The sequence below is a fragment of the Pseudodesulfovibrio indicus genome (assembly GCF_001563225.1).
GTDB lineage: Bacteria > Desulfobacterota > Desulfovibrionia > Desulfovibrionales > Desulfovibrionaceae > Pseudodesulfovibrio > Pseudodesulfovibrio indicus.
In genome coordinates this window covers 911,054-967,376 of the sequence record NZ_CP014206.1, presented here as the reverse complement: position 1 = coordinate 967,376, position 56,323 = coordinate 911,054, and the positions used below count along the sequence as shown (strand labels likewise).

At 63.5% G+C, this 56,323-nt stretch carries 51 protein-coding genes and 2 pseudogenes (2 of these 53 cut by a window edge); 21 read left to right on the top strand and 32 right to left on the bottom strand.

Annotated features, from left to right (window positions below; translation table 11 throughout):
* On the bottom strand, positions 1-182 hold the 5' end (the start) of the coding sequence (locus AWY79_RS04465; protein ID WP_066800872.1) for a PhoH family protein. The gene continues 1,009 nt to the left of window position 1, outside the view; only the first 182 of its 1,191 coding nucleotides appear in the window; its start codon is at positions 180-182; its stop codon lies off the left edge, out of view.
* Between the two features lie 304 nt (positions 183-486).
* Here AWY79_RS04465 and AWY79_RS04460 point away from each other — a divergent pair, with 304 nt between their 5' ends.
* The 3 genes from AWY79_RS04460 to dgt all read left to right on the top strand — a co-directional run bounded on the left by AWY79_RS04460 (position 487) and on the right by dgt (position 3,073).
* Positions 487-870 (top strand): tautomerase family protein, encoded by a 384-nt coding sequence (locus tag AWY79_RS04460; RefSeq protein ID WP_066800870.1) that lies wholly within the window; start codon positions 487-489, stop codon positions 868-870.
* A 365-nt stretch (positions 871-1,235) separates the two neighbouring features.
* Positions 1,236-1,463 carry a flagellar biosynthesis anti-sigma factor FlgM gene (locus AWY79_RS04455; RefSeq protein WP_066800868.1) on the top strand — a complete coding sequence of 76 codons (228 nt, stop codon included), beginning with the start codon at positions 1,236-1,238 and terminating at the stop codon, positions 1,461-1,463.
* A 263-nt stretch (positions 1,464-1,726) separates the two neighbouring features.
* A complete protein-coding gene (gene dgt / locus AWY79_RS04450) occupies positions 1,727-3,073 on the top strand; it encodes a dGTP triphosphohydrolase (protein WP_158509857.1) in 1,347 nt (448 codons plus the stop codon).
* Between the two features lie 101 nt (positions 3,074-3,174).
* On the opposite strand, the gene AWY79_RS04445 is transcribed toward dgt, so the two are convergent.
* The 3 genes from AWY79_RS04445 to AWY79_RS04435 form a co-directional block, all read right to left on the bottom strand.
* Positions 3,175-3,537, bottom strand: a complete 363-nt coding sequence (locus AWY79_RS04445; protein ID WP_066800866.1) for a hypothetical protein — start codon at positions 3,535-3,537, stop codon at positions 3,175-3,177.
* 162 nt (positions 3,538-3,699) lie between these two features.
* Positions 3,700-5,589, bottom strand: coding sequence for a molecular chaperone HtpG (gene htpG, locus AWY79_RS04440; RefSeq protein ID WP_066800863.1), 1,890 nt, complete (start codon positions 5,587-5,589; stop codon positions 3,700-3,702).
* A 115-nt stretch (positions 5,590-5,704) separates the two neighbouring features.
* The gene (locus tag AWY79_RS04435; RefSeq protein ID WP_066800860.1) at positions 5,705-6,313 is read right to left on the bottom strand and encodes a MerR family transcriptional regulator; all 609 of its coding nucleotides are present in this window, start codon (positions 6,311-6,313) and stop codon (positions 5,705-5,707) included.
* Positions 6,314-6,583: 270 nt separating this feature from the next.
* On the opposite strand from AWY79_RS04435, the gene AWY79_RS04430 reads away from it, so the two are divergent.
* Positions 6,584-7,060, top strand: coding sequence for a DoxX family protein (locus AWY79_RS04430; protein WP_066800857.1), 477 nt, complete (start codon positions 6,584-6,586; stop codon positions 7,058-7,060).
* Positions 7,061-7,196: 136 nt separating this feature from the next.
* Here AWY79_RS04430 and AWY79_RS04425 read toward each other — a convergent pair whose 3' ends face one another.
* The 6 genes from AWY79_RS04425 to AWY79_RS04405 form a co-directional block, all read right to left on the bottom strand.
* Positions 7,197-7,664 carry a glycine zipper domain-containing protein gene (locus AWY79_RS04425; protein ID WP_066800854.1) on the bottom strand — a complete coding sequence of 156 codons (468 nt, stop codon included), beginning with the start codon at positions 7,662-7,664 and terminating at the stop codon, positions 7,197-7,199.
* A 759-nt stretch (positions 7,665-8,423) separates the two neighbouring features.
* A complete protein-coding gene (locus AWY79_RS19500; RefSeq protein WP_250636890.1) occupies positions 8,424-8,612 on the bottom strand; it encodes a PfkB family carbohydrate kinase in 189 nt (62 codons plus the stop codon).
* A gap of 26 nt (positions 8,613-8,638) precedes the next feature.
* Positions 8,639-9,379, bottom strand: a complete 741-nt coding sequence (locus AWY79_RS04420; protein WP_250636888.1) for a PfkB family carbohydrate kinase — start codon at positions 9,377-9,379, stop codon at positions 8,639-8,641.
* A 3-nt stretch (positions 9,380-9,382) separates the two neighbouring features.
* Positions 9,383-10,732, bottom strand: a complete 1,350-nt coding sequence (locus tag AWY79_RS04415; protein WP_066800847.1) for a tetratricopeptide repeat protein — start codon at positions 10,730-10,732, stop codon at positions 9,383-9,385.
* Between the two features lie 143 nt (positions 10,733-10,875).
* A complete protein-coding gene (locus AWY79_RS04410) occupies positions 10,876-11,253 on the bottom strand; it encodes a hypothetical protein (protein WP_066800845.1) in 378 nt (125 codons plus the stop codon).
* Between the two features lie 300 nt (positions 11,254-11,553).
* Positions 11,554-13,173, bottom strand: coding sequence for a flagellar hook protein FlgE (locus AWY79_RS04405; protein WP_066800842.1), 1,620 nt, complete (start codon positions 13,171-13,173; stop codon positions 11,554-11,556).
* 314 nt (positions 13,174-13,487) lie between these two features.
* Here AWY79_RS04405 and AWY79_RS04400 point away from each other — a divergent pair, with 314 nt between their 5' ends.
* A complete protein-coding gene (locus tag AWY79_RS04400) occupies positions 13,488-14,048 on the top strand; it encodes an OmpH/Skp family outer membrane protein (protein ID WP_066800839.1) in 561 nt (186 codons plus the stop codon).
* 74 nt (positions 14,049-14,122) lie between these two features.
* On the opposite strand, the gene AWY79_RS04395 is transcribed toward AWY79_RS04400, so the two are convergent.
* Positions 14,123-14,470 (bottom strand): Hpt domain-containing protein, encoded by a 348-nt coding sequence (locus tag AWY79_RS04395; RefSeq protein ID WP_066800836.1) that lies wholly within the window; start codon positions 14,468-14,470, stop codon positions 14,123-14,125.
* A gap of 91 nt (positions 14,471-14,561) precedes the next feature.
* Positions 14,562-15,818: a hypothetical protein gene (locus AWY79_RS04390; protein WP_133987242.1), complete on the bottom strand. Its 1,257-nt coding sequence runs from the start codon at positions 15,816-15,818 to the stop codon at positions 14,562-14,564.
* A gap of 298 nt (positions 15,819-16,116) precedes the next feature.
* Between AWY79_RS04390 and AWY79_RS04385 the strand changes: the two genes are divergently transcribed.
* Positions 16,117-16,611, top strand: coding sequence for an RlpA-like double-psi beta-barrel domain-containing protein (locus tag AWY79_RS04385; RefSeq protein WP_066800823.1), 495 nt, complete (start codon positions 16,117-16,119; stop codon positions 16,609-16,611).
* 508 nt (positions 16,612-17,119) lie between these two features.
* Here AWY79_RS04385 and AWY79_RS04380 read toward each other — a convergent pair.
* From AWY79_RS04380 to AWY79_RS04370, 3 genes are read right to left on the bottom strand one after another with little or no spacing between them, the layout of a single operon-like run.
* The gene (locus AWY79_RS04380) at positions 17,120-17,923 is read right to left on the bottom strand and encodes a nitroreductase family protein (protein WP_066800813.1); all 804 of its coding nucleotides are present in this window, start codon (positions 17,921-17,923) and stop codon (positions 17,120-17,122) included.
* Between the two features lie 46 nt (positions 17,924-17,969).
* Positions 17,970-18,533, bottom strand: a complete 564-nt coding sequence (locus AWY79_RS04375; RefSeq protein WP_066800810.1) for a hypothetical protein — start codon at positions 18,531-18,533, stop codon at positions 17,970-17,972.
* A gap of 13 nt (positions 18,534-18,546) precedes the next feature.
* Positions 18,547-19,011 carry a hypothetical protein gene (locus tag AWY79_RS04370; RefSeq protein WP_066800807.1) on the bottom strand — a complete coding sequence of 155 codons (465 nt, stop codon included), beginning with the start codon at positions 19,009-19,011 and terminating at the stop codon, positions 18,547-18,549.
* Positions 19,012-19,165: 154 nt separating this feature from the next.
* Between AWY79_RS04370 and AWY79_RS04365 the strand changes: the two genes are divergently transcribed.
* The 3 genes from AWY79_RS04365 (at position 19,166) to AWY79_RS04355 (ending at position 23,019) form a co-directional block, all read left to right on the top strand.
* Positions 19,166-19,624: a hypothetical protein gene (locus AWY79_RS04365; protein WP_066800804.1), complete on the top strand. Its 459-nt coding sequence runs from the start codon at positions 19,166-19,168 to the stop codon at positions 19,622-19,624.
* A 4-nt stretch (positions 19,625-19,628) separates the two neighbouring features.
* Positions 19,629-20,420, top strand: a complete 792-nt coding sequence (locus AWY79_RS04360) for a GGDEF domain-containing protein (RefSeq protein WP_066800801.1) — start codon at positions 19,629-19,631, stop codon at positions 20,418-20,420.
* A gap of 112 nt (positions 20,421-20,532) precedes the next feature.
* A complete protein-coding gene (locus AWY79_RS04355) occupies positions 20,533-23,019 on the top strand; it encodes an EAL domain-containing protein (protein WP_066800799.1) in 2,487 nt (828 codons plus the stop codon).
* Positions 23,020-23,089: 70 nt separating this feature from the next.
* On the opposite strand, the gene AWY79_RS04350 is transcribed toward AWY79_RS04355, so the two are convergent.
* The gene (locus tag AWY79_RS04350) at positions 23,090-23,833 is read right to left on the bottom strand and encodes an RNA methyltransferase (RefSeq protein ID WP_066800796.1); all 744 of its coding nucleotides are present in this window, start codon (positions 23,831-23,833) and stop codon (positions 23,090-23,092) included.
* A 289-nt stretch (positions 23,834-24,122) separates the two neighbouring features.
* Here AWY79_RS04350 and AWY79_RS04345 point away from each other — a divergent pair, with 289 nt between their 5' ends.
* From AWY79_RS04345 to thpR, 6 genes and pseudogenes are all read left to right on the top strand, one after another.
* Positions 24,123-25,115, top strand: a complete 993-nt coding sequence (locus AWY79_RS04345; protein ID WP_233490999.1) for a TAXI family TRAP transporter solute-binding subunit — start codon at positions 24,123-24,125, stop codon at positions 25,113-25,115.
* Between the two features lie 200 nt (positions 25,116-25,315).
* Entirely contained in the window at positions 25,316-27,433 is a 2,118-nt protein-coding gene (locus AWY79_RS04340; RefSeq protein ID WP_066800793.1) for a TRAP transporter permease, read from the top strand.
* 207 nt (positions 27,434-27,640) lie between these two features.
* Entirely contained in the window at positions 27,641-28,660 is a 1,020-nt protein-coding gene (locus AWY79_RS04335; protein ID WP_066800790.1) for a TAXI family TRAP transporter solute-binding subunit, read from the top strand.
* A gap of 260 nt (positions 28,661-28,920) precedes the next feature.
* A pseudogene (locus tag AWY79_RS04330) lies at positions 28,921-30,244 on the top strand (malic enzyme-like NAD(P)-binding protein).
* A 101-nt stretch (positions 30,245-30,345) separates the two neighbouring features.
* The gene (locus AWY79_RS04325; protein WP_066800787.1) at positions 30,346-30,528 is read left to right on the top strand and encodes a hypothetical protein; all 183 of its coding nucleotides are present in this window, start codon (positions 30,346-30,348) and stop codon (positions 30,526-30,528) included.
* Positions 30,529-30,530: 2 nt separating this feature from the next.
* The gene (gene thpR / locus AWY79_RS04320; protein ID WP_066800784.1) at positions 30,531-31,088 is read left to right on the top strand and encodes an RNA 2',3'-cyclic phosphodiesterase; all 558 of its coding nucleotides are present in this window, start codon (positions 30,531-30,533) and stop codon (positions 31,086-31,088) included.
* A 328-nt stretch (positions 31,089-31,416) separates the two neighbouring features.
* Here the strand turns inward: thpR and AWY79_RS04315 are convergent, their stop codons facing one another.
* Complete coding sequence (locus AWY79_RS04315; protein WP_066800781.1) at positions 31,417-32,184, bottom strand: exodeoxyribonuclease III; 768 nt, start codon at positions 32,182-32,184, stop codon at positions 31,417-31,419.
* A gap of 285 nt (positions 32,185-32,469) precedes the next feature.
* Positions 32,470-33,057 (bottom strand): DJ-1/PfpI family protein, encoded by a 588-nt coding sequence (locus tag AWY79_RS04310; protein WP_066800778.1) that lies wholly within the window; start codon positions 33,055-33,057, stop codon positions 32,470-32,472.
* 123 nt (positions 33,058-33,180) lie between these two features.
* Between AWY79_RS04310 and AWY79_RS18145 the strand changes: the two are divergent.
* From AWY79_RS18145 to AWY79_RS18645, 3 genes and pseudogenes are all read left to right on the top strand, one after another.
* Positions 33,181-33,960, top strand: a pseudogene (locus tag AWY79_RS18145) (aminoacetone oxidase family FAD-binding enzyme); the annotation flags it as partial.
* 235 nt (positions 33,961-34,195) lie between these two features.
* Positions 34,196-34,351, top strand: a complete 156-nt coding sequence (locus AWY79_RS19605) for an NAD(P)/FAD-dependent oxidoreductase (RefSeq protein WP_418055042.1) — start codon at positions 34,196-34,198, stop codon at positions 34,349-34,351.
* A 341-nt stretch (positions 34,352-34,692) separates the two neighbouring features.
* The gene (locus AWY79_RS18645) at positions 34,693-35,355 is read left to right on the top strand and encodes a hypothetical protein (protein WP_158509856.1); all 663 of its coding nucleotides are present in this window, start codon (positions 34,693-34,695) and stop codon (positions 35,353-35,355) included.
* 748 nt (positions 35,356-36,103) lie between these two features.
* Here the strand turns inward: AWY79_RS18645 and rdgB are convergent.
* Positions 36,104-36,712 (bottom strand): RdgB/HAM1 family non-canonical purine NTP pyrophosphatase, encoded by a 609-nt coding sequence (gene rdgB, locus AWY79_RS04300; RefSeq protein WP_066800768.1) that lies wholly within the window; start codon positions 36,710-36,712, stop codon positions 36,104-36,106.
* Between the two features lie 36 nt (positions 36,713-36,748).
* Entirely contained in the window at positions 36,749-38,230 is a 1,482-nt protein-coding gene (locus tag AWY79_RS04295; RefSeq protein ID WP_066800766.1) for a two-component system sensor histidine kinase NtrB, read from the bottom strand.
* 98 nt (positions 38,231-38,328) lie between these two features.
* On the opposite strand from AWY79_RS04295, the gene rimO reads away from it, so the two are divergent.
* Positions 38,329-39,657, top strand: coding sequence for a 30S ribosomal protein S12 methylthiotransferase RimO (rimO, locus tag AWY79_RS04290; protein ID WP_066800764.1), 1,329 nt, complete (start codon positions 38,329-38,331; stop codon positions 39,655-39,657).
* A 2,049-nt stretch (positions 39,658-41,706) separates the two neighbouring features.
* Here rimO and serS read toward each other — a convergent pair.
* The 4 genes from serS to AWY79_RS04270 form a co-directional block, all read right to left on the bottom strand.
* Positions 41,707-42,984 carry a serine--tRNA ligase gene (gene serS, locus AWY79_RS04285; protein ID WP_066800762.1) on the bottom strand — a complete coding sequence of 426 codons (1,278 nt, stop codon included), beginning with the start codon at positions 42,982-42,984 and terminating at the stop codon, positions 41,707-41,709.
* A gap of 41 nt (positions 42,985-43,025) precedes the next feature.
* Positions 43,026-43,685, bottom strand: coding sequence for a (d)CMP kinase (cmk, locus tag AWY79_RS04280; RefSeq protein ID WP_066800760.1), 660 nt, complete (start codon positions 43,683-43,685; stop codon positions 43,026-43,028).
* A complete protein-coding gene (gene hisC, locus AWY79_RS04275; RefSeq protein ID WP_066800758.1) occupies positions 43,678-44,778 on the bottom strand; it encodes a histidinol-phosphate transaminase in 1,101 nt (366 codons plus the stop codon). The genes cmk and hisC overlap by 8 nt, the downstream gene beginning before the upstream one ends.
* A gap of 80 nt (positions 44,779-44,858) precedes the next feature.
* Positions 44,859-45,299: a universal stress protein gene (locus tag AWY79_RS04270; protein WP_066800755.1), complete on the bottom strand. Its 441-nt coding sequence runs from the start codon at positions 45,297-45,299 to the stop codon at positions 44,859-44,861.
* Positions 45,300-45,572: 273 nt separating this feature from the next.
* On the opposite strand from AWY79_RS04270, the gene AWY79_RS04265 reads away from it, so the two are divergent.
* Complete coding sequence (locus tag AWY79_RS04265) at positions 45,573-46,046, top strand: hypothetical protein (protein ID WP_066800751.1); 474 nt, start codon at positions 45,573-45,575, stop codon at positions 46,044-46,046.
* 711 nt (positions 46,047-46,757) lie between these two features.
* Here the strand turns inward: AWY79_RS04265 and AWY79_RS04260 are convergent.
* From AWY79_RS04260 to AWY79_RS04240, 5 genes are all read right to left on the bottom strand, one after another.
* Complete coding sequence (locus AWY79_RS04260; RefSeq protein WP_066800748.1) at positions 46,758-47,480, bottom strand: ABC transporter ATP-binding protein; 723 nt, start codon at positions 47,478-47,480, stop codon at positions 46,758-46,760.
* Positions 47,481-47,781: 301 nt separating this feature from the next.
* A complete protein-coding gene (locus AWY79_RS04255; protein ID WP_066800745.1) occupies positions 47,782-48,972 on the bottom strand; it encodes an ABC transporter permease subunit in 1,191 nt (396 codons plus the stop codon).
* Positions 48,953-49,861, bottom strand: a complete 909-nt coding sequence (locus tag AWY79_RS04250; protein ID WP_066800742.1) for a branched-chain amino acid ABC transporter permease — start codon at positions 49,859-49,861, stop codon at positions 48,953-48,955. Before AWY79_RS04250 ends, AWY79_RS04255 begins: the two co-directional genes overlap by 20 nt.
* Positions 49,862-49,922: 61 nt before the next feature.
* Positions 49,923-51,074 carry a branched-chain amino acid ABC transporter substrate-binding protein gene (locus tag AWY79_RS04245; RefSeq protein ID WP_066800739.1) on the bottom strand — a complete coding sequence of 384 codons (1,152 nt, stop codon included), beginning with the start codon at positions 51,072-51,074 and terminating at the stop codon, positions 49,923-49,925.
* Positions 51,075-51,114: 40 nt separating this feature from the next.
* Positions 51,115-51,870, bottom strand: a complete 756-nt coding sequence (locus AWY79_RS04240) for an ABC transporter ATP-binding protein (protein WP_066800736.1) — start codon at positions 51,868-51,870, stop codon at positions 51,115-51,117.
* Positions 51,871-52,216: 346 nt separating this feature from the next.
* On the opposite strand from AWY79_RS04240, the gene AWY79_RS04235 reads away from it, so the two are divergent.
* Positions 52,217-52,972 carry an SDR family oxidoreductase gene (locus tag AWY79_RS04235; protein WP_066800733.1) on the top strand — a complete coding sequence of 252 codons (756 nt, stop codon included), beginning with the start codon at positions 52,217-52,219 and terminating at the stop codon, positions 52,970-52,972.
* Between the two features lie 278 nt (positions 52,973-53,250).
* On the opposite strand, the gene AWY79_RS04230 is transcribed toward AWY79_RS04235, so the two are convergent.
* The 3 genes from AWY79_RS04230 to qmoC form a co-directional block, all read right to left on the bottom strand.
* Positions 53,251-53,679 (bottom strand): hypothetical protein, encoded by a 429-nt coding sequence (locus tag AWY79_RS04230; protein ID WP_066800730.1) that lies wholly within the window; start codon positions 53,677-53,679, stop codon positions 53,251-53,253.
* Positions 53,680-54,361: 682 nt separating this feature from the next.
* On the bottom strand, positions 54,362-55,012 hold the full coding sequence (locus AWY79_RS04220) for a serine--tRNA ligase (protein ID WP_066800725.1): 651 nt from the start codon (positions 55,010-55,012) through the stop codon (positions 54,362-54,364).
* Between the two features lie 51 nt (positions 55,013-55,063).
* Positions 55,064-56,323, bottom strand: the 3' portion of a protein-coding gene (gene qmoC / locus AWY79_RS04215; protein WP_066800722.1) for a quinone-interacting membrane-bound oxidoreductase complex subunit QmoC. Its footprint extends 12 nt past the window's final position; only the last 1,260 of its 1,272 coding nucleotides appear in the window; its start codon lies off the right edge, out of view — the gene reads right to left on this strand; its stop codon occupies positions 55,064-55,066.

The window sequence follows — 56,323 nt, the reverse complement described above, 5'->3', positions numbered from 1 at the left end:
ATGGCGCGCACCGCCTGGGCCACGATGTGGCCGATGCGCGGGTCTTTCTTCAGGCCGTCCAGCTCGTCGAGGACGGTATAGGGAATGTAGATCTGGTTTTCCACCCCGTTGCGCAGGGCGACGATGCATTTGGGGTTTTCAATGAGGACGTTGGTGTCGAGGACAAAGTGCTTCTGGGCCATAATCCCCCGTCCGGTGGTTGGTAGTTGATTCCTGGGCTTTTCACGTCAAGGTACCCGTGTCCGGGAATCAGCGAATCAATTTCATTTGCGCCTCCGCTATGGTTCTACCAGTTGTCCGAAGCATGACCAGTTTTCACGAAAAAGTCTAGATGCAAAATATCCGCTGGCCCCGTGCGGGTCATGTCGAACGGGTGACGATCCGGCGCGGGAGTGCGTCGCGGGAGGGCGGGACCGGGTCGGAACCGGGCCGGGGGTTGCGCCCGGACGGGGCGCGGAGTACATCTGGCGGCCACAAGGAGGAGCCATGCCGCTCATCAAGCTGACCATGCGCTCGGGCCGCACCGCGGGCCAGAAGCGCCGGATCATGGACGGGGTGCACGCTGCCCTGGTGGACGCGCTGCGCATCCCGGAGAACGACCGTTTTCAGTTCGTCAACGAGATCCCGGAGGGCAACTGGGACTGCCCGGAGCGGCCCGACCGCGTGCTGGTGGAGATCAAGCTCTTTGCCGGGCGTTCCCTTGAGGCCAAGCGCGCCCTGTACGCAGCCGTGACCGCCAACCTGGAGGCGTGCGGCGTGGACCCGCTGGACGTGTTCGTGGTCCTGTCCGACGAGCCCCTGGAAAACTGGGGGATTCGAGGAGGCCAAGCAGCCTGCGACCTCGACCTGGGGTTCAAGGTAAACGTCTAGCCCGCTTTTTCTCCCCGGCCCGACCCTTTCCGCCCGATGCGGCGAACCTCCCGGAAACCTTTGGGATACGCCCTTCCCGGCCCGTTTCCCCGCGGAACGGTGGCATCCCATCCATCTGCAATTACATCACAATATTAATATTGGAAATATGTTCCCCGCCCCTAAGCATTCGGGGGCGGCGTCCGATAAGAGAAGCAACCGCGGTCGTCCGGTGCGTTCGGACGAAGCAAGGAAACCATCCGCGGGTTGCGGGAGAGCCCGGTCGCAGGGACGCGGCCGGAGGCTGTCGCAGCGGATGAGGGGAGACCTCCGGGAAGGACGTGAGACATCCTTCCCACTGACTTCAATAACCCAGGGAGGGGTTAATGAAGGGTTATGACGATAGCCGCGTCCTGGATGCGGCGGACAGGGAAACCGATTGCGTGATCGACGGTTTCGACGACGTGGAGACGGGCCGCCGCCACCGCGATACGCCGGACGAACGGGCGCGCAAGATCGCCCGGCTCAAGGCGGAGGTCGATTCCGGCCGCTACGAGCCGGACGTCATGGACATCGCCAGGCTGCTCACGTCGGCCATGGACCCCACGTTGTAGGGGCGCCCGAAAAAAGGCGGGGGCGGGATTGACATCCCGCCCCCGCCTTTTTTGCGGGCTTGCGTCGGCTTGGGATGGCGGGCCTCGGTCCGTGCGGCAACGTGGGAGGCCTTCGTGCGGGCGGCATGCGCTGCGCTCGCCGCCCTTGGGGTCGGGGGAGGAGCAGAAAGAGGTTGGAGCGAAGCGGGGCGGTTGACCGATGGGGGGTTATCGGCTCATATTCCCGGAGGTTTTATCCGTTCAACGAAACCCAAGGATCGTGCATGGCAACCGAAAACCGGCGCATGGATTGGACCAGGCTGCTCGACGCCACGCGCTACGGGCGCGAGAGCGAGAGCACCGACATCCGCAGCCCCTTTCAGCGGGACATAGACCGCATCCTGTTCAGCGACCACTTCCGGCGGCTGGCGCGCAAGACCCAGGTCCATCCGCTCAACGAGAACGACCACATCCACTCCCGGCTGACCCACAGCCTGGAGGTGGCCTCGGTGGGCAAGAGCCTGGGCGAGCTCATCGGGTATTTCCTGGAGGACCGGAAGGAGCTGCCCCCCGGTCTGTCGCCCAAGGACGTGGGCGAGGCCGTCCAGGCCGCCTGCCTGGCCCACGACATCGGCAACCCGCCCTTCGGACACAGCGGCGAGGAGGCGATCAAGGAGTGGTTCAAGGCCCACGCCGAGGAATACAAGCTCCTGCCCGCCGAATGCTTGACCGACTTCACCCGGTTCGACGGCAACGCCATGTCCGTGCGCATCCTGGTCAACACGGGGTTCGTCCAGACCGGCATCAGCCCGACCTACGCCGTGCTCGGGGCCGTCCTCAAATACCCCTGGTCCTCCTACGACGCCCCCAAGGGCAAGGATAAATTCAGTTTTTTCCAGACCGAGGCCGAAGCCATGGACAAGGTGGCCGACGCCCTCGGGCTCATCCCCATGGACCGGCGGTGGTCCCGCCCGCCCCTGGCCTACCTGACCGAAGCCGCCGACGACATCTGCTACCGGATCATCGACATCGAGGACGCGACGGAGATGGGCATTCTGGACGAGATGTTCATGCTGGACAGCTTTGCCGAACCGCTGGAACTGGAAACCGGCCCTGGGCAGGCGCACGAATGGCTGTTGAGCGCCCATTTCCGCCAGCGCAACAGCTATCTGCGGGCAAAACTCATCAACAAGGCGACCAGGGACGCCGCGGAACTGTTCCAGACCCACTACGAGGCCATCATGACCGGCTCCTTCGACCTGGACTCCAGCCTGATGGAACAATCCACCGGCATCTGCGGCCGCATCCGGGCCGTGTACGGGACCATCAAGGAGCGGCTCTTCCACTCCCGGCGCAAGGCCACCCTGGAGCTGGGCGCGCAAAACGGACTCTTCCGGCTCCTGGACCAGACCATGGCCGACGTGGACCGGTACTGCCAGCCCAAGACCGGGCTCTCCTCCACCAACCGGAAAATCCGCTCCATTATCGGCCCCTCGGTCATCGACGCCATCGTCGCCGACGAGAACCGCTGCCAATACCGGATCATCATGGCCATCGTGGACTACATCTCCGGCATGACCGACCATTACGCCACGGACCTGTGCCGGAAGTTCCTGGGGCTGGGCTACTAGCGTTTTCAAACGGCGGGCGGCCGGTCCGGGAGATTCCCGGACCGGCCGCCGCCTTGTCGTACCCATCCCTTCCCTCGGACCGGGTGGACAGGACCGGCGGACTAGCCGCCGAACCAACCTGGTGCAAGAACGTTGAGGGCCTTGGTGTAGTGGACCCGCAGGTCCTCGAGCTTCGTACCGATGCGCTTTTCCTGGGCACCGAGGCTCGTCGGGCAGACGGCCTCCATATCCTTGGCGATGGCCTCGATCTCCTTGACCAGAGACTTGATCAGGATGATCTCGTCAGCCACGTCGCCGCTCTTGTCCGACGCCAGGACATCGTAAAGCCGCGCTTTCCAGCTGTTGAGTTCCATCTCCAGCCCCTTGCAGTAGTGGGCGACCGCCTCCGCCTTGCCCGCGTCCGTCGGGCAGCCGTCGATACCCATGCAGCTGGGGCAGGGACCCGGGTAATCCATGTTGGGCATGTGTGCGCTCCTTTGAATAGAGGTTGAACGGTTTCCTTCCCCATAGCACGCCCGTCGGGGTGCGGATGTTATTATTTGCGGCGGCCCCGGTCGTTCCCGAAATGAAAAAAGGGGACCCGGCGCATGGCCGGGTCCCCGTGATGTCCTCTAATCGCGGACGGGCTATTTTTCGCTCGCCACGTACCAGCCGCTCGACTTGGTCAGCAGGTCCTGGACCCGGCCCACCAGGGCGTGGGGATCGGTCAGGTAGCCTTCCAGCAGCAGGGCGGACTCGTAGAGCTGGTTGGCGGCCTGCTCGATGAACGGGTCGTTCTCGTCGCGCTCCAGGATGGTCAGCATGTTGCGCACCAGCGGGTGGTCCGGGTTGACCTCCAGGATCTTCTTGGGGATGGAGGAATCCTTGCTCATGACGCGCATGATCTTGTCCATGGACGAGGTCACGTTGCCGTCCGGGTTGGCCAGGCAGACCGGGGAGCGGGACAGGCGGGCCGAGGCCTTGACCTCGGTCACGGCGTCGCCCAGCGCGTCCTTCATGCGGGCCAGCAGCTTGTCGAGCACCGGCTTCTCGGTGTCGGACAGCGGCTCGGGCTTGTCCTCGGCTTCCAGGGACTCGAACTTGTCGAGCTTGGCCGGGTCCGCGTGCTCGGCGGAGACCAGGGACCATCCGTCGAACTCGCTCAGGGCGTCCATGACGAACTCGTCGATGGGCTCGAAGAGGTACAGGACCTCGACGCCCTTGCGACGGAAGACCTCCAGGTGCGGGGAGAGGTTCAGGGCCTCGCGGCTGGGGCCGTAGGCATAGTAGATCTCCTTCTGGTCCTCCTTGGCGCGGGTGATGTAGTCCGCGAAGGAGGTCAGCCCCTTCTCGTCCTCCAGGCCCGAGGAGTGGAACCGGACCAGGCCGGCGAACTTGTCCTTGTTCAGGAAGTCCATGTAGCCCGCCTTGAACAGCTCGCCGTGGGCGCGCCAGAAATCAGCGTAGCGGTCCGCGTCGTCCTTGGCCATCTTGGCCAGGTGGTCGAGCACCTGCTTGACCAGGGTGGAGCTGATCTTGCGCATCAGGATGTTGTCCTGGAGCGTCTCGCGGGAGATGTTCAGGGGCAGGTCCTCGGTGTCCACCACGCCCTTGACGAAGCCCAGGTACTCGGGAAGCAGGTCCTTGTTCTGCTTCTCGATGAGCACCCGGCGCACGTACAGGTCCAGCCCGCGGTTCTCGCGGCCCATGCCGAACGGATCGTCGCCGTGCTTGGGAATGAACATCAGCGCGTTGAACTGCACGGGCGCGTCCACCGAGGTGTGCAGGGTGTCGAAGGGATCGTCCGGATCAAAGGTCAGGAACTTGTAGAATTCGGCGTACTGCTCCGAGGTGATCTGGAACTTTGGCTCGCGCCACAGGGCCTGGATGGTGTTCACCCGCTCGTCGCCGACATAGATCGGGAAATTGATGAAGTTCGAGTGCTTGTTGACGATGTGCTTGAGGTGCGCCGCATTGGTGAACTGGGAGGCCAGGTCCTCCTTGAGGCGCACGACGATCTTCGTACCGCGCGGCAGGTCTTCGTCCAGCTCCTGAAGCTTGTAGTCGGTGCGCCCGTCCGAGGTCCAGACCACGGGCTTGGCGTCCGGCTCGATGGACCGGGTGGTCACCTCGACCTCGTCGGCCACCATGTAGACCGAGTAGAAGCCCACGCCGAAACGGCCGATGAGCGCATCCAGGGACTCCTTGCCCTCCCCGGCCAGCCGGGTCAGCTCGGCGGTGCCGGAATGGGCGATGGTGCCGATGTTCCGCATCAGCTCGTCGCGGGTCATGCCCACGCCGGTGTCGGTGATGGTCAGGGTCCCCGCGTCCGCGTCGCAGGCGATGCGGATCTCCGGGGCCACGGTATCCTCCGCGCCCTCGGCCTGGCCCTTGAAACGGGCCTTCTCCAGGGCGTCGGACGCGTTGGAGATCAGCTCGCGGAGAAAAATCTCCTTGTTGGTGTACAGCGAATGCACCAGGATATCGAGCAGTTGGCTGACTTCAGCCTTGAACTTGTGGGTGGTTTTCTTGCCCATGAAACGTACCTCCGTATCTTGGATATGCGCGCCCGCCGGACACGCGGGTCGGCGCATCCGGCGGGACTGGTTCGCAGAGAGAGCATGTTCGGGAATGGCGTCCCGGGAACAGGGTCTAAGTAGATACGGATTTTATCTTGTCAAGAAGGTACTTTTCCATTTCCCGCCGGTCCTTGCGCAGACGGACCATCTCCGCTTCCATGACCGCCAGCTTTTCCTTGAGTTCGCGGTTCTCGGCCTTGAGGGCTTCGGTCTCCACCATGGCCTCGGAGATGCGGGCGGCGGCGTCCTCCAGCCCCTTGCGGACCTCGGACACGTCCGGGGAGCCGAGGTTCTCCGCGTCGAGCACCGATCGGATGCCCTCGCCCACGGACTTGGCGATCTCCAGGCCGATGGCGGCGGCCATCTTCATGACCGGCTCCATGGACCCGGCGGAGACGGCCACGCCGGACTCGGACGGAACGGCGGCGGGCATGGTGTCGGCCTGCAGGGGGTACTCCTGGGAGAGCTGGTCCATGACGTCCCGGGCGGTGTGCCCCTCCTTGAGGAGCCGGGAGATGGTGGAGAAAATCTCGATGGCCTCGGGCTTGAACCGTTTCTGGCGGCCCCTGCCCACGCTGGGCAGATGCTGGGCGAACCGGTTCTTCCAGTAGTGCACCGTGGACTCGGGCAGCTCCAGTTCGCGGGCGATCTCGGCCACGGAAAGTACCTTCTTGCCAGTCATGTCAAACTCCCTTTCGCTTGCTTGCAGACCTTGTTGTTTTTCATTGGAGTACGCTAAATTCACTTTTCCGACAAGGAAAAACAGTTTGCATCATGCTCAATTCATGGAGCTTTTTGGAAACAACAACCAACAGCAAACTGTTGTGGTTGATATTCTTGAATTTTTCTAGACTTTTAGTAGAGGCTTTCCGTTAACGGCTCGGGGTTTGCGCTCCGGCGCGGATGGCCGTATGGTCGCCGGGTCGCAGAAACGGGACTTGAAGGAAACACCATGACAAGACTGCTCACTTCCAAATACGTCTATCTCGCGCTCAGGCTGATCATCGGCCTGCTGTTCGTCTACGCGGGCGCGCTCAAGCTCTCCAACCCGGAGGGGTTCGCGGTGACCATCAACATCTACGGGCTGACCACCTGGCGCATGTCGGGCGTGCTGTCTTACGTCATCCCGACGGTGGAGATCCTGGCCGGGCTGGGGCTGGCCCTGGACGTCAAGGGCGGGCTTGCGCTCGTTGTGGCACAGTTGTTGGGGTTCATGGCGGTGCTGCTCTACGCCCTGCATCTCGGCCTGGACGCCGACTGCGGCTGCTTCGGCACCCCGAAGAACACGGACAACGCCCCCACCGGCCCGCTGGTCGCCTTCCTGCGCGACGCGGCCATGCTTGCGGGCTGCGCCCTGATCCACCTGCAACGCCGCTACGCCGGTTTCCGCCCCCGCTCCCTGACCCGGCTGTTCCGCTCCACGGACTGACCCCAACAATCTCCCACCCCACCCCAATGTTCCCCCCGGGGACGTTCGGGGCAATGAGGAAGGAGCACGGACCACCAAAACGACAGGGCCGCCCATTGGGCGGCCCTGTCGTTTTGGTCGGTTGCGTTTCGCCGGGCTACTGGACGAGCTGCCAGCTGCCGTCCGGCTGGCGGTACGCCTTGGCGTAGACGGTCTGGGTGGACCCGTCGGCCATGCGCGCGTTGACGGTCACGTCGCGCTCCACCCGGCCGTCGTGCATCCTGCGCGCCGGTTCGGGGACGGCCTGGTATTGGGTGCGGGTGTCGGGATTGACCCACTGGGAGGCGTGGCCCGAGGGCGTGGTCTCCAGGGTGTTGGAGATGCGACCCCGGTCGTAGGAATCGTACTTGTCCATCTCGTTGCCCGCGATGTAGCCCACGAGCATGCCCGCGCCAGCGCCGATGGCCGCGCCGGAAATCTTGTTCTTGAAGGTCAGCGCGCCCAGGGTCGCGCCCGCCAGTGTCCCCAGCGTGGCCGCGTTCTGCGCCTGGGTGGTCTGGCAACCCGCCAGCAGGGAAATCATCAGCACCAAACTCACTGCGCTTTTCACGATGGTCTTCGTCATGGGATTATCCTCCTTCAGCCTGTCGGCCCGTTCACTGCTCAGGCCGCACGGCCTTGCTCACTTACCCAGTCAAAGCATACCCCGTGCCACAGGGTTTATGGCTGAATTCATTAATTTTCTCACCGCCCACTCCCTCAGCCTGCGCACCCCCGGTGCACACCGAACGCAATTTTCGTCCACCGCCCCCCCTGGAGCACCTTTGGGGCGTCAGCCCCAAACAGCGGCTTTCATACCCCGCCATGCCTTACAAAGGCCCCTCTTCCTTCGCCCTTCGTCCCGTCAAGCAGCACGCAGTGAGCCCTGTTCCGGACGCCTAGAAGCCGACCGCGAAGGGGCGGCGGCTCCGCTCCCGTGACCCGGAGGTGTTCCATAAAAGGGGCGTTCCCGTGGAGACTGTCCCTATACTTTTGATCAGATGGAGCCGGAAGGCTTCGCAGAGTGGGGCGGCTGTGCATTTTTCGAGGGGGGATTTGACCGCAGCGTAGCAATACTACGTGAGGATCAAATTCCCCCTTGAAAAATGTGCAGATGGCCCGCTATGCGAAGCCGCACCGAGCGGATCGGATTCTCAGCGGCGAAACTTCGGGCGGGGGTGCCCCCCCAGGGCGTTTCTTTCGTTCTTTCTTTCTCCCTGAAAAGAAAGAACCCCGCCGGGAGGGCTCCAAAAAAACATGGAGGAGCGACAGCGACGGCTCTCCCTCCTCCCTAAAATGCGCTCACCCGCAAAGACTCTCTTCAATAAAAGCCGGGGCGCAGCCCCTACACCACAAACTCCTCCAACATATCGGGCATTCCCCCGGGCCGGGCGCAGACATACGCCGCCACCCGGGCGGCGAACCCATTGATCTCATCCAGGGACCGCCCCGCCAGATAGCCCACCACCAGCGCGGCAGTGAACGAATCCCCGGCCCCGATGGTGTCCGCGACCGCGACCTTCCTGCCCGGCAGGTCCGACTCCCCGTCCGGGGACAGGATCAGGCTCCCCGCTCCGCGTGAGCGCCGAGAGAGGAGGTCCCGAGGCCCGGCAGGTCCGACTCCCCGTCCGGGGACAGGATCAGGCTCCCCGCTCCACCCCGCGTGAGCACCGCCAACCGCAGGGAGTGGCGCTCCATGAGCGCGCGCAGCGCCCCGCGCTCGTCCGACGGCAGCCCGAACAGGCTTGATACCGTGCGCAGCTCGTCGTCGTTGATCTTGAGCACGTCGGCCAGGTCCAGGGAACCGGCGATGATCTCCGGGGTGTAGAAGTCCTGGCGCAGGTTGATGTCGTAGACCTTGAGCGCATGCTGGGCTCGGGCCAGGAAATGGCGGATGGTCTCGCGGGAGACCGGGGACCGCTGGGCCAGGGTGCCGAAGCAGACCGCGTCCGCCCGGGCCGCCAGGGCCAGACCGATCTCGTCCGGGACCAGGAAATCCCAGGCCACGTCGTCCGGGAACACGTAGGTGGCCACGCCGCTTTCGTCCACGCGGGCGTCCACCGTGCCGGTGGCATGGTCCGGGTCCACGGAAACGGCGTCGATGTTCAGCCCCTTTCGCACCAGCAGGGACAGGGCTTCGCGTCCCAGGTCGTCGTCGCCCACGCGGGACACGGGCACGCCCGCGCCGCCCAGGGCGTTGACGTGGTAGGCGAAATTGGCGGGCGCGCCGCCCAGCATGCGGCCGCTCGGCAGCACATCCCAGAGGATCTCCCCCAGCCCCACGGCGAGTACCGGACGCATGGCCTAGCCCGCCCTCTGCACGATGGCCTTGAGCCGCGCCCGCGCTCGCTCGCCCAGTGGGGAGTCCGCGGCCGCGGCCTGTTCCAGGAACTCGATCATCCCGGCCAGGGCGGTCTCCATGTACGGATGGTCCGGGCCGAGAGAATACTCGTAGGCCGAGAAACCGCGCTCGAAATGGTCGAACGCCTCCGCTTCGCGGCGGGCCGAGGCAAGGAACAGGGCCAGGTTGCACTCGGCCTGGGCGGTCTCCGGGTGGTCATTGCCGTAGAGCCGCTCGCGGATGGCCAGGCTCTTGCGGAAATGGTCCTCGGCTCCGGCACCGTCGCCCACCCCGTCCAGGAGCAGGGCCACCACGTTGTGGCCCGACGCGGTGTCCGGGTGCAGCTCGCCGTACAGGGAACCGTTCAGCTCCAGGCTTTGCAGGGCCGCGCCCAACGCCTCGCGGGTTCGGCCCGCGCCCTCCAGGACCAGGGCGAGGTTGTTCAGGCAGGAGGCCGTGGCCGGATGGCGCTCGGCTCCGGCACCGCGCAGCAGTGCCAGGCAGTCGCGCAGGGTCCTCTCGGCCTCGTCGTTGCGCCCGGCGGCTTGCAGGACCATGGCCAGGGAGTTGAGAATCGGGGCCGAGGCCGGGTTGTTCTCGGTGAAGATTTCGCGTTGCAGGGCCAGGCAGTCGCGGAAGGCGGTCTCGGCGCGCGCCAGGTCGCCCGCGGCCCAGTAGACCGTGCCCAGCCCTTCGAGGTCGGCGGTGATGTCCGGGTGGCGTTCGCCCTTGGCCCGAATGTCCGCGTCCAGGGCCGCCTCCAGGAGGACGGCCCCCTCTTGGTGGCGCTGCTGGAAATGGAGGGAGAACCCGGCCTGGTGCAGCACGCGGTTGGCGGCGGCGGTGACCACGCCCGGATCAACGGCCAGATCGCGACAGGCCAGTATGTGGGGCATGAGCCACTCGACCATGGGCCAGTGCTGCGGATCGGCGTCGGGCAGCACGAGGTTCAGGGCGTAGACCGCGCGCCCGCCCCACTCCAATGCCTGCTCCGGGGTCAGGGAACCGCGCAGTGTTTCGCGCACGCCTGGGGCCAGGATGAAGACCTGGTTGTCGGCGTCGGCCAGGGCCAGCCCGCGCTCGATGATCGGGTCCATGATAGCCGTGGCCGCGAAAAAGGCGGCCGCCGGGTTGATCAGGGCCGGATTGTGCGGCGTGCCGTCAACGGACAGGGCAAAGTCGTAGGGCAGGGAGGCGTCGGCCAGCATGGCGGCCATGAACAGGGTTTCGGCCCCGCCGGGGGCCTCCTGCTCCACCTCCCGGACCAGGGCCAGGATCTCTTCCGGGGTGCGGGTCTCGCTCGTATCCGTCACAGGGACTCCTTGGTTGTCGAACAGGACCTGACTATCCGTTTTGCCTCGGGAATTCAAGGAAGGGCGCGAAAAGGGCCGTCCTTGACAGACGGCCCGGCAAAATCCGCGAATGTTCGCATGTCGATTCGACAACGCTGCACGGCTCACCCGGCGAGGAAGCCAACCCAATTCTCCGCGTCTTCCATGGAGCGGAATATTTCGATTCTCCATGGAGACATTTTCATGGCCGATTCATATTGCTGTGCCACCTCAAGGGCGGCTGCCGAGTCGGCAACGACGGCGACCATCAGATGCGCGTTGTGGAGGGAAGCGGCCTCATCCATGGACGCGGCCTCCTCCATGGCTTCCGGGGACGCCTCGAACCGTTCGACCCTGGTTATGTCGACAATCTGATAGCTCAAGTCGTCAAACCGCCGATCTCCATAGATATCGAGGTTGGCCTGTATGACATCCTCGTTGGTGAGCAGGCCATGGAATGTCCAGACCACGCCCGCGGCTCGCCAGGTAATCGTGTACGCCATCGTATTACGCTCCTTCCAGGTTAACTGGGATTTAAACCGGCTGGTTAGTCTGCGTAAAGTATTAATCGGGAGGGTCCGTTCCGATCGCCCGCAGCGGCATGACGCATGACCGTTCGGGAGTCCCGCGCGGACACGGACTCGAATCGCGACCCCGGCGATTAACAGTCATTGCCCCGTGATTCCGGGCGAAAACATGCATTCGGTCTTTGACCCGCACGGGATCATGGGGACACCATAGCCAAAAAAGGGGCGCTGCCCGGATATCCGGACAGCGCCCCGCGTTCCGCTTGGGGATTCGGCCTACCGCTTCACCGAGATGAGGGTGTTCAGCATCGTGTCGGCGGTGGTGATGACCTTGGTGTTGGCCTGGTAGCCGCGCTGGGTGACGATCATGTTGGAGAATTCATCGGCCATGTCCACGTTGGACGACTCCAGGGAATTCTGGTTGATGGTTCCCCGGCCACGGTCCCCGGCCACGCCCTCGATGGCCCCGCCCGAAGCCTCGGTGGCCACGAAATTGGTATGCCCGTCCCGGGACAGCCCCCAGGGGCTGTTGAACTTGTAGACGCCCACCTGGTACAGCTCCTCGGTCTGGCCGTTGGAGAAATGGCCGCTGAGGATGCCCTCCTCGTCCACGCTGAGGTAGTTGAGATAGCCCCAGGTGTAGCCGTCCTGGTTGTAGTAGCCGGTGAAGGACGGCTGGGCGAAACTGGTCGTCACCCGCGCGTCGCGGTCCATGTCGGCCATTTCGGGCAGGAGGTCGGCGTCGGTGCCCAGGGTGGCCGCCGATCCGGTGCCGTGGCTGCGCCAGGACGAGCTCTGGGAGTTGACCCCGAAGTCGTATCCGATGGTGCTCACCTCGCCCGTGGACTGTCCGTCGGCGCCGAAGGTGAAGTTGAACTGCGGCAGCCCCTCCTCGTCAAAGGTGGCCGGGACCCATGATGCCAGATCCTTGGGGTCGCCGGAGGCGGACGGATCCAGGCTGAAGGCGGACTGGTTGACCAGCGCGCCGCGCGAGTTGAAGGTCAGGACGCCCATACCGGCGAGCCCCGCGCCCGAAGTCCCGTAGGCCGCCGAGCCGTCGGCGTCGCCGGGCATGGCGATGACGTATTCCCAATAGCTGTAGCCGGGTACGGCGTTGGACAGGGTGTCGGGGTTGACCGGATCGTAATAGACGGTCATCTCGTAGCTGTTGCCCTCGGCGTCGAACACGTCCATGGCGGTGGAGTACTGGGGTTCCGTGTCGCCGAACGGCGTGGCCGCGTTGCTCTGGGAGCCGTTGTACGCCTCGAGCATGGAGAAAAACGGGTTGTCGGTGCTGGAGAAGACCTCCGTGGCCGAATGGTCGAGGTTGGCGACCACTTCCACCGAGTTGGTGGCCACCGGCTCGGACCGGACCACGCGGGCCGTCTCGCCGTCGACGATCACGTCTTCGTAGGGCAGCCGGATGTCGGACACGGCGGTGTCCCACTGGCCGGTCTCCTGGTCGTAGGCGTAACCCTGGAGCCGGAAGCCCGCCGCGTCCACGAGATAGGCATCGTTGTTGAAACGGAAGGACCCCGCGCGGGTGTAATGCGTCGCGCCCGTGCCCCCCATGGAGGGATCGCTGACCCCGAAAAATCCTTCGCCGGAAAGGGCCAGGTCGGTGACCGCGTTGGTGTTCTCCAGCGACCCCTCGTTGAAGGAGGGCCGGATGGTCGATACCCCGACGCCCTTGCCGATCTGGCTGGTGCGGAACACGCCCGAATCGTATTGGGCGCCGCCCGACCCCATCTGCTGGCTGATCAGATCGCCGAAGAGCAACTCCGAGCGCCGATAGCCGATGGTGTTGACGTTGGCCAGGTTGTTGGCCAGCACCTGCATGCCTTGACTGTGGGCGATCACGCCGGTGGCCCCCACGTACATACTTCCAAAACTCATACTTCCTCCGATCCGGCCTGGCCGGACTAGCGGGAACCCGCCGGGAGACCCATTCCCGGCAAATAATTCCCGACTCCTTCTCGGAGAAAGATTAAGCAAGGTGTGTGCCGTTTATAAAACTCAATATTTTTAACGGGTCGCAAAGGAAAAATTAGGGAACTTGCTTCCGCCCCGGCAAAAACCGCCGCCGGGCGGCACGACCCTCAACCGGGCGCGCCGAATGATCTTTCCCTTGCAAGACACCGGCCCCGCGCGTAGGCTTGCGCGACTTTGACCCATAGCGACTTCAAACGAACCAACGGAGATATATCATTATGAAACGGATTCTTCCCCTGATCGGCATCATCGTCCTGGTCCTTGGCCTGAGCGCCTGCAACCAGGAGCCTTCGGTCAAGATCGGCATCGTGGACGAGGCGGCCGCCTTCAAGGACAACAAGGTCGCCACCGAGGCCATGGCCTACCTCCAGGAGATGGGCAAGCCCCTCCAGGAAAAGGCCGAGGCCGCGTACAAGGCCATGCAGGAGAACCAGAACGAAGAGACCGTGGCCGCCTACAAGCTGGCCATGGGCGAGCTGCAGAACACCATGACCGCCGAGCAGCAGCGCATCGTCGCCATGGTGGACGGCAAGTTCAATGAAGTGCTGGAAAACTACCGCAAGGAGAAGGGGCTGACCCTGATCCTGTCCAAGCAGTCCGTCATCTCCTCCAGCGAGACCGTGGACATCACCAAGGACATCGTCAACGCCATGAACGGCATCCAGCTGGACTTCACCCGGCCCGAGCCCGCCGCCGAGGCCGCCCCGGAAGCCGCCGCTCCGGCCGAAGCAGCTCCCGAAGCCGCCGCCCCGGAAGCAGAGAACAAGAAGGCCGAGTAGCCCTTCCGCATCGAACGAAAAAAGGCCTGTCCGTCGGCGGACAGGCCTTTTCTTTTCTCGTTGCGGAAAACGGTTCAGTGTTCCCGCTTGAACGCGGTCATCAGCCCGGCAACCTGGTCCAGAGCGTCGGTGAACCTGACGAACTTCTCGCGCAGCGCATCGAGCCGCCCTTCCCGGCCCGCGTATTCCATCTCCAGGGCCAGCCGGGACAGGCTGTCGGAACGGACCACGCCGCACATACCCTTGAGGGAATGGGAGAGCTTGGCAGCCGTCTCCGCCCGGCCCGCTTCCAGGGCCGCATCCAGATCGCGTACCCGCCTGGGCGCGTCTTCGAGAAAAGCGTCTATCAGCTCCACGGCCAGCTCGTCGTCATAGGCTATGCTGGCCAGGAACTGCTTGTCGTCAAACAAATCCCGCGTCATTGATTTCCCCCCATCGAATTCAGCGTCCCTTAGCACCTGGCGGGCTTTCTGAAAAGAGCTTTATAGCCTGATGGAGGTGGTTCCCAAGGGGTCAGGGACAGGAGCAATCGGCCCCGGAACGCTTTTCCCAGCCCTTGCCGGAAAAGGTGAGGAGTACCTCCTGCACGGTGCGGTCCGCGCAGTTGCGCAGACAGTATTTGACCGGCAGGCTGCGGAACTCCTCGGACACCTTGCGCCCGAAGGAGAGGTGCGAGCGCACCCAGACGTCACTGTGCGGATCGCGGGAGGCTATGCGCGCATAGGCCTCGTCGTTGCCCACGCCGCCGAGCTGCGGGGCGGAGATGACGGTTGGACGGTCCACGGGCAGGACGTTGCCCCGGCCCAGAAAGGCCATGGTCGAATCGGAACAGAAGAGCGCGCCGCACCGCCCGCTGCCGTACCGGAAGACCAGACCGGCCCCCGCACCGGACAGCGCCCTGGCCGCCCGGAACACGGTCCCGGCCGACGCGGGCAGCACCTTGCGCTTTCCTCCGGGCGCGGGCAGCCCGTTCAGGCACATGAGCGGGTGCAGGGGAATGAAGCGGTTCTCCAGCCGGTTGGTCTGGCGAAAGAAACGGATCGTCACGTCGCGCGCCATCAGTCCTTCAGCCAGCACGGCCAGGGCCAACCCCCGGGCCACGTCGCGGCGCGGGTCCCGCCCGGCCACCGGCAGCTTCTCCGCCTCGGCGGCAAGCATCCGCCCGCAGAGCACGGCCAGGTCCGCCGCGTCCTCCCGCCTGCGGTCCAGGGTCGCGAGCAGCAGCCCGCCCAGCCGGTCCCCGCCCTCGCCGGACTTGTCGTCCAGGAGCTGCTTCATGACAGCCAGGAACGCGGACGCAGGAGTCATGGGACGCGGTGCGGGCGGCAGCTCGCCCAGGCAGGCGGCCGCGCAGAGCAGGGCCAGGGTGGCCGCCCCGGTCAACGGCATGTCCCCGGCCACGGGCGGCAGGGTCGAGGGGATGGGAAAGGCCGCCTCGGCCGGAACCGGCAGGGAGCAGCGCACCAGCCAGTCCGGGAACCCGCCGTCGAAGCCCCGCCCCGCCAGGATCAGGTCGAGCAGGGACTCCGGCAGCCAGTATTCGCCCACCGGATACCCCTCGTCCATGAGGTCCAGCACGCCGCCGAGCCGCTCCGGAGACGCCGACGTGCACACCACGGACCGCAATTTGCCCACCAGCCGCTCCCGGAGCATGCCGGGCAGGGCGCTGTCCAGGCAGCCGCCGTCGAACAGGTACGCGCCGCGCCCCGTTCTGAGCAGGAAAGCGTCGCCCCGGCGCACCGGGAGCGCTCTGAATACCGTAGAACCCATCCTTATCCTTGATGAAAAAAGGTCACCGCGTTAGAGTAGTCGATACTATATTCAAAGCGTGATTCTATATCAAGTAGTAATTTTTCGGATAAAAAAATAGGGTTCTCAACTCGCTGAAATTCCTTGAATCTATGACCGCTCTTTTCGACACGGCTTGTGACTTCTCACAATATTTCAATAAAATCAGTATGTAATGGATTCGCGGCCTGAGCCTTGCAGTAGGAATCATAACCGTTGACAAGGTTTTGACCGGCCATTATATGCCACAAACCAAAATTCGAAAGGGAGCAATCCACGTATGAAGATATTGTTCAACTACACCGTCACGCCGGTGCTCTGTGCGGCCCTGGTGATCATGGCTGTGGTTGTGGTCGTCAAGCAGCAGAAGATCGACGACCTGTCGCACCGCCTGGAGCTGGTGCAAAAGACCGCCGAGGCGCGCAAGGTCCTCGTGGAGGAGGCCCGCCTCCTTCAGAAAGCCATGAACATGTCCCCTGTGCGCACGGTCACCGTGACCGCCTACAACCCCACCACCGACCAGTGCGACGACGATCCGCTCATCGCCGCCTCCATGCGCAAGGTCCGCTCCGGCACCATCGCGGTTTCCCGCGATCTGTTCGACCAGGGCTGGGTCTTCGGCCGCAAGGTCCGCATCGAGGGCCTGGGCATCTTCGAGATCAACGACCTCATGAACAAGCGCTTCACCCAGCGCATCGACATCTTCATGTGGGACGAGTCCGAAGCCAGACAGTTCGGCAGCAAGAACATCAAGGCGGCACTCCTCGACATCTAGGAGTACGCCCGAAAAAAGCCCCCGCACCGTAACGGTGCGGGGGCTTTTTTTTATGGGGAGCGGCTTCCGGGAGCGGGCCATTCGCACATTTTTCGAGGGGGGATTTGATCCTCACGTACCGGGTGTACGCTGCGGTCAAATCCCCCCTCGAAAAATGCACGCCTGACCCACTCTCGAAAGCCTATTCCGCGCACGGCTAGAGAGCCGCTGTCGGGTGGCTGCGCCGCCCGAATCGCTCCGGGGTGAGCGCTATGAAAAGGCCCTGCCGACAACATCGACAGGGCCAAAAATATTCCCATTCAACCCAGGCTAACGCCTTCGGGGCTCCAGCCCCGAACAGCGGGTCAACCAGCCGCCTCACCGACCGAAGGCCCCCGTACTAGGGATAGGCTTTCGAGAGTGGTGCAGCTGTGCATTTTCTTCCGGGGGCTTCCACCGCAGCGTAGCCGTCTACGTGAGGATGGAAGCCCCCGGGAAAAATGTGCAGATGCGCCGCTATCGAAAGCCGCTAATCGAGCCAAGAGACTTCGACGACACTCCGCGTGGGTATCCGTTGGTACCGGTATTTGGGGTATCCCAGCATGAGCGCCGCATAGACTCCGTGGCCCTCGGGAATGCCGAGTTCCCTTCGGATGGCGCAGCACCCTTCGGCCACCTCCATGAGGAAGCCCGCCCAGCAGGCGCCCAGGCCGTGGGCGTGGGCCGCGAGTTCGAGATAGGCGGCGGACAGGGCGCAGTCCTCGGCCGGGTTGAAGCCGTCCTCCGGGGCGTGAGCCACGGCCACGTGGGGCGCGCCGTGCAGGATCTTGTCCAGCCCCTTCTCCCAGTTCTTGACCACGCCGGGGAAGATGGAGTTGGTGGCCATGTACTCCACGGTCATGCCCGCCAGCCGCCGGGTGGCCTGGGGGGTGCGGGTGACGATCCAGCGCGCGGGCTGGCCGTTCTTGGCGCTGGGCGCGAACGAGGACACGGCGAAGAGGTGGTTCAGGACCGCTTCGGGGACCACCTTGTCGCGGTAGGTGCGGGTGGACCGCCGCCCGCTCAGGAACTGGTCGGCCTGTTCCGGGGTCAGCCGGAGGTCGCGGGACAGGGGCGCGCACTGGTCCGGGCCCAGCCCGTCGGTCACGGGCATGGGCGGCAGGGTCACGGCCCCCACCGGACAGACGGCCACGCAATGGCCGCAGTTGATGCAGGTCTTTTTCGCGGCCGGGCGGAGCTTGGGGAACCCCTCCGCGTCGGTCACGATCAGGTCGAAAGGACACTCGTCCAAACAGGCGCCGCAGCGCTTGCAGGTTTCCTTGTCGGCAAACATGGCTGCTCCTCGAAAATGGGGTCCCGGAGAACGGGACGGGAGCGGGCTAGGACCCGCTGGTGACGGCGGCGATGGCCGGGATCGCTTCGAACATCACGCCGCGCAGGGCCTCGGCCAGGATGTCCGACTCGGTGGAATAACCGGGAACGACCACGTCCTCGACCTCGCTGGAATATTTCTCCAGGTGCACGATCTCGCCACCCCTGGTGACCTTGAGCCTGAGCTCGATCCTGCCCTTGTAGGTGGTCACGCCGGTCTGGTTCAGCTCCAGGGCCAGAATCTCGCCGGTGACGACCGGGTCGTCGCCGGGCATGATCGCGGTGGCGCGGTACTTGGGCTTGCACCCGGCATTCTCCAGCTCGTCGAACAGCGCCCAGCCGACCCAGTCGGCCACGTCGGACAGGGTGGTGATCTGCTGGTTGTCGCGGGTCTTGCCGAGCACGGTCTTGGCGCGCTTGTCCTCGAACTTGAAGACCACGACCTCGCCCGCGCAGGGGGAGTCGGTGCTGATCAGGGCGTATTTCAGCTTGATGCCGTTGCCGGAGGCGCAACCGGCCAGGACGGCCAGGAGCAGCGCCAGGCACGGCACCCATTTCATATATGCTTTCATCGGTGAATCTCCATCAGATTTCATGGCCCTCGGCGGGCGGCTCGCCGGTTTCCTTGAGCTTGTCGTCCAGTTCGGACTCCATCCTGTCCAGGAGCTTCCGGGTCAGGTCCAGGAGCCGGTCGAGGTTTTCGCCCACAAAGGTCTTGGCCTTGGCATCGAGCTCCTCGTCCGAGGGCGGCTCGCCCGGGCCGGGCTCGTCGGTGTCCGACTTGCCGGGCGCGTCGCCGACCCCGGTGCGGGCGCGGTCGATTTCGAGCAGCGCACGAATGCTCTCCAAGCTCTCGCGCACCCGGGCCAGCTCGTCCGCGAACCGCTTGTCGCGGGCCGCTTCGTCCCGGCGCAGGGCCTGCACCTCGGCCTCCAGGGCGTCGATGCGGGCCGCGTTCGTCCGGTTCTCTTCGGGCGCGGGCGGGTTGCAGCCGCACAGGGCGAGCAGCAGGACGGCCAGGGCCGCGGTCAGGGATACCATCTTCCTCATGCCCCGCCTGATAGCACACCCGGCGCGGTGCTGACAATGCGCGCGCCGCCCCCTTCCCGGCCGCCCTCCATCTTGCATTTACCAGACAAGTCCGTACAATACGGCCATTCAGGATGGCTCCCCCACCCTCTTACGCCAGAGAGAAAGACCGGCAATGAAAACACTCCGCACCCTGACACTGTTTGTCGCCCTGGCCTTCCTGGCCGCGCCCGCCCTGGCCTCCGACTACACGCAGGTCCCCCATCCCGACGGGTTCCGAGGCCTGGCCTGGGGTACGCCCCTGTCCGAGATCAAGGACCTGACCCCGGTGCAGAAGGCGGGCTTCGAGAATACCTATTTCCGCCGCAACGAGGACCTGACCTTCGGCAAGGCCGAGCTGGTCTCCGTGGCCTACTATTTCCGCAACGACAAGCTCTATCGGGTGGGCATCGCCTATGCCGGGCGGGTCAACCAGTTCTTCATCAAGGACATGCTGCTCCAGAAGTACGGCGAAGGCCACGCCCTGGGGTTCCGCTACGGCTGGATGTGGCCCGACTTCTCCATCGAGCTGAACTACGACGGCGACGAAAACACCGGCAGCCTCTATTACACCTTCGAAGGCCCCCTGAAATAATCGGATGAACCAGGCCAAACCCGCCGTCCGCAGGCCCGTGCTGCGCCATAAGATCCTTTATGTCCTGAGCGTCGTGGCCCTGGGCGCGCTGCTGTGCGTCAACTTCGGGACCATCTACACCCTGATCCTCCATCCGGACGGCAACCACTCCCGGCTGATGCAGCTGGCCTACCTGTGCATGGTGGCCGGCCTGCTGGTCCTGGCGGGCCAGGTCCTGCTGGTGCTCAAGCGGATCATCGCCGTGATCGGCAGGGACGCCGCAGAGGCCGGAGAGCTGGCCGAACGGCTGGAGCAACTGGTCGTCATGGACTCCCTGACCAAGACGTACAACCGGGGCAAGTTCGAGGAGGTTCTGAACCGCGAACTGGGCAATGTCCGGCGTTACTGCCTGGACCTCTCCGGGGTGATGCTCGACGTGGACGGGTTCAAGGCCATCAACGAGGCGCAGGGTTATGCGGCGGGGGACCGGCTGCTGGCCAACCTGGCCCACCACCTGAACTCCCTGCTGCGCGACAACGACTACCTGTTCCGCTGGCGCGGCGGCAAGTTCATCATCCTCGCCCCGCACACGGACATCGACAAGGCCGCGATAATGGCCGAGAAGCTCCGCCAGCGGGTGGGCCACAAGCTGTTCGGCGGCACGGTCCGGATGACCCTCTCTCTGGGCGTGGCCCAGGCCCTGGAGGACGACACGCCCGAGACCTTCCGCCAGCGCCTCCAGGCCGGGCTGGCCACGGCCAAGAACGCGGGCCGGGACCGGGTCGCTGTCAACCGGGCGCACTCCACCCAGGCCTGATCCGCCCCCGCGGCCTGCCGCACATTCCTCCCCCATCGCGATTCCATTTTTCTCATTTATACGCTATATAGGTGTAGAAATAGGAAACTCTCGCCCAGGACGGACCGAACCCATGCCTCAGGACAAGCGGACCCATTACTTCAAATTCGCCCCCGTCAGGGTCTTGCTCCCGTCGGCGATAATGCTCGTGCTGTTCGCCGGTTCAATCTTTCTCTACCTCCTGCCCTCCATCGAAACCACCCTCCTCAAGTCCAAGAAGGACGGGGTGTTGGAGATCACCGACACGGTCATCTCCACCCTGACCCGCCTGGACGACATGGCCAGACGCGGCGAGATCACCGACGACTACGCCAGGAAGCTCGGCGTGGAGCTGCTCAAGGCCATCCGCTACGGCGACGACGACATGGACTACTTCTGGGTCACGGACCTGACACCGCGCATGATCATGCACCCCTACCGCCCGGAGCTGGACGGCCAGGACCTGTCCGATTTCCGCGACAGGAACGGCAAGCGGCTGTTCGCGGAGTTCATCCTGGCCGCGGAAAAGGGGAAGGACCAGTTCGTGGACTACTACTGGCAGTGGAAGGACCAGCCTGACCGCGTCAGCCGCAAACTGTCCCACGTCCGCGTGTTCGCGCCCTGGGGCTGGGTCATCGGCACCGGCCTGTATCTGGATGACCTGCAACAGGAGATCGCCGTCTACCGGGACCGCATCTCCGCGATCTTCATGGGCATCCTGCTGATCAGTTCCCTGCTCTCCCTGTACATTATCCGACAGTCCGGCCTGAGCGAAAAGAAGAAGGCCCTGGTCCAGGGCCAGCGCGAACGACTGGTGCGCGTGCTTCAGGAAAGCGAGGAGCGGTACCGGACCATCGCGGACTTCGCCTACGACTGGGAGGTCTGGATCGGCACGGACAAGACCGTCCATTACTGCTCCCCGGCCTGCCAGCGGATCACCGGCTATCCCCAGGAGCGATTCTTCGAGCACCCCGGCCTGATCCGCGAGATCATCATCGAGGACGACCAGGATGCCTGGGACGCCTACCTGGTGGAGGCCAACTCCGACCGGGGCGACTCCCTGGACTTCCGCATCAAGAACACCGAGGGCAAGATCCGCTGGCTCGGCGTGGTCGGCCGGTCCGTGTCCGGCATCGGCGGCAAGCCTCTGGGCATGCGGCTCAGCTTCCGCGACATCACCGACCGCAAGACCATGGAGGAGCAGCTCCGCCACCAGGCGCTGCACGATCCGCTGACCAACCTGGCCAACCGCACCCTGTGCCTGGACCGGCTGAGCCAGGCCATGCGCCGGGCCAAGCGGCGGGAGAACTACTATTTCGCGGTGGTCTTCCTGGATCTCGACCGGTTCAAGATCATCAACGACTCCCTGGGCCACCGGTTCGGCGACATGGTCCTGACCGAGACCGCCATCCGGCTGACCTCGGAGATGCGCGGCCTGGACACCGTGTCCCGGTTCGGCGGCGACGAGTTCGTCCTGCTCCTGGACGAGCTGTCCAGCCCGGGCGAGGCCATCCGAATCATCAAGCGCGTCCGGCTGCGCCTCGCCGAGCCGTTCCGGTTCAACGGCGACGAGGTCCAGACCACGGCCAGCTTCGGCATCGTCTTAAGCCCCGTGGAGGACATCAAGGCCGCGGACGTGCTCCAGCACGCCAACATCGCCATGCACCGCGCCAAGGAAGCCGGGCGCAACCGGTTCAAGGTCTTCACCGAGCGGATGCTCGAAACCGCCGTGGACCAGCTGACCCTGGAAAACGACATGCGGCGCGGCCTGGGCAACAAAGAATTCCGCGTGGTCTACCAGCCGATCATGGACCTCTCCGGGTCCGACGTCATCGGATTCGAGGCCCTGGCCCGCTGGGACCACCCGGACCGGGGTCAGATCCCGCCCGCCGAATTTATCCCCATGGCCGAGGAGTCCGGGCTGATCACCCAGCTCGGCGAGTGGGTCCTGGAAAAGTCCCTGGCCACCCTGGCCGAATGGCGCAGGGAGACCGGCAGGGCGGACAACATCTTCATGTCCGTGAACCTGTCCAGCAAGCAGTTCGCCCGCGCGGACCTGGACAAGATCGTGGTCAAGACCCTGAACAAGCACGACCTGCCGCCCTCCTGTCTGAAGCTGGAGATCACGGAGTCCTCCATCATGGACAATCCCGAGTCCTCCATCCTGACCCTGAACCGACTGCGCAAGGTCGGTGTGCGCTTCTCCATCGACGACTTCGGCACGGGCTATTCCTCCCTGTCCCAGCTCCAGCAGCTGCCCGTGGACACCCTCAAGGTCGACCGCTCCTTCATCTCGCGCATGAAGAGCGACCCGGAGAACATGGAGATCGTCAAGGCGGTCATCGCCCTGGCCCGCTCCCTGGACCTCAACGTCATCGCCGAGGGCGTGGAGCTGCCGGACCAGCTCTGCTCCCTGCTGGCGTTGGACTGCCACTGCGTCCAGGGGTTCTACTTTCACGAGCCCATGCCCGCCGACTCCGCGCGGGAGCTCCTGGAGCACCGCACCGGACGGACCGCGGACCACACCCGCGAGCGCATGCGCCACGCCCACCGGGTCTGCCACGACGAAAAGAACAAATAGACGGGAACAGCCCGCAAAAAACCCCGCACGGTGAACCGCGCGGGTTTTTTTGTCTCCGACGGGGACCAGACTATTTCTTGGGCCCGTACCGCTCCACGAACCACTGCACCTGGCGGCAGACGCCCATGAGCAGATTGAACTCGTTGCGCTTCAGGTTGACCTTGCTGAAGAAACGGCGCACCGGGAGCATCCAGTAGTCCGGGTTGTCGTCCTTGAGAAAATCGATGGCCAGGAGGCTCTGCTGGAGATTGGCGAACAGCGCCTCCTGCTCGGGGATGGTCGCGGCGCGCTCCTCCGGGGGGCCGTCCGGCACGAACGGCCCGGCCAGGGACCGCTTGAAGCATTCGTACAGGACCACGACCACGGCCTGGGCCAGGTTCAGGGAAGTGCCCTCACGGCTGGTGGGGATGGTCATCAGGCCGGAGCAGATGGACGTTTCCTCGTTGGTCAGCCCCTTGTCCTCGGGGCCGAACACGATGGCCACCCTGCCGCCGCCCCGGAGCCGCTCGTCGACCACGCCCGCCAGGGTCTCGGGGCTCATGATTCCCTTTCGCCAGCCGCCGGTGCGCGCGGTGGTGCCGAAGACGGCGGTGCACCCCTCCACGGCCTCGGCCAGGGTGTCCACGATGCGCGCGGTCTCGAGAATGTGGCGCGCGTGGGCTGTGGCCAGGGGCAGCGCCTTCTCCATATTGAAATTGTACGGGTCCACCACCACCAGCCTGGAAACGCCCATGTTCAGGCAGGCGCGGGCCGCGGAGCCGATGTTTTCAGGGTATTTGGGGCGGAACAGGACCACCGTGAGTTCGTCGAGCATGCGCACCTCCGGGTTCGCTGACGCCCGGCATGTACCACACTGCCCGCCGTTGTCAAAGGCCGGGTTCCCTCGCTCCCTGACCCGCCGCTCAAAAAAAACCAGTTATATTGAAATGCTCCAAATAAGTACCGGAGTGACCGGCGTATCAGGAGAATTACATTGAATAATTTGGTGTTTTGTGCGACAACGGGCTACCGAGTGGAATAGCCTTCCCTCGGGGGTGTGTTTTACCTTTCAAGGTAAAAAAGTTGCGGTCCTTAATAACTTCTGTGGTTCCCTAGGAGGAAAAATGAAACGGATTCTGACTCTGGTCTTGGCTCTCGCCCTTGTTTTCGGCATGTCCTTCAACGCGCAAGCCAAGAAACGCTACGTCTTCGGCGGCGGACCGGCCGGCGGCACCTTCCAGGTGGTCGCCAACGCCATCCAGGTCTTCGGCCCCATCAAGAACAACCCCGACTTCTCCATCAAGGCCCAGTCCTCCGGCGGCTCCACCGAGAACCTGCGCACCGTCAACGCGGGCCGCTCCGCCTTCGGCACCGTGTATGCGGGCGAGGTCTTCCTCGGCCGCAACGGCAAGATGACCGGCGACCCGAACAAGTACGACAAGGTCCTGGTCGTGGGCTACCTCTACGGCGCCCCGGCCCAGCTCGTCGTGCGCAAGGGTTCCGGCATCAACTCCGCCAAGGACCTGGTCGGCAAGAAGGTCGGCGTGGGCAACGCCGGTTCCGGCGCGTTCGCCAACTGCGAGCGGTTCTTCACCCACCTGGGCATCTGGGACAAGATCGAGCGTAACGCCATGGGCTACAACGACGCCGCCCAGGCCTTCGGCAACGAACAGCTCGACGCCTTCTGGCTGCTGACCGCCTTCCCGTCCGGCGCCGTGATCATGGCCGCCCAGACCAACGACATCGACCTGGTCAACGTGGGCAAGGACGCCGAGGACACCGGCTACTACACCGCCTACCCCTACTTCGGAAAGCTGAACATCCCCGCAGGCACCTATCGCGGCGTGGATCACGACACCCCCTCCTTCTTCGACTCCGCCCTGCTCGTCGCCAACGCCGACGTGTCCGCGGACGACGTCTACGCGCTGCTCAAGGCCGTCTGGTCCGACGAGGGCCTGAAGCACATGGTCGACCAAAAGAAGACCTTCAAGGCCATGAGCGTGGCCGACGGCCTCAAGGGCGTGAACCCGGCCGCGACCCCCGCTGCACCCCGGCGCCGAACGGTTCTGGAAGGAAATGGGCGTTCTGAAGTAACACCCCACACGCTCTCACCATAGTCCAAGACGGGCGGGCCGCAAGGCCCGTCCGTGTTCCGCGAGTCCGGCGGACTCCGGCCCGGTCCCGCCGGGGCCGGGGTCTTTTGGAAGGACTTGCACGGCATGTCTCCCGGCCCGGACCGGGGAGGTCCCGTACCGGTCGGACATGCCCGGCGGCATAGTTTTCAACCGCTGCCCCGGGGGCAGCTCAAGAGCGCGCAATGTACGAAAAATTATCGAAATTCGAACGATTTCTCTTCGACTTCCTGTCGGTGGGGATGGTCCTCTTCTACTCCTGGTCGGCCATCTTCGAACCGGCGGCGACACAGTATCACCGGGGCATATACGTCATCATCACGTATATCCTCATTTTCCTGATCTACAAATCCAGAAGCCTGATCATGCGCATCGTGGACTACCTGCTCATGGCCGCGTCAGTGCTCTCCGTGGGCTACTGGATCATCAACTTCGAGGCCATCAACTACCGCACCGGCATCGAGACCGACCTGGACAAGTGGATGGCCATGATCGGCGTGCTGATCGGCATCGAGCTGGCACGGCGCGTGGTGGGCAACGTCTTCGTCATCATCGGCGTGGCCATGCTCCTGTTCGGCATGTACGGGGCGCACATGCCGGAACTCATCGCCCATGCGGGCGCGAGCTTCCCGGACCTGTGCACCTCCATCTTCTACCGCTCCGACGGCGTGTTCGGCATCATGGCCAACGTGCTCGCCACCTACATCATCCTGTTCGTGCTCTTCGGCGCGTTCCTGGAGCAGTGCGGGGCGCAGCGGTTCTTCATCGACTGGCCGCTGGCCGCCGTGGGCCACAAGATCGGCGGCCCGGCCAAGGTCTCGGTCATCGCCTCCGGCCTGTTCGGGTCCATCTCCGGCTCGGCCATCGCCAACACCGTGTCCACCGGCTCCTTCACCATCCCGATGATGAAGAAGGCGGGCTTCAAGCCCCACGTGGCGGGCGGCATCGAACCTGCGGCCTCCATCGGCGGCATGTTCATGCCCCCGATCATGGGCGCGGGCGGGTTCATCATGGCGGAGATGACCGGCCTGCCCTACTCGCAGATCATGCTCATCGCCATCTTCCCCGCGCTCATGTACTTCTTCTCCGTGTTCGTCATGGTCCATTACGAGGCCAAGAAGGACAACATCGTGGGCGAGCGGTACAAGGAAAACGCCATGACCATCTTCAAGAACGAATGGCTGTACACCCTGCCGCTGGTGGGCATCACCATCTTCATGCTGGCCGGCTACTCGCCCGGCTATTCGGCCATCGTCGGCCTGGCCATCTGCATCGGCCTGTCCTTCAAGGACGACACCCAGCGCATCGACCCGACCCTGCTCATCGTCATGGCCTTCATGGTCATCTGCCCCTGGCTGCTCAAGCTGGTCGGGCTGGTGGGCGGCAAGGAGGCGGCAACGGCCATCCGGCCGTTCCTGTCCGGCCGCGTCCTGATGCTCTACGGCCTGATCGCGGCCGCCGGATTCTACTTCTACCGCAAGAAGAGCCGCCTGGACGACAGCGGCCAGACCTTCGTGGTCATCGCCACGCTGCTGGGCGTCTCGGTGCTGATGGTCCTGGTCCACAAGGTCCCGGCCATGATCAGCCCGGAATTCGCCAAGTCGTTCAACCTGATCTTCAACAAGGAGATCATCCTCCTGGTCGGGCTGCTGATCGCGGCGGCGGTCTTCGCCTATCCCCGGGGGGAGCGGAACGAGCTGCGCGGGTTCGTCATCGCCTCCCGCGTGGGCACCATCAACTCGCTCAAGATCGGCGCCACCGTCGGCGTCATCGGCATCATCATCGGCGTGCTGACGTACTCCGGCCTGGTGCTGACCTTCGCCGACATCGTCATCGAGCTGGCCCACGGCAACCTGGTCTACACCATCCTGCTCATCGCCCTGGCGTCGCTGATCCTCGGCATGGGCGTGCCGGTCACCGCGGCCTACCTGATCACCGCCGTGGTCGCCGTCCCGGCCCTCACCCACCTGGGGGTCAACGAGGTTGCGGCGCACATGATCGTGTACTGGCTGTCCCAGGACTCCAACATCACGCCGCCGGTCTGCATCGCCGCCTTTGCGGGCGCGACCATCGCCGGAGCCAACATGTGGCGGACCGCGTTCACCTCGTTCAAGTTCGCCAAGTTCCTCTACCTGGCGCCGTTCCTGTTCGCCTACATCCCGGCCTTCTCCCTGGATGCCTCCATCCAGCAGATCGTCGTGTGGTTCGCCATCATCACGGTGGTCGTCTACGCCTACGCCTGGTTCATGAGCTTCATCTGGTTCAAGCCGCTGAAGCGCATGCTCTCCGGAGCGCCCGCCTAAACCCGTCACCAAAGGGGCCGGTCATCCGGCCCCTTTTTTTGCCCTCTCCCCAAGCGGGCCAATGGCCCGCAACCCGCGCGAGCCGTTATAACTTGCAGGCCAAAACCCGACGTCCGTTGTCTTCAATGTCACGGTGTGCAATCATGCCGTGGTACGGGTCCGTCCGTTCCGGGCGGGCCGAGTGATCTTTCGGCCCTTGGAGGACCGATGCGTCGTCCGCCTTTCCTGATCGTGCCGCTCGTGCTTTTGCTGCTGGCCTGCGGGTGCTCCCAGGAGCCCCGGGAAGCCCCGCCCGCGCAGGCAGGCGAGCCGGAGGAACGGAGCCTGACCCTGACCTTCAACGGCGGCCCCAAGGGCGGCACCTTCAACTACTTCGCCAACAAGATGGCGAGCCTGATCTCCGACGAGGTCGGCTGGCTGGATATCCAGACCAAGAGCTCCGGCGGCTCGGTGGACAACCTGCTGGCCCTGTGTTCGGGCCGGGCGGACATGGCCATCGTCTATGCGGGCGACGCCTTCCTCGGCCGCATCGGCAAACTGCACTGCCCGGAAACCAAGTACGTCAACGCCCGCGCCCTGGCCTTCCTCTACGGCGCACCCGCCCAACTGGTGGTCCGACGCGATGCGGCCATCAACACGGTCCTTGACCTGCGCGGCAAGGTCGTGGCCGTGGGCAATCCCGGATCGGGCGCGGCGGTGTCGGCCGAACGGTTCTTCAAGCACCTGGACCTCTGGAAGCACATCGACCACCGGCCCCTGGGCTATTCCGAGGCCGCCGGGGACTTCGCCGACGGCACGGTGGACGCCTTCTGGGTCCTGGTCGGGTACCCCAACGCGGCGGTCATCGAGGCCTCGACCCGCACGCCGATCAAGATCCTGGACCTGCACGACGCGGCCACGGTCTCCGGCTTCTACCAGCTCTACCCGTTCTACACCCAGGCGACCATCCCGGAAGGGACCTACGAGGGCCAGCAAACCCCGGTGCACACCTTCCAGGACTCGGCCCTGTGGTGCGCCCGCGCGGGGATCGACGGGAACGCCGTGTACCGGAGCCTTGGCGCGGTCTTCTCCGAGGACCGGCTGGCGGACCTGCGCCGCACCCACCGCGCGGCCTGGGAGATGAGCCTGGAAAACGGCATCCGCAACCTGTCCATCCCGCTCCACCCCGGGGCGATCCGGTTCTGGTCCGGACACGACCTGGACATCCCGCCCATCCTCATGCCCTGACCGGTCTTACGGCCCAACATGCTGATTTGATTGGGCGCTCAACCAACGCCCCTGGGGAGTCCCGGCAAATCGCCTGGAAAGTGTTGGCGCACAAGGATAAATACTGCTTGACGGAAATTGAAAAACACCCGTACCAATGGGCAAAGTATTGCGGTCACACCAGTCTGTCGGGAGGTTGTCGCCACGGGCCACGCGGCTCCGTGGCCCATTCGCCAGCTCGTCGCCGACTGGGCCATAACTGAACCAAGGGAGGCCTGATCATGGCACTGTTCACCAAGGAAGAAGCTCTCAATTATCATTCCAGCAAGCGCAAGGGCAAACTGGAAGTCATCTCCATCAAGCCGTGCAGAAACCAGAAGGACCTGTCCATGGCGTACAGCCCCGGCGTGGCCGAGGCGTGCCGCGCCATTCACGCGGACACCGAGAAGGTCTACGAGTACACCAACAAGGGCAACCTTGTCGCGGTCGTCTCCAACGGCACCGCCGTGCTCGGCCTGGGCAACATCGGCCCCGAAGCGGGCAAGCCGGTCATGGAAGGCAAGGGCGTGCTGTTCAAGATTTTCTCCGACATCGACGTCTACGACCTGAACATCGCGGCCAAGACCCCGGACGAGGTCGTCGCCTTCTGCAAGCTGCTCGAACCGACCTTCGGCGGCATCAACCTCGAAGACATCAAGGCCCCCGAGTGCTTCGAGATCGAGACCCGGCTGAAGGAAGAGATGGGCATTCCGGTCTTCCACGACGACCAGCACGGCACGGCCATCATCTCCGCCGCCGGCATCATCAACGCGCTCGAAATCTCCGGCAAGAAGATCGAGGACATCACCATCGTGGTCTCCGGCGCTGGCGCGGCGGCCATCGCCTGCTCCAACCTGTACGTGAACATGGGCGTCAAGCGCGAGAACATCTTCATGTTCGACTCGCGCGGCCTGATCCACGCCGGGCGCACCGACCTGAACGAGTTCAAGCTCGCCTACGCCCAGGCCGAGGACAAGGGCTCCCTGGCCGACTGCATGGTCGGGGCCGACATGTTCCTCGGGCTGTCCGTCAAGGACGCCATCAGCCAGGACATGGTCAAGACCATGGCCGAGAACGCCATCATCTTCGCCTGCGCCAACCCCGATCCCGAGATTCCCTACCCGGACGTCAAGGAAGTGCGCCCGGACATCATCATGGGCACGGGCCGTTCCGACTTCCCGAACCAGGTGAACAACGTGCTCGGCTTCCCGTTCATCTTCCGGGGCGCGCTGGACTGCCGCGCCACGGCCATCAACGAGGAGATGAAGATCGCCGCCGCCGAGGCCCTGGCCGCCCTGGCCAAGGAGCCGGTCGCCCAGGACATCTGCGACGCCTACGGCGTGGACAAGCTGGAATACGGCATCGACTACATCATCCCCAAGCCGCTGGACCCGCGCGTCCTGACCTGGCTGGCCCCGGCCGTGGCCTGCCAAGGCCGCCATGGACACCGGCGTGGCCAAGGTCCAGCTGGACCTCGACCAGTACGCCAAGGACCTGGAAGCCCGCATGAAGGCCTCCAAGGCCCGCACCAAGCTGGTGGTGGACACCTTCGGCTACGACATCTAGCCGCCCGCTTCCGCTGAATGGACAGGCCCCGCCCCGGACTTCCGGCGCGGGGCCTTTTTCTCGCGTTGCCACCCGCCCCGGTTGTCCTCTATGCTCACCCCATGGACGAGAACACCCTCAACGAACTGCGCGCCCTGGCCGAGCAGAACGGCATCGACCCGGAACAGCTCCTGGCCATCGCCGAGGCCGACGGGCTGCCCGACGAGCTGCGACGAGCCATGGCCGAGATCATGGGCGACCTGACCGTGTTCGGACAGGCCCTGAGCGACCTGGAACGCAAATAACCATGGCCCGCCTGTTCGTCGGCATTGGCTTACCGGAGACTTACCGTCAATCGCTCAGCCCCCTCACAACCTCACTTTCCAGGCTTACCGATAACTGCATTAACTGGTCCAGACCCGACACCTGGCACCTGACCCTCAAGTTCCTGGGCGAGACCGAAGAGGCGCGCATTCCTGCCATCAAGGACGCCCTCTCAACCCTCGATTTCCCCCGCTTCACCCTCCAGGCCGGGGGCGCGGGCGCGTTCCCCAATGCCCAACGCCCCAAGGTGCTCTGGCTCGGTCTGGCCCAAGGCGCCGACCAGGCCGCCGGGCTGGCCTCCGGCATTGAAGACGCCCTCGCCGCCGTCGGCGTGCCGCGCGAACAAAAACGGTTCCGCCCGCACCTGACCCTGGGCCGGGTGCGCAGGCCCGGACCCGGCAACCACCAACCGCTCCTGGACGCCGCCGCCCAAACCCAATGGCCGCCGTTCACCGTCAACCGGTTCACCCTCTACCAAAGCACCCTCGCCCCCACCGGCGCCACCCACACGGTCCTGGCCGAGTTTGCGCTGGCTGGGTGAAGGGGCCTCCGGCGGCTGGGGGAAGGGGAGAGGGGAAACTTTTGGAAAAGTTTCCCCTCTCCCCTTCCCCCAGACCCCCATCCCCACTCCCTTTCAAAACTTTTTGGGTCGCTTCGCGAGGGGTGGCGGGTCGCCGGGGGCCCCTGTCGGACTTAAAGTAATACTTTAAAAACACCAAAAGAGCGCACACCCCATGCGGACGCACGCCTTTGCCGAAGGCACAAAAAAAGTTTTGGAAAAGGGAGGGATGGGGGTCCGGGGGAAGGGAGGGAAAAACCTTTCTCAAAAGGTTTTTCCCTCCCTTCCCCCGGCCGCCGGAGGCATTCATCTAAACGTCGATTTCCACGCCGATGGGGCAGTGGTCGGAGCCGAGGACGTCGGGTTCGATCCAGGCGCGGGTGACGCGGTCCTTGAGTTCTTCGGACACGAAGAAGTAGTCGATGCGCCAACCCGCGTTGTTCTTGCGGGCGTTGAAGCGGTAGGACCACCAGGAGTAGTGGTGGGGGCCGTCTTCGAAGAGCCGGAAGGTGTCGACGTAGCCGTGTTCGATGAATTTGTCGATCCAGGCACGCTCGACGGGCAGGAACCCGGACCGTTCGGCATTGGCCTTGGGGTTCTTGAGGTCGATTTCCCGGTGGGCGGTGTTGAAGTCGCCGCCGACCACGATGGGCTTGGTCTTGCGCAGGGTTTCGGCGTGGTCCAGGAAGCAGTCGTAGAACCCCATCTTGAAGTCCAGGCGCTCGTCGGACATCTGGCCGTTGGGGAAATAGATGTTGAAGAGGTGGAAGTCCGGGTATTCGAGGTGCAGCACGCGGCCCTCGTCGCGGAACCGGACGTCGGGCAGGCCGGTGGAGACCGAGAGCGGCTCGGGGTTGGCGAAGCAGGCCACGCCGGAGTAGCCTTTCTTTTTCTTGGACCAGTTCCAGTAGTGGTTGGAGAAGGAGTCCGGCTCGCGGTCCTCGGGGTCGAGCTGGTCCGGCTCGGCCTTGGTCTCCTGGAGCATGACCACGTCGCCGCCGCAGCCGTCGAGCCAGTCGCGGAAGTCCTTCTTGAGCACGGCGCGGTAGCCGTTGACGTTCCATGAGTAGATGATCATCGCGCCTCCTGGAAAAGGGAGGGGGAACCGGCGCGGGCCGATTCCCCCTTCATGCCGCATGCGCGGCGAAGATTAGTGCTCGTTCGGGGAGCTGATCTTGATCATCACCAGCGCGCTGATGGTCAGGGCCAGACCGAGGAAAAACCAGAAATAACCCATCATAGTCGCATCCTCCACGTATGTAAGCGATTGTTGCTTTTGCTCTTAGCAGAAAGTTTCGGGCTTGAAAAGCACGGCGGCCCGGAGAAATCCCCCGGGCCGCGTGGTTGCTTGCGGTGGATTCGGCTACGGCTCGATGGTGGAGCCGAGCACCTTGAGGAAGGCGCGCATCCATTCGGGATGGGCGGGCCAGGCCGGGGCGGTGACGATGTTGCCGTCCGTGCAGGCGTTGGAGGCCGTGGCGTTGACTTCGCACCAGGCGGCTCCCGCGCCGTCGATGTCCGGCTTGACCGCCGGGTAGGCGGTGCAGGTCTTGCCCTTGATAACGTCGGCGGCGGTCAGCAGCTGCGGGCCGTGGCAGATGGCCGCGATGGGCTTGTTGGCCTTGGCGAAATGCTGCACGCACTTGATGACGTCCGGGTTGAGGCGCAGGTATTCCGGGGCGCGCCCGCCGGGAATGACCAGGGCGTCGTAGTCCTCGGCCTTGATCTCCTCGAAGGTGGTGGTGATGCCGAAATTGTGGCCCGGTTTCTCGGAGTAGGTCTGGTGCCCCTCGAAATCGTGCACGGCGGTGGCCACGGTCTCGCCCGCCTTCTTGCCGGGGCAGACCGTGTGGACCTCATGGCCGACCATGACGAGCATCTGAAAGGGAACCATGGCTTCGTAGTCTTCCACGAAGTCGCCGACCAACATCAGTATTTTCTTGGCTGCCATTATATCCTCCTAGGCGTAATGGTATGATTTTCGATCATATCCGGGCGCGCGATTTTGTCAACACGGTTGGGTGACAATTCCTCTCCCCTTGCGGTCCGCGAAGTCCTGCCGTAGAACCGGCCCATGAACCGATACGACGTCATCATCCTGGGAGCCGGGGCATCCGGCCTGTGGTGCGCCATGACCGCCGCGGGCCGTGGGCTGCGGGTGGCCGTGGTCGATCACGGGGCCAAGACCGCGCGCAAGGTCCGCATCTCCGGCGGCGGGCGGTGCAATTTCACCAACCTGAACGCCGGGCCGGCCCACTACGTCTGCGCCAATCCGCATTTCGTGAAGTCCGCCCTGGCGCGGTTCTCCCCCTGGGACGTGGTCGGGTTCCTGGGCGAGAACGGGATCACCTATGAGGAGCGCGACCACGGCCAGCTCTTCACCCTGGAAGGGGCCGGGCGCGTGGCGGGCGCATTGCAGGAGCGGTCCACCCGCGCGGGCGCGGAGCTGTTCCTGGGGCGGTCCGTCAGCGGCGTGTCTGGCAAAGGCCCGTTCCACGTGCGGACCACCAGGGGCGAGCTGACCGGGGACAAGCTGGTCCTGGCCCTGGGCGGCCCGTCCTGGCCCCAGGCCGGTGCTTCGGACTTCGGCTTTCAGCTGGCCCGGCAATACGGGCTGAAGCTCGTCCCGGCGCGGCCCGGGCTCGTGCCGCTGGTCTTTCCCCGCAACCGCCAGCCCATGTGCGCCGAGATGGCGGGCAACGCCCTGCCCGCCACCGTGGAGACGGGCGGCGCGCGCTTCACCGATCCCCTGCTCTTCACCCACCGGGGCATCTCCGGCCCGGCTGTGCTCCAGGCGTCCAACTACTGGCGCGAAGGCCAGCCCGTGGTCATCGACTACCTGCCCGGGACGTCGTTGGAGGATTTTTTGGCCGAAAACCGCGCGTCCAACGCCCAGCTGCGCAACCTGCTGTCGCCGCCCATCCTGCCCAGCGGCTGCCCCCCTGCTCCTGGACCCGCACCTGGCCGAAACCCAGGTCAGCCAGCTCTCCAAACAACAGATCGAAACCGCCTGCGAGCGCATCCACCGCTTCACCATAACCCCGTCCTCCACCGAGGGCCTCGACAAGGCCGAAGTCTGCCTCGGCGGCGTGGACACGGACCACGTCTCCTCCAAAACCATGGAAACCCGCGACGTACCGGGGTTGTATGTGATCGGAGAAACCCTCGACGTCACCGGCCATCTGGGCGGCTTCAATCTACATTGGGCGTTCGCCTCGGGCCAGGCTTGCGGGGTGGCCTTGTAGCGGCGAATTCGGATAGCGGAAGAATCGTTTTTTCCCGGGCACGAATCACGTTGCCCGCTGTGGTTGTAGAACAGAAGAAAGGCCCTGATTGACATTGTGTCGATCAGGGCCTTTTCACATGCTAGTTGGGCGGATAAAAAGATAAGGATTGAGTCTATCTAGGGTATACTCTAGATGGATTGTGCTTTGCCGGGATAGCGAGAATGACTCAACGTCCTGAAGAGCAAAACAGCCTTTAGTGGGAAATGATATCCGTCGAGTGTGAAAAGGTTGTTGGAGCGGATGGGGTAAATCATGTAGGCGTCTGGCTTTTATATCCTTCATGAGTTATCGTCAGCCCTATGAGCAATAAAACATCATTCTTCACGATACCCACCTCATGCAACATAGCATTTTTATTCTCAATTTTTTACGTAGTTATTCACTTTTTTTTGGCTTCATGCGTGGATTCATATCCACCATACGGTCAATTGCTAGATGAAGTTCTTTTGTCGCTAACTATGAGCATAATTGCAGCCTATTTTTTTTATTATGCAACAATCATAATGCCTCAAAATCAAAAACGACAAGAGCAAATAGCATATGCAAAACTACATCTCGAAGCATTTATTAAAAACAAACTTGAGTTTGAGAAGGTGTCAGGGGCAAGTATAAGATCACGTGATGGAAAGATTAACTTGTATGATCACAATACAGTATATTCAAAAACGGAATATACAATATTAAGAACAGCATCACCAAACAAAACAAGATGCTCGCAAAAAACATTTGAAGAATATATTAAGTTGTATGCACCTGATGCAGAATTCTCCATCAGAGCAATAAGAAGGGCTTTTCCAAATGACATAGATGATTTTGGAAAGGAATTAGATAGAGCAGAGAGAGTGTGTAATGAAATTATCAATAAATCACCTGAACCAAGCCCTTATTTGATTTTTATGAAAGCACTTGACGATCTTGTTGTCGCGTTTGAAAACAAATATGGGAAGATTCAAACAAGCTAAACAGATGCCCCACCATCTAAACTTTCTGCATAATGGGACACATCTGGGGAAGATTGGGTACGTTCAACATCTCTGGGAAGTTTTCCAAATTTTCACTATTAACTCGTAATAACGGTCACTTTCCTCCATAGAATCACCCGTTGTGGCTGTTCGCATTACGAGTATCCCACCTTCTCACCCGCCGCGCTGAGAATATTAACGAATTTGCAGTGTGTTTGTGGCGGAGAGTTCATCACTCTCAAAGCCTATTTCTGGGAAGTGAGTAGGGCAGGGGTGAAGCATCTGCCCTCTTGAAACTTGCTACATAACTTGCTACATAATTGCCCAGCAGTTGCTACAGCCACTCACTGAATAACAGACTGTCGGGCGCATTTCAGGATCTGCATAACTAGCTGAAATCAGAGTCGAAAACCAGGATGATTCTGGAAAGCGTGTGCAGGGGAAACTCTGCCGGAGGTTCAAATCCTCTCCTCTCCGCCGCCACTCCGCCTGCCCCCACCCTCCCCCAAAAAACGACCCGCGATTTGCGCAAGGAAAACGCCGCACCATGAATCGTTCATGGTACGGCGTTACTCGTTTTTCTTGCGCAAATCGCCAACCGGCACGGCGGCAGGAGGCGTTCGCACTGCCCTCGCCGGAGGCGACGTGGGGGTCCAGGGGGCTTTGCTCCCTGGCGGGTGCAGGGCAGCGCCCTGCCCGTCGGAGACGCCTCTGCGGCGAGCAGCCGCCGGAGGCCTCCCCCAAACTCCTACTTGTTGGCCTTCTCCCAAAAATCGGGCCACAGCTCCAAGAGCTTCCGCATGGCCTTGCCTCGGTGGGAGCGCTTGTTTTTGACTTCGGGGTCCAGTTCGGCGACGTGCAGGCCCAGTTCGGGGTCGAGGACGATGACGTCGTAGCCGAAGCCGCCCTTGCCCTTGTAGCCGTGGCCGACCACGATGTCGTAGGCGCCGTCCGCGCTGATCTCCGCGCCGTTGGGGGCGGAGGCGGCCATGACGCAGCGGTAGCGGCCCGTGCGTTTTTCGTCGGGCACGCCGTGCAGCTCGGCGAGCATCTTTTCGTTGTTGTCGTGGTCGTCGTGCTGCTCGCCCGCATAACGTGCGGAATAGACGCCGGGGCGGCCGTCGAGGGCGTCCACCTCGATGCCGGAGTCGTCGGCAACGGCCACCAGGCCGGTCAGCTTGGCCACGGTGCGGGCCTTGATGAAGGCGTTGTCCAGAAAGGTCTCGCCGGTCTCGGGGATGTCGCCTATCTCCGGGAACTCGCCCAGGCTCTTGACCGTGACCCCGAAGGGCTCCAGCATGACGGAGAGTTCGCGAATCTTGCCCTTGTTGTTGGTCGCCAGAACGATGGTGTCCATAAATCCCCCTGCGGTGGTTTGCGTCAGGGGGCGAACCTAACCGGACTCGCCGGATTCTTCAACCGCCAAAATGGGCGGCAGGAACAGGGTCACCTTGGTCCCGACCCCCTCCATGGAGACCAGGTCCACGCGACCGCCCAGCTCGCCCACGATCTTGTGTATCTGGGCCAGCCCCAGCCCCGCGCCCTTGTCCTTGGTGGAGAAGAACGGGCTGAAAATCTTGTCGCGGATGTCGAGGGGGATGCCCACGCCGGTGTCCTCCACCGCGAGCATGGCCAGGTCGTGGTTCATGGCCGTGGTCACGAACAGCTTGCCGCCGTCGGGCATGGCCTCCAGCCCGTTCTTGATCAGGTTGATGAGGCACTGCTTGATCAGGTCCGGGTTGGCGTGCACCCGGGCCATGGACTCGTCCAGGGTGACGTGGGCCTCGACCTTCTGGTTGGAGCACGGCAGCCGCATGACGTCCATGGTGGCCGTGACCACCTCGTTCAGGTCCACCTCGGCCACCTGCGCCTCGGTGGGCCGGGTGAAGTTCATCAGGCTGCGCAGGACCTCGTCCAGCCGCCGGGACTCGTCCAGGATGATGGCCAGCTTTTCGCGCGCCTTCTCGTCCACGCCCTTGCTGCGCATGAGCGAGTTGGCGAACCCGCTGATGGAGAAGAGCGGATTGCGGATCTCGTGGGCCATGTAGGTGGACAGCTCGCCGATGGAGGCCAGCTTCTCGGCCTGTTGCAGCCGGTTCTCCATGCTCCGGCGCTGGGTGATGTCGCGGCGGATGGCCACCACGTGGTTTATCGCGCCGTCCTCGTCCGCCACCGGGTTGGTATAGACCCGGAAATACTGCACCCGCCCGTCGCGGTCCACCAGGCTGGTGGTCGCCTCGGCCGGGGCGTGGGTCCGCATGGTCTTCTCGAAGGGGTCGTCCCATTCCTCGCACTCCCCTTCGGGGGCGTGGGTGAAGACGTCGCAGTAGGGCAGCCCCATGAGCGCCTTCTTGGGCAGCCCGGTGCGTTCCAGCACGGTCTGGTTCATGCCCATGACCCGCCCCTTTTCGTCCAGGAACAGAATCTCCTGCTCCATCTGGTCGATGATGGTCTTGAGCATGTTCTGGGTGTGCAGCAGGTCGAGCTTGCAGGCCACCCAGATCTGGTTGGAGGCCAGCAGGTTGATGAAGAAGTTGGCCGCCCCGCGCTCCACCAGGGTGATGGCCGGCGGCAGGTAGTTGCGCAATTCGTGGACCAGCCCAGGACGGCCCGTGGCCTCGATGACCATGTTGATCTCGGGGTGGTTTTCCAGCATTTTCTTGTAGCCCGCATAGGTGGGGATGACCTGGCCGGAATCGTCGGCGCCGGGCAGCACGGTCTCGCCCGGCAGGGCGGCGGCCACCACGCCGATCTCCTTCAGAAGCTCGTCGTTGGTCTGGTCCCGGAACATCTGCCAGAAGGTCAGCAGGGCCGGTATGTCGCCGATGACGCCGATGACGTACCGCTTGTCCTGAATGTATGAACCTTCGATCATTTGACCTCCTCGCCGTCCTGTGATCATGTGCTCCGCCCGCTGGACTTTGCACGTGTTCAAGATTACCCCATTCGAAAGACCATATCAAAGGAAATGACATGTCGGAATTATCGGCCACTGCCGTTAGGACATACACCGTCAGCCTGGGCTGTCCCAAGAACCGCGTGGACACGGAGCGGCTGCTCGGCGCGCTGGGATCGCACATGGTCCCGGTGGACGAATTCGACGACGCCGACCTGATCCTGATCAACACCTGCGGCTTCATCCAGCCCGCCACCGAGGAGTCCGTGGCCACCATCCTGGACGCCGTGCGCGACGCCGCCGAGCTGCTCGAAACCACCGGGCGCAAGCCGCTGGTCTGCGTGGCTGGGTGCCTGGTCTCCCGCTACGGCCAGGACCTCAAGGACGACCTGCCCGAGGTGGACCTGTGGCTGAACACCGAGGAGATCGAGCTGTGGCCCGCCATGGCCGCGCGCGCCCTGGCCCTGAACCTGCCCGGCGACACCCCGCGCAACCTCTCCACCGGCCCGGCCTACGCCTATCTCAAGGTCTCGGAAGGGTGCTCGCACAACTGCCGGTTCTGCACCATCCCGTCCATCCGGGGGCCGCACAAGAGCTGGCCCGTGCCGTTCCTGCTGGACGAGGCCCGGCTGCTCTCCTCCCAGGTCCCGGAGATCATCGTGGTCGGCCAGGACTCCACGGCCTACGGCTCGGACCTCGGCTCCGGTCACGACCTGCCCGCCCTGCTCAAGGGGCTGGCCGCCATCCCGACCATAGAATGGCTGCGGATCATGTATCTCTACCCAGCCGGGCTGACCGAGTCCCTGCTCGGCCTGCTGCGCGACACCGGCAAGCCGTTCCTGCCCTATTTCGACATCCCGCTGCAACACGCCCACCCGGACGTGCTCGCGTCCATGGGGCGGCCTTTTGCCCGCAACCCGGAAAAGGTCATCGACCGGGTCCGCTCCTTTTTCCCGGAGGCCGCCCTGCGCACCACCTTCATCGTGGGCTACCCCGGCGAGACCGAGGCGCACTTCCAGGCGCTCATGGACTTTGTCAAACGCACCCGGTTCCACCACCTGGGCGTGTTCCCCTACTGGGCCGAGGACGGCACCCCTGCCGCGGCCATGGACGACCAGGTCCCGGACGAGGTCAAGATCGCCCGCCGCGACGCGCTCATGGCGTTGCAGGCCGAGATCAGCGGCGAGATCATGGCCGGGTATGTGGGGGAGACCGTGCCGGTGCTCATCGAGAAGGAGTCCGAGGAGTGGCCCGGCCTGTATGTGGGGCGGGCGTGGTTCCAGGCCCCGGAGGTGGATGGGGTTACGTATGTGGGCTCGCCGCCGGATGCGCCCCTTGAGTTGGGGAGTATTGTGGAGGTGGAGATTGAGAAGGCGGGGGTGTATGATTTGTCGGGGTTGGTGTGATTGATTTTTTTGGGTTGAAAAGTGTGCGTGAGGCCGCCCTTTGGGGCGGCCTTTCTTTTTTTGGGGTGAAGAGGGAGAGGTGGAGGGAAGAGAAGAGAAAGAAAGAGCCGTCGCTGGCGCTCCTCCATGTTTTTTTGGAGCCCTCCCGGCGGGGTTCTTTCTTTTTCCAAAGCAAAAAAGAAAGAACCAAAGAAAAATGCTTTGGGGGGTAGCCCACCGCCCGAGTTTGGCCGCTGAGAATCCGATCCGCTCGGGGCGGCTCCATCTGATCAAAAGTAAAGTCCGTGCCTCCACGGAAACGCACCTTTTATGAAGTACCGAGGGGCCACGTGAACGGAGCCGCCGCCCCTTCGCGGTCGGCTTCTAGGCGTCCAGAACAGGGCTCACTGCGTGCTGCTTGACGGTACGAAGGCCGAAGGAAGAGGGGCCTTCGAACGGGACTTCGGGGTAGGAAAGCCACTGTTTGAGGCTGCGCCTCAAAGGTGTTCCATGGGAGGGCTGTTGGGCAGGGGTTGGGTGATGAGAGCCGCTGTTGGGGCTGCGCCCCAAGGCGCTCCAGGGGTGCTAAGGGCGAAGGTTTGGGGGTGACGGCTGTTTGAGGCTGCGCCTCAAAGGCGCGAGAGGGCATGGTTTGGAGTTGATTTGCCCTTCCGCATTTGACCTCTTTTGCCGTCCCTCTCATGCGCGGAAATCATTACCGCGCTTCTCCCTCTTCCTCCATCCCTCCCACGCTCGGACAATCCCGGCCCGAAGAGCGGTCATTCGGAAACCGGGGCCTAGAGCCTGTTTCAAGCGCCGAAGCACAGCCCGACTGAGTCTGCCTCGGCAGACATGCCGTCAGGGCAGCGGGAGGCGCTTACAGGCTCTTGGCCACTGTTTCCGCGCAGCCGCACCGCAAGCGCACTTTTTGCTTACTTTTTGGGGCGCAAGCCAAAAAGTAAGGCGCTGTAAGAGCGCAAAACGACTCATCGCGACAGGGGTACATCAGACGCGGATGCGCGGACAAACCTCACGCGCTCCTCCCTCTTCCGCCATCCCTCCCACGCTCGGACGGTCCCGGCCCGAAGAGCGGTCATTCGGAAACCGGGGCCTAGAGCCTGTTTCAAGCGCCGAAGCACAGCCCGACTGAGTCTGCCTCGGCAGACATGCCGTCAGGGCAGCGAAAGGCGCTTACAGGCTCTTGGCCACTGTTTCCGCGCCGCCGCACCGCAGCGCACTTTTTGCTTACTTTTTGGGGCGCCAGCCAAAAAGTAAGGCGCTGTAAAAGCGCAAAACGGTCTCCCACAACAGGAAAAACCCCAGACGCGGACGCGCGGCCCAAACCCACCGCGCTCCTCCCTCTTCAGCCATCCCTCCCACGCTCGGACAATCCCGGCCCGAAGAGCGGTCATTCGGAAACCGGGGCCTAGAGCCTGTTTCAAGCGCCGAAGCACAGCCCGACTGAGTCTGCCCCGGCAGACATGCCGTCAGGGCAGCGGGAGGCGCTTACAGGCTCTTGGCCACTGTTTTCGCGCCGCCGCACCGCGAGCGCACTTTTTGCTTACTTTTTGGGGCGCAAGCCAAAAAGTAAGGCGCTGTAAAAGCGCAAAACGACTCATCGCGACAGGGGTACATCAGACGCGGATGCGCGGACAAACCTCACGCGCTCCTCCCTCTTCCGCCATCCCTCCCACGCTCGGACGGGCCCGGCCCGGAGAGCGGTCATTCGGAAACCGGGGCCTAGAGCCTGTTTCAAGCGCCGAAGCGCAGCCCGACTGAGTCTGCCTCGGCAGACATGCCGTCAGGGCAGCGAAAGGCGCTTACAGGCTCTTGGCCACTGTTTTCGCGCCGCCGCACCGCAAGCGCACTTTTTGCTTACTTTTTGGGGCGCAAGCCAAAAAGTAAGGCGCTGTAAAAGCGCAAAACGGTCTCCCGCGACAGGCAAAACCCCAGACGCGGACGCGCGGAAGCCACCACCGCGCATCTCCCTCTTCCCCCTTCCATCCCCAAAAGAAAAAGGGCCGGGAAGCATCCGCTTCCGGCCCTTTGGCGTCTTCAAAAAACCGCCCGTTAGGGCTTCACAACCTCAACCCCCCCCATGTAGGGGCGCAACACCTCGGGAATGACCAGGGAGCCGTCGGCCTGCTGGTAATTCTCCAGCACGGCCACCAGGCAGCGGCCCACGGCCAGGCCGGAGCCGTTCAGGGTGTGGACGAACGGCTTCTTCTTGGAGTCCTTGGCCTGGAACCGGATGTTGGCGCGCCGAGCCTGGAAATCCTCGCAGTTGGAGCAGGAGGAAATCTCGCGGTACTTGCCCTGGCCGGGCAGCCAGACCTCGATGTCGTAGGTCTTGGCCGCGCTGAAGCCTATGTCGCCGCTGCACAGGACAATGGTCCGGTAGTGCAGGCCGAGCAGCTCCAGGATGCGCTCGGCCGAGCGGGTCATGTCCTCCAGGGCCTCGTAGGAGTGGTCCGGGTGGGCGAAGTTGACCATCTCCACCTTGTAGAACTGGTGCTGGCGGATCAGCCCCTTGGTGTCCTTGCCGTAGGAACCGGCCTCGGAGCGGAAGCACGGGGTCTGGGCGCAGAACTTGATGGGCAGCTTCTCCTCCGGGATGACCTCGTCGGCGTAGACGTTGGTCAGCGGCACCTCGGCCGTGGGGATGAGGAACAAGTCACGCTCGTCGGTGAGCTTGAACAGGTCTTCCTCGAACTTGGGCAGCTGGCCCGTGCCGGTCATGGCCTTGCGGTTGACGATGAACGGGGGCAGGACCTCGGTATAGCCGTGGCTGCCGGTCTGGGTGTCCAGCATGAACTGCGCCAGGGCGCGTTCCAGCCGCGCGCACCAGCCGAAGCTGATGGAAAACCGCGCGCCCGCCAGCTTGGCCGCGCACTCGAAGTCCAGGCCGCCGAGCGCGGTCCCGATCTCCCAGTGCTCCTTGGGCTCGAAATCCAGCACCGGCTTCTCGCCCCAGTAGCGCAGGACCGGGTTGTCCTCCTCGCCCTTGCCGTAGGGCACGGACTCGCTGGGGATGTTGGGCACGGTCATCATCCACTCGTGCTCGGCCTTCTCGACCTCGACCAACTCCTTGTCGAGCTCCTTGGTCCGCTCGGCCACCTTGCCCATCTTTTCGAGCAGGTCCGAGGCGTCCTCGCCAGCCTTCTTGCGCTTGGCGATCTCCGGGCCGACCGCGTTCTTCTCGGCCTTCAGGGCTTCAACCTCGCCGATGAGGGCCTTGCGCCGCTCGTCCAGGTCGGTGAACTCCCGCACGTCTATCTTGGAATTGCGTTTTTCGAGGCTTTTCCGGACAAGCTCCGGGTCCTTCTGCATCAATTTGAGATCAAGCATGGTAACGATATCTCCTCGTTGGCTTCGATACCGGGTGTATCCTAGGCAACGGCTTCTTTCAAGGCGGCCAGGACCTGCTCCCTGTCCATCTCGGTGGTGTCGATGACGACCGCGTCCGCTGCAGGCTTGAGCGGCGCCACGGCCCGGTTGCGGTCCTGGTGGTCGCGCGCCGCGATCTGGGCTTCCAGTTCCTTGAGGTCGGCGGGCTTGCCCATCGCCTCAAGCTGCAGGAACCGCCGGTGGGCGCGCTCCTCGACCGATGCGTCCAGGAAGAACTTGTGCGGCGCGTCGGGAAAGATCACGGTGCCCATATCGCGGCCCTCGGCCACCAGGGAAAACTTCTCGCCCAGCCGCTGCTGGGCCTTCTTCAGAAAGGTGCGGACCACGGGCAGGGTGGCCACGTTGGACGCCCACATACCGACCTGCTCGGTGCGGATCTCGTCCCCGATGGGCACGCCGTTCAGGGCCAGGACCGACTCCTCGCCCACGCCCGAAAGCGCGTACTCCACGCCGGAGAGCGCCTTCTCGATGTCCGCTTCCGGCCATTCCCAGGCCCCCTGGCCCAGCTTCCAGGCCACGGAGCGGAACATGGCCCCGGTGTCCAGGTACGGGATGGCGAGGAACCGCGCCAGCCGCTTGGCCATGGTGGACTTGCCCACCCCGGCCGGGCCGTCGATGGTCACGATCAGCCGTTTACCCATTGAGGATCTCCCTCAGGGTGTCGAGGAAAATCCGGTTCTCCGCGTCCGTGCCCACGTTGACGCGGATGCAGCTGCCCAGACCGAAGCTGGCCAGCGGGCGGACGATGATGCCCTTCTCGAGCAGCGCCTTGAACACGCTTTGGGCGGGCTTGGGCGGCTCGAACATGACGAAGTTGGACTGGCTCGGCCAGACCTTGCAGCCGAGTTTGGGCAGCTCGGTCAGGAACAGCTCCCGGCCGCGCATGACCACGCTCAAGGTCTCGTTGAAGAAGACCTCGTCCTCCAGGGCGGCCAGGCCGGCCTCCTCGGCCAGCAGATTGACCGTGAACGGGATGCGCGCGTTCTTCAGCAGCGCGGCGAGCTTGGGAGGCAGGATGCCGTAGCCCAGCCGCAGCCCGGCCAGCCCGTAGGCCTTGGAAAAGGTGCGCAGGCAGACCAGGTTCTCGAACTTGTCGAAGGCCTGCACCGGCGAATAGGACTCCGGCGGCCAGGCGAACTCGATGTACGCCTCGTCGACCACCAGCAAACAGTCCTTGGGCAGCACGCCCGCCAGCACGCTCAGGTCCTCGACCCCGGCGGCCAGTCCCGAGGGGTTGTCCGGGCTGGTGACGATGACCATGGCGGTGTTCTCGTCCGCGGCCTCGGCCATGGCGTCCAGCGGCAGCTCCAGCTCCGGCCCGCGCGGGACTTCGCGGTACTCCAGCCCGCACAGCTTGGCGCACATGCGGTACATGGCGAAGCTGTGCTCGTAGCAGACCACGTTGGATTTGCCGGGGATGCCCTTCATCCGAAACAGCATGTCGATGATCTCGTCCGACCCGTTGCCCACCAGCACGCAATCCTCGGGCACGCCCGCGTTGGCGGCGATGGCCTTGACCAGCATGGGCGAATGGTTCTCCGGATAGCGGAAGGCACGCGCCGCGTTGCGCTCGATGGCCTTTTGCACCAGAGGGGAAGCCCCCAGCGGGTTCTCGTTGCTGGCCAGCTTGATGACCGTGGTCAAACCATACTGGCGCTGGATCTGCTCGATGGTCAGGCCCGGCACATACGGGGCGAAGTCCAGTATCTCCGGACGGACGCTGATCTCTCTCATACGCTTTCTCTCACTCGATAAAATAAAAGGAACGGCCGAGACCGTTCCTTTATATGCTTTGGGCTTTCCAGTAAAGGAAACTAACTCGGACGGACCGTCAGCACGGGCACCTTGGAGCTCTTGACCACCTTCTCGGCCACGGAGCCGAACAGGATACGGTCGATGCCCTTGCGGCCGTGGGTGCCCATGACGATCATGTCGCAACCCTCGGCCTCGCAGATGGCCAGGATCTCCTCGGCCGGATAGCCGGTGACGACCTTACCATCCACATTGAGATCGTTGAAGTTTTCCTTCACAAAGGCGCTCATGGTGTCTTCCGCGCCGGTGACGATCTCGCCCACGAAGCTCTCGATGGAGCTGGGCGGCACGTGGAAGCCCACGTACTGGCTCAGCGACGGAGCCACGTAGAGCACCGTCACCTTGGCAGCGGAGCACTTGGCCATCATGTTGGCGTAGTCGGCGACCATGGGACTGTAGTCCGAAAAATCAACCGCGCACAGAATCTTCTTGATGTCAGCCATGGATTCTCCTCCTTGCTGTATTGTCGAACCCCCGAAAAACGGTCGGGGAATTGGTTCTCACCGTACACTACATATGCCTTGCCGGCCCCCAATAGACAACTCTTTTCTTCTCCATTACAGTTTACGGCAGGCCGGGCGGCGCGTCCTGGGACGCGGCAGAATTTTCCGCCCTCTTGTGACAAAAGAATAAGCATTTACAAACGGTTGTCAATGTACGACCTTTGGCAAGGTCTTTGCATTTTCTCTACCAAACCACAGGATAGGAGTAGAATCATGAAGATCCGTCCTGATCAGATCGAGGGCGTTCAGCCGGAACAATCGCAGCGCAAAGGCGCGGCGAAGCAGACCGACCAGGCCTTCGGGGATCTTCTCAATCAGGAAGTGGCGCGGGGAGAATCGGCTGCGAGTCCGCAGTACGTAGCGCCGCCTCAGATCGTGAATCCCCTGATCGCCGCCGGAGCGGTTGCCCAGGTCCAGCCCGCCGCCGACACCGGTGAGCAGGTTGCCGGGCAGGTGGAATCCATCCTCGACAAGTGGGACAGCTACGCCGCCACCCTCGCCGACCCCCAGGCCGGACTCAAGTCCGCTTACGGAACCCTCGACGAGATCGCGGGCGAGGTCGCCGCCATCAAGGCGGAACAACCCGACCTCGGCTCCACCCACCCCGGACTCCAGTCCATCGTCGAAGAACTGGAAACCCTGACCGCTGCCGAACAGTTCAAGTTCAACCGGGGCGACTACGTCTAACCGACCCCGCCCCGAACGCCCCCATTTCCCCGGCCCGGATCGCACCCCCGATCCGGGCCGCCGGTTTTTGAAGCCTCCGGCGGCCAGGGGGAAACCCTTTGCAAAGGGTTCCCCCCTGGACCCCCCTCCCAAACTCTTTAGCGCCCCCTTCGGCGGGGTCCGCCAACCACATTCCCCCTTGGAGCACCTTTGGGGCGCAGCCCCAAACAGCGGCTTTCACACCCCGCCAACCCGTCCGAAGGCCCTCTTCTGGAACGTCTTTGAGGCAAAGCCTCAAACAGCGGCTCTCCTACCCCGAAGTCCCGCCCAAAGGCCCTCTTCCTTCGGCCTTCGTACCGTCAGGCAGCAGGGAGCGAGCCTTGTTCTGGACGCCTAGAAGCCGACCGCGAAGGGGCGGCGGCTCCGCTCCCGTGGCCCGGAGGTATTCCATAACAGGTGCGTTCCCGTGGACTCCGGCACTCTACTTTTGATCGGATGGAGCAGCCACGAGCGGATCGGATTCTCAGCGGCCAAACTCGGGCGGGGATGCCCCCCCCGGGGCGATTCTTTGGTTCTTTCTTTCGCCCTGGGAAGAAAGAACCCCGCCGGGAGGGCTGCAAAAAACCTGGAGGAGCGCCAGCGACGGCTCTCCTCTCCTCTTCTCTCCATGGACAAAAAAAGCCCCGGAAGTCTTCCTCCCGGGGCCTTTACAGCGCTCAAAAATATACCCGCCTACTCACCCAAGTAAGCCTTCCGAATATCCGGATTCGCCAGCAGCTTCTTTGCGTCATCCTCCATGACCACGTTCCCGGTCTCCAGCACGTACCCCCTGGAAGCCGCCTGCAAGGCCAGATTCGCATTCTGCTCGACCAGCACCACGGTCACGCCCTGCTCGTTGATCATCTTCACGATGTCGAAGATCTGCTTCACCAGCAGCGGGGCCAACCCCATGGACGGCTCGTCCAGGAGCAGCACCTTGGGCCGGCTCATGAGCGCGCGGGCCATGGCCAGCATCTGCTGCTCGCCGCCGGACAGGGTGCCGCCCAGCTGCTTGCGCCGCTCGCGCAGCTTGGGGAACAGGTCGAACACCCGCTCCACGTCGTCCTTCACGCCCCCGGCATCGGTGCGGAAGAACGCCCCCATGTCGAGGTTTTCGAGCACGGTCAACCGGGGAAAGATGCGGCGGCCCTCCGGCACCTGGCACAACCCCATGGTCGGCAGGATGTCCGAGTTCACGTTGTTGATGCGCTCGCCCCGGTACAGGATGTCGCCCTGCACCGCCTTGACGATGTTGCAGATGGTCATCAGCGTGGTGGACTTGCCCGCGCCGTTGGCGCCGATGATGGACACGATCTCGCCGTCGTAGACCTTCAGCGAAATGCCCTTCAACGCCTGGATGCGGCCATAGGCCGAAACCACGTTCCTCATCTCCAGAATAGGTGTCTTCTCTGCCATGTATTCGTGCCTCCGGCGGCCGGGGGAAGGGGAGAGGGAAACCCTTTGGAAAGGGTTTCCCTCTCCCCTTCCCCCGGACCCCCATCTCCTCTCCCTTCCCAAACTTTTTGGGTGCGCTTCGCGCAAGGGGCGGGGTGGTTGTCGGTATTTCAGGTTCGGGGCCGATTTGTTGTCTGCCCCATCACGCCGCCAGGTCGTATCCGCTCATCCCCCATCCTCCCCGGCGGCGCGCCAAAAAGTTCTGGAACGGGGTCCGGGGGAAACCTCTTGAAGGAGGTTTCCCCCGGATGTCTTGAATAAACTAGTCGGCTTCCTCGGAGCGGCGGCCCACCCGCTTGGCGGGCCAGATGCCTGCGGGCCGGACGAGCATCATCAGGGTCATGGCCCCGCCGAACACGAGCATGCGGTACATCTCGAACTCGCGGAACAACTCGGGCAGGGCCACCAGGGCGAGCACGCCGAGGATGACGCCGGGGATGGACCCCATGCCGCCGAGGATGACCATGGCCAGGACCATGGCGGACTCCAGGAAGGTGAAGGATTCCGGCCCCACGAACTTCATGCGCGCGGCGAAGAACGCCCCGGCGAATCCGGCGAAGGTCGCTCCCATGGCATAGGCCAGGAGCTTGAGCAGGAAGGTGTTCACGCCCATGAGTTCGGCGGCGGTCTCGTCCTCTCGGATGGCTTCCCAGGCGCGGCCGATGCGCGAATAGTTGAGCCGGTAGACCGCCAGGATGGTGACCATGGCGATGCCCAGGATGATGTAATACATGCTCGACAGGGAGCGGAAATCGTAGCCGAACAATTCCGGCCTGGGGATGGACAGGATGCCGTTGGGCCCGTTGGTCAGGGACATCCAGTTGTTCAGGATGAGCCGCACGATCTCGCCGAAGCCCAGGGTGACGATGGCCAGGTAGTCGCCGCGCATGCGCAGCGTGGGATAGCCGATGATGCAGCCCGCGATGGCCGCGACGAACGCGGCGATGGGCAGGCAGAGCCAGAAGGAGATGCCGAAGTGCAGGCTCATGAGCGCGTAGGTGTAGGCACCCACGCCGTAAAAGGCGATGTAGCCGAGGTCGAGCAACCCGGCCAGGCCGATGACCACGTTGAGCCCCAGGCCGAGGCAGACGTAGATGAGGACGCTGATGGCCACGTCGTGGGCGTAGCGCCCGGTGACCAGGGGATAGGTCACGGCCGCGGCGAAGACGATGGACAGCAGCAGCCACCTGGGGGTCTTCTCGTAGACCTTGCCGACGATGCCGGTGGCGTTTTTGAGGGGCGTGCCCACGGAGTCGAGGTAGCCCGCCTCCTTGACCTGGTAGAAGAACATGATGAACACCGCGGCTACGGCCACGTAGCCGAAGACCGTGAAGGTCTGGCCGAACTCCAGGCCGGTGGGCTTGATGCCGAGCATGGGCCACAGCAGCAGGAGGAACCATGCGAGGCCGACCCCGCAGGCCAGCCACAACCGTTTAGACTCGCGTATCGTCAACGTTCTCTCCCATGATGCCTGTCGGTTTGAAATAGAGGACGCCGATCAGGATGATGAAGGCGAACACGTCCTTGTACTCGCCGGAGATGTAGCCTGCGGCGAAGATTTCGACCATGCCGATGATCAGGCCGCCGACGAGCGCGCCGGTGATGTTCCCGATGCCGCCGAGCACGGCGGCGGCGAACGCCTTGATGCCGGGCACGAACCCCATGGTGTAGTTGACCGACCCGTAGTAGAGGCCGACCATGATGCCTGCGGCGGCGGCCAACCCGGCACCCACGGCAAAGGTGATGGCGATGATCCGGTTGGAGTTGATGCCGACCAGGGCGGACATGACCTTGTCCTGGGCCGTGGCGCGCATGGCGCGGCCTATCCGGGTGCGGAAGACCAGGATGTTCAGGCCGACCAGCAGCGCGGCGGTCAGGGCGACGATGAAAATTTGCATGTAGGAGACGGACACGGCCCCGATCTCGAACCCGCCGGAGGTGATCTCGGTGGGATAGGCCCGGTCGTACACGCCCTGGGTGAGCATCAGCCCGTTCTGCAGGAAGATGGACATGCCCAGCGCGGACAGCAGCGCGGCGAGGCGCGAGGCCTGGCGGAGCGGCTTGTAGGCGAGCTGTTCAACGGCCATGGCCAGCAGGGCGCAGTAGGCCATGGACAGGACCAGGGAAATGGCCAGGCAGGCATAGGGATGCAACCCCTGGGACGCCAGATAGGAGATCAGGATCACGCCCATGTACCCGCCCGCGGCAAAGAACTCGCCGTGGGCGAAGTTGATGAGCTGAATGATGCCGTAGACCATGGTGTAGCCCAGGGCGATGAGGGCGTAGACGCCCCCGAGCGTGATGCCGTTGATCAGCTGTTGGAAGAAAAAGTCGAAATCCATGTGGTTCCAGTACCCGGGGCCCCGCTCAGGCGGGGCCCCGGTGGGTTAGTCGTGTTGCGTCTTAGTACTTTTCGCCGGTCAGGGAATTCCAGTAGGGCACGAACTTGCCGTCCTGGACCTTGTAGACGGTGTAGTTGGAGCCGGAATCGCCGTTCTCCTCGTACTTGATCTGCTTGGACGCGCCGGTGAAGTCGAGCTTCAGCATCTCTTCGCGGACCTTGGCCGGGTCGGTGGTGCCAGCGGCCTTGGCGGCCATCAGGTACGCGGTGGCGGAGTCAAAGGCGTAGGCGGAGTAGGCGCCGGGCTCGTTGCCGGTCTTGGCCTGGTACTTGCTCAGGAACTCCTTGAACTTGGGGGCGTCCTTGTCGATGGCGCCGAAGGTGCAGTACATGCCCTCGGCGTCAGCCTTGGCGATCTCCATGAGTTTCGGATGGTACACGGCGTCCTGACCCATCAGGATGGCGTCGATGCCCATGCGCTTGGCCTGGATGACCATGAGCGCGCCGGTGGCGGAGTTCTGCAGGGAGATGTAGAACAGGTCGGGGTTGGCGGCTTTGACCTTGGTCAGCACGGCGGAGTAGTCCTTGTCGCCCTGGTTGACGTGGTCGTGCTCCAGAACCTGGATGCCTGCGGCGGCGGCAGCGGCGGCCACGCCTTCGGCCAGACCCTGGGAGTAGGTGGTCTTGTCGTCGACGATGAAGATGGTCTTCACGCCTTCGACGTCCTTCATGAACTTGACGGCGGCCGGGGCCTGGTGGTCGTCACGACCGCAGGTGCGGAACATGTAGGGCAGGCCGCGCTCGGTGACCTTCGGGTTGGTGGACGCCGGGGTCAGCATGATGATGTTTTCCTCGGCCAGGGTCTCGGAGGCGGGGATGGTGGAGCTGGAGCAGTACGCGCCGACAACGGCGGTGACCTTCTCGTTGATCAGCTTGTTGGCTGCGGCAACGGCCTGCTTCGGATCGCAGGCGGTGTCTTCGGAGAACACTTCGATCTTGGAGAAACCGGGCATTCCGCCGGCTTCGGTGAACACTTCCACGGCGATCTCGGCACCCTGGCGGATGTCGTTGCCGTCCGCGGCGTAGGGGCCGGTCAGCGGGGACATGGTGCCGATCTTGAGGACCTGCTCGGCTTTCTTCTCTTCGCCGCCGCAGCCCGCAAGGAGCAGACCCAGAGCGAGCAGAGCCACTGCGAGTACCAGTAAACGTTTCATAAACACTCTCTCCATTAGTTGCGGTTCAGCCAGCCTCTCTTTACTGGCCCAAATATGCCTCAATCACCTCGGGATTCTTCTGGATGTCCTCCGGAAGCCCTTCGGCGATCATTACACCGTGATCAAGAACGACGATGCGGTTGCAGATGCCCATGACGACCTTCATGTCGTGCTCGACCATGAGCACGTTGATGCCCAGCCCGGTAATCCGGCCGATGGACTCCATCAGCTCCTTGGATTCGGCGGGGTTCAGGCCCGCGGCGGGCTCGTCGAGCAGGATGGTGTGCGGCTCGCTGGCCAGGGCGCGGGCGATCTCGAGCCGCCGCTGATGGCCGTAGGGCATGTTGGAGGCGACCTCGTCGGCCCGTCTGCCCAGCCCCATGAACTCCAACGCCTTCATGGAATTCTCGGTGATCCGCTCTTCCTCGCGCCGCTGGCCCGGGCTGCGCAGCACCGCGCCGACCACGCCGCACTTGGAGCGGCTGTGCTGGGCGACCATGCAGTTCTCGAGCGCGGTCATGTTCTGGAAGAGGCGGATGTTCTGGAAGGTCCGGGCGATGCCCATGGAAAGGACCTGATAGGGACGCAGCCCGGTGATCCGGGTGCCGTCGTAGGACACCGAGCCGCTGGAGGCCTTGTACACGCCGGTAATGACGTTGAAGACGGTGGTCTTGCCCGCGCCGTTGGGGCCGATCAGCCCCACGACCTCGCCTTCGGACACGGTGAAGGCCACATCGGTCAGGGCCTGCAGCCCGCCGAAACGGACACAGATGTCGTCAAGAATGAGATTTGCCATAATTACCTAGTTAAATAGTAGAAACCGTCCGCCAGGACAAGGGGACTGCTCTTTTCTCCGTCGATCAATCCCCTGAAATGACGACCCTTTTGTGATTGGACGATACTTCTTACCCCATTTGGCGAAAAAAGTCTAATACTCGCCGTATTTCTGGATAATCAGGCGAATATTTGGCAAAATTGAAAAAAGCTAGAATTTTATTCTACGGCACGCGGAAAAAACGCGGCTAAAAACGGTTTTTATTGTGAATTACGCGTCTTCCGGCCCGATACCCGCCCTGAAGGTCGCCCCTTTTCTTCGGCCCCGTCCTGATGTACCCCTGAACCAAGACATAAAGGAGCATCGCATGTCCAAGACCATATTGATCACCGGCGCAACCGCCGGATTCGGCCAGGCCATGGCCCGCCGCTTCGCGGCAGAGGGCTGGAATCTCGTCATCACCGGACGTCGCGAGGAGCGACTCCAGGAACTCAAGGCCGCCCTGGCCCCGGCCAAGGTGCACACCCTGCGCTTCGACGTGCGCGACCGGGAACAGTGCGCCCAGGCCATCAAGACCCTGCCGGGCGAGTTCGCCAAGATCGACGTCCTGGTCAACAACGCGGGCCTCGCCCTCGGGCTGGAACCGGCCCAGGCGTGCAGCCTCGACGACTGGGAGACCATGATCGACACCAACATCAAGGGGCTGACCTACATGACCCGCGCCGTGCTGCCCTCCATGGTCGAGCGCAACACGGGCCACGTCGTCAACCTCGGCTCCGTGGCCGGGACCTACCCCTACCCGGGCGGCAACTGCTACGGCGGCACCAAGGCGTTCGTGAACCACTTCTCCAAGAACCTGCGCGCCGACCTGCTCGGCACCAAGATCCGCGTCACCAACATCGAACCCGGCCTGTGCGAGACCGAGTTCTCCGTGGTCCGGTTCAAAGGCGACAAGGCCGCTGCGGACAAGGTCTACGAAGGCACCGATCCGATCACCGCCGACGACATCGCCGAATGCGTGTTCTGGACCACCAACCTGCCCGCCCACGTCAATATCAACTCCCTCGAAGTCATGCCCGTCCAGCAAGCCTTCGCCCCCTTCGCCATCTCCCGCGACAAGTAGGAAGGACTCCGGCGGCCAGAGGGGAAAGCTCTTGAAAGAGCTTCCCCCTCTGGACTCCCCCTTCAGAACTTCGTGGTGCCGCCTTCGGCGGGAGCGGACCGCCTCCTTCGGTCCGGGGATGAGCAGGCAGCATTTCACGTACTGGCGACCGACCGGCCGGCATCGTTTCCCTCGGGTAGCTTAGAGGGGGCTTCGGCAGGCGGCGAACGCAGAAAGCCCCTCCGTGTCGGGAGGGGCTTTTTTTCGGTCGTCAAAGGTGTGAGCGGTGACGGACCGGGTTACGCGCGGCTCTTGAGACTGGATGCGGACAGGCCCGGGCCTGCGGTCCGCACCGAGGTGACGAACGCCTTCTGGTGCAGCATCTGCTTGCCGGGTTGCCCGGCAAGGCCCAGGGGGTCGTTCTCTTCGGCGGACATCGCATCGTCCACCGACGCGGCGGCGGCATCGTCCTCGTTTCCGCCTTGAAGTTCCTTTTCGAGCCGGTTGGCCTGGGCCTGCCGCTTGGCGCTCTCCAGCAGGTTTTCGCCCATGGGCATCTTGGTGATCTTGCCGATCTCCTTCTGGATGTCCTTGATCCGGGCGGCCTGGGTGGCGTCGAGGGACCCGTCGGCCTGAGAGGCTATCTGCTGGGCCAGGGCCTTGAGGCTTTCCACCCGCGCCCGCTCCTCCTCGGTCATCTCATTGGGGATGGAGAACCCGCCGGCCACCGAGTCCTCCTGCTGTTTCTCCTTCTCGGTAACCAGACCGGAGGGATTGCCCTTGCCCTCATCGGATCCAACCCGGGGCCGACTGACCAGCTTGTCAAACCCAATAGGCGAATCGAGTAAGTCAGTTGAAATGTTCATAATCGCTCCTAGGCATATATTTCTTTATGTTGTGCTTAGCAAAAATCAATCCAGGAACATCCTTGCCCACCTCCCCTTCAACCAACTGAAAATATAACACTCCCTCCCCCTCCCCGCCCCGGAAACCGCCCACGGGGACCAAGCCCCCAAACAGCACTCTCTCCCCCCCCTGGAGCGCCTTTGAGGGCAAAGCCCTCAAACAGCAACTCTCTAATACCGAGCCCGCTCCCACCCCATCCAGCTCCGCCCCCTGGAGCACCTTTGAGGGCAAACCCCTCAAACAGCGGCTCTCGCCGTACCGAGGCTTGGGAGAGGGGGTCAGATGTGGATTTTTCGAGGGGGGCTTTGACCGCAGCGTACGCCCGGTACGTGAGGATCAAAGCCCCCTCGAAAAATTCGCAGATGGCCCGCTATCGCAAGCCGACGCATGATGCGCAAATTCGCAGATGGCCCGCTATCTCAAGCCGACGCTCCCGGGGCGAGACGCAAAAAAAGGCCCCGCGCATTTGCGCGGGGCCTTGTTTTTGCGTCGGATGGACCGGGACTACCAGTCGCCACCGAAGGCGTCGCCACCCAGACCGAAGTCGGGCTCGGGCTCGCCGCCGACGACCGGGCCGTCGGACGGAGCGGCAGCGCCCGCGTCACCGGCAGCGCCGGCCACGCCAGCGACGACCACGCCCTGGCTCTTGACCTTTTCCACTTCGGCCATCAGGTCGTTCAGCTTCTTGGTCATTTCGTCGAGTTTGGTGGAGGCCACGGTGACCTTCTGCTCGCCCGCAGCGTTCTGGGCGTCGATGGTCTTGATCTTGGCTTCCATGGGGCCGATCTTGGCGGCCAGTTCCTTTTTCTCAGCCTCGAGCTTCTCGACCTGGGCCTTGAGGGCGGCATTGTCCGCCTTCAGGGCGGCCAGGATGTTCAGCACGGCCTGGGCGCGAGCGGCCTCGCCCTCGGGCAGGGCCTCGATCTTCACCTGGCTGCCGAGCTTGGCGATGTCGCCTTCGGCATAGGCGGTCAGGCCGGGTTCCTGTTCGTAGATCCAGGCTTTGGACAGGGCCTGCGCCACGGGGGCGACGTCCGCGTCCAGAGTTTCAGCCTGGGTGATGTAAGCCAGCATATCGAGCTGAGTCTGGTCGGCGGCTTCGCCGCGCAGCACAGACACGAAAGCGTTCATGGGGAAAACCTTAGCTTCAGCCATTTGATGCCTCCTTAACTAAGTAAGCTTCGTTTTGTATGTTCACCCAGGCGACTATTTGTCGGCGCCCATGGGGATGCGGCCAATCTTCTTGGCGTAGGACAGGGCCACGGTACGGTAAACCAGGTGGCCCAGCTTGGACCACGGCAGGTATGCGAGCAGCATGAACACGCCGATCAGGTGCACGTAGTACACGGGGTAGGCCAGCACGGCCACGCCCAGGACACGGAACACCAGGGCGCCGACGCCGGTCAGGAAGATGGTCCAGATAAGGGTCAGCAGGTACCAGTCGTACCAGCTGGAGGACTGCTTGGCCTGATCGAGGTTCACGCGGCGCTTGGTCAGCGCCATGAGGCCGTAGATGCCCAGGCCCGCGCCCACGTAGGCGAGGAGCTTGACCGGGGACCACAGCGGCATGGGGGTGTGGCCGATGGCGGACACGATGTTGCCCAACCCTTCGACGCCGATCTTGCGCAGGAACCAGCCGCCCCAGTGGCCGGTGGCCACCACGCCGGTGACGATCATCAGGCAGATGAAGGCGTACATGAGCATCTTGTGCCCGCCGGCGCGCTTGGCGTCCAGCTCGTCCGCGTCTTCGTCGTTGCAGTCGTTGAACTGGGTGTGCTGCAGGATCTCGTACTTAACCGTGTCGATCAGGCAGGAGATGAAGCAGGGTTCGTCCTTGCGGCCCACGATGAAGGTCTTGGGCTGCGCATCGAACGCCTTGAGCATGTTCCGGACGCCCGCGTAGAAGCCCCAGAGCATGAACAGGAAGACCGCACCGAAGATCGGGTCGATGGTGTAGTCGCCGGGGAACAGGCCGCCGAAGGCGATCACGCCGTCCTCAACGGCCTTCCACGCATGGGTGGCGTGGTCGAACTCGAAGGTCGGGAAGGCGGAACCGGTGACGCCGGCCATGATGACCCAGATGATGCCGTAGATGATCGCCGGAATGGCGGCCAGGGGCAGCATGCCGCTGGAGCTGGACATCAGCTTGCCGATGATCGGCAGCGGAGCCAGGTTGCGGTAGGCCATGTTGCGCAGGGCGGACAGCAGGTCGCCCGGCTTGGCGCCGCGGGGGCACAGGTTGGAGCAGGTGCCGCAGTTGTGGCACAGCCAGATGTCGATATCGTTGACCAGGCGGTCCTTGAGACCCCACTGGGCCCAGACCATCTCCTTGCGGGGGTACGGGCTGTCGGCCGGGGACAGCGGACAGACCACCGAGCAGGTGGCGCACTGGTAGCACTTCTTCAGGGAGTCGCCGCCCACGGCCTGCAACTCTTTAACGAACTTAAGGTCCGGTTGTACCTTGAC

Bases quoted from the DNA above. Each gene is read 5' to 3' on its own strand.
- AWY79_RS04460 (WP_066800870.1), top strand. From the start codon at position 487: ATGCCGCTCATCAAGCTGACCATGCGCTCGGGCCGCACCGCGGGCCAG.
- AWY79_RS04455 (WP_066800868.1), top strand. From the start codon at position 1,236: ATGAAGGGTTATGACGATAGCCGCGTCCTGGATGCGGCGGACAGGGAA.
- dgt (WP_158509857.1), top strand. From the start codon at position 1,727: ATGGCAACCGAAAACCGGCGCATGGATTGGACCAGGCTGCTCGACGCC.
- AWY79_RS04445 (WP_066800866.1), bottom strand. From the start codon at position 3,537: ATGCCCAACATGGATTACCCGGGTCCCTGCCCCAGCTGCATGGGTATC.
- htpG (WP_066800863.1), bottom strand. From the start codon at position 5,589: ATGGGCAAGAAAACCACCCACAAGTTCAAGGCTGAAGTCAGCCAACTG.
- AWY79_RS04435 (WP_066800860.1), bottom strand. From the start codon at position 6,313: ATGACTGGCAAGAAGGTACTTTCCGTGGCCGAGATCGCCCGCGAACTG.
- AWY79_RS04430 (WP_066800857.1), top strand. From the start codon at position 6,584: ATGACAAGACTGCTCACTTCCAAATACGTCTATCTCGCGCTCAGGCTG.
- AWY79_RS04425 (WP_066800854.1), bottom strand. From the start codon at position 7,664: ATGACGAAGACCATCGTGAAAAGCGCAGTGAGTTTGGTGCTGATGATT.
- AWY79_RS04420 (WP_250636888.1), bottom strand. From the start codon at position 9,379: ATGCGTCCGGTACTCGCCGTGGGGCTGGGGGAGATCCTCTGGGATGTG.
- AWY79_RS04410 (WP_066800845.1), bottom strand. From the start codon at position 11,253: ATGGCGTACACGATTACCTGGCGAGCCGCGGGCGTGGTCTGGACATTC.
- AWY79_RS04405 (WP_066800842.1), bottom strand. From the start codon at position 13,173: ATGAGTTTTGGAAGTATGTACGTGGGGGCCACCGGCGTGATCGCCCAC.
- AWY79_RS04400 (WP_066800839.1), top strand. From the start codon at position 13,488: ATGAAACGGATTCTTCCCCTGATCGGCATCATCGTCCTGGTCCTTGGC.
- AWY79_RS04395 (WP_066800836.1), bottom strand. From the start codon at position 14,470: ATGACGCGGGATTTGTTTGACGACAAGCAGTTCCTGGCCAGCATAGCC.
- AWY79_RS04390 (WP_133987242.1), bottom strand. From the start codon at position 15,818: ATGGGTTCTACGGTATTCAGAGCGCTCCCGGTGCGCCGGGGCGACGCT.
- AWY79_RS04385 (WP_066800823.1), top strand. From the start codon at position 16,117: ATGAAGATATTGTTCAACTACACCGTCACGCCGGTGCTCTGTGCGGCC.
- AWY79_RS04380 (WP_066800813.1), bottom strand. From the start codon at position 17,923: ATGTTTGCCGACAAGGAAACCTGCAAGCGCTGCGGCGCCTGTTTGGAC.
- AWY79_RS04375 (WP_066800810.1), bottom strand. From the start codon at position 18,533: ATGAAAGCATATATGAAATGGGTGCCGTGCCTGGCGCTGCTCCTGGCC.
- AWY79_RS04370 (WP_066800807.1), bottom strand. From the start codon at position 19,011: ATGAGGAAGATGGTATCCCTGACCGCGGCCCTGGCCGTCCTGCTGCTC.
- AWY79_RS04365 (WP_066800804.1), top strand. From the start codon at position 19,166: ATGAAAACACTCCGCACCCTGACACTGTTTGTCGCCCTGGCCTTCCTG.
- AWY79_RS04360 (WP_066800801.1), top strand. From the start codon at position 19,629: ATGAACCAGGCCAAACCCGCCGTCCGCAGGCCCGTGCTGCGCCATAAG.
- AWY79_RS04355 (WP_066800799.1), top strand. From the start codon at position 20,533: ATGCCTCAGGACAAGCGGACCCATTACTTCAAATTCGCCCCCGTCAGG.
- AWY79_RS04350 (WP_066800796.1), bottom strand. From the start codon at position 23,833: ATGCTCGACGAACTCACGGTGGTCCTGTTCCGCCCCAAATACCCTGAA.
- AWY79_RS04345 (WP_233490999.1), top strand. From the start codon at position 24,123: ATGAAACGGATTCTGACTCTGGTCTTGGCTCTCGCCCTTGTTTTCGGC.
- AWY79_RS04340 (WP_066800793.1), top strand. From the start codon at position 25,316: ATGTACGAAAAATTATCGAAATTCGAACGATTTCTCTTCGACTTCCTG.
- AWY79_RS04335 (WP_066800790.1), top strand. From the start codon at position 27,641: ATGCGTCGTCCGCCTTTCCTGATCGTGCCGCTCGTGCTTTTGCTGCTG.
- AWY79_RS04325 (WP_066800787.1), top strand. From the start codon at position 30,346: ATGGACGAGAACACCCTCAACGAACTGCGCGCCCTGGCCGAGCAGAAC.
- thpR (WP_066800784.1), top strand. From the start codon at position 30,531: ATGGCCCGCCTGTTCGTCGGCATTGGCTTACCGGAGACTTACCGTCAA.
- AWY79_RS04315 (WP_066800781.1), bottom strand. From the start codon at position 32,184: ATGATCATCTACTCATGGAACGTCAACGGCTACCGCGCCGTGCTCAAG.
- AWY79_RS04310 (WP_066800778.1), bottom strand. From the start codon at position 33,057: ATGGCAGCCAAGAAAATACTGATGTTGGTCGGCGACTTCGTGGAAGAC.
- AWY79_RS18645 (WP_158509856.1), top strand. From the start codon at position 34,693: ATGAGCAATAAAACATCATTCTTCACGATACCCACCTCATGCAACATA.
- rdgB (WP_066800768.1), bottom strand. From the start codon at position 36,712: ATGGACACCATCGTTCTGGCGACCAACAACAAGGGCAAGATTCGCGAA.
- AWY79_RS04295 (WP_066800766.1), bottom strand. From the start codon at position 38,230: ATGATCGAAGGTTCATACATTCAGGACAAGCGGTACGTCATCGGCGTC.
- rimO (WP_066800764.1), top strand. From the start codon at position 38,329: ATGTCGGAATTATCGGCCACTGCCGTTAGGACATACACCGTCAGCCTG.
- serS (WP_066800762.1), bottom strand. From the start codon at position 42,984: ATGCTTGATCTCAAATTGATGCAGAAGGACCCGGAGCTTGTCCGGAAA.
- cmk (WP_066800760.1), bottom strand. From the start codon at position 43,685: ATGGGTAAACGGCTGATCGTGACCATCGACGGCCCGGCCGGGGTGGGC.
- hisC (WP_066800758.1), bottom strand. From the start codon at position 44,778: ATGAGAGAGATCAGCGTCCGTCCGGAGATACTGGACTTCGCCCCGTAT.
- AWY79_RS04270 (WP_066800755.1), bottom strand. From the start codon at position 45,299: ATGGCTGACATCAAGAAGATTCTGTGCGCGGTTGATTTTTCGGACTAC.
- AWY79_RS04265 (WP_066800751.1), top strand. From the start codon at position 45,573: ATGAAGATCCGTCCTGATCAGATCGAGGGCGTTCAGCCGGAACAATCG.
- AWY79_RS04260 (WP_066800748.1), bottom strand. From the start codon at position 47,480: ATGGCAGAGAAGACACCTATTCTGGAGATGAGGAACGTGGTTTCGGCC.
- AWY79_RS04250 (WP_066800742.1), bottom strand. From the start codon at position 49,861: ATGGATTTCGACTTTTTCTTCCAACAGCTGATCAACGGCATCACGCTC.
- AWY79_RS04245 (WP_066800739.1), bottom strand. From the start codon at position 51,074: ATGAAACGTTTACTGGTACTCGCAGTGGCTCTGCTCGCTCTGGGTCTG.
- AWY79_RS04240 (WP_066800736.1), bottom strand. From the start codon at position 51,870: ATGGCAAATCTCATTCTTGACGACATCTGTGTCCGTTTCGGCGGGCTG.
- AWY79_RS04235 (WP_066800733.1), top strand. From the start codon at position 52,217: ATGTCCAAGACCATATTGATCACCGGCGCAACCGCCGGATTCGGCCAG.
- AWY79_RS04220 (WP_066800725.1), bottom strand. From the start codon at position 55,012: ATGGCTGAAGCTAAGGTTTTCCCCATGAACGCTTTCGTGTCTGTGCTG.